This is a genomic window from Acinetobacter nosocomialis NIPH 2119, from assembly GCF_000368085.1.
Classification (GTDB): Bacteria; Pseudomonadota; Gammaproteobacteria; order Pseudomonadales; family Moraxellaceae; genus Acinetobacter; species Acinetobacter nosocomialis.
This window is the reverse complement of the sequence record NZ_KB849239.1, coordinates 3830503-3888173: the sequence shown is the minus strand read 5'-3', so window position 1 is coordinate 3888173 and position 57671 is coordinate 3830503. Positions and strand designations below refer to the sequence as shown.

Genomic DNA, 57671 nt, shown 5'->3' with positions numbered 1-57671 from the left:
TATTTTAAAAATATCCACTATCATCATTTACCTTAAATGTAATAAAGAGCTACTTGACTCTTAACAGTGAGTAGTATTTTTACAAAAAAAGAATTTTAAATTTTTAAGGATGTTCAACAAGCTATTTTTTAAACAATTAAACTTAAAAAAAGTACAACTTTTGGAATTATCAAATAGTGATAATTAGACAATTTTTGAATCGCAATTTAAAATTACAGACTGAGTTTTATAATTTTTTTAAGCGGATTGGCATTTTATGACCACCTCCGATTCTTAATTGTAATTTAAAAATTTGCTTACAATTGTACTCACGCTTCATTTTTTTTCTGCACGTTCTTCTTGAATTGACTTATGATACCATCCCGATGCAGTGATTTTACTGACTTTTTTGCTCGGGTCTTGATGACTAACTCTCTGTGGGAACGTCATTTTTTATCCATAAGTATAATTGACAAAATTTCAGTACTCACTAATCTTATAGCAAATTTTGACACCGTCTGATTCGCACATGAGAAAATTAGGATTTCGAGTCAGATAATCATTCACCAGGACAGGAGATCTATTGAATGTCTGAAGCAACTGGCAAAAAAGCCGTATTACATCTTGATGGCAAAGAAATTGAATTACCAATTTACAGTGGCACATTAGGTCCCGATGTAATCGACGTTAAAGATGTATTGGCCTCAGGTCACTTTACTTTTGATCCTGGTTTTATGGCGACAGCTTCATGCGAGTCTAAAATCACATTTATCGATGGTGACAAAGGTATTTTATTACACCGCGGTTACCCGATTGACCAGTTAGCGACTCAAGCAGACTACCTTGAAACTTGTTATTTATTATTAAATGGTGAGTTACCAACTGCTGAACAAAAAGTTGAGTTCGATGCGAAAGTTCGTGCTCACACTATGGTTCACGATCAAGTTAGCCGTTTCTTCAATGGTTTCCGTCGTGACGCACACCCTATGGCAATCATGGTTGGTGTAGTTGGCGCATTATCTGCGTTCTATCACAACAACCTTGACATTGAAGACATCAACCACCGCGAAATTACTGCGATTCGTTTGATTGCTAAAATTCCAACGCTTGCTGCTTGGAGCTACAAATATACTGTAGGTCAGCCATTCATCTATCCACGTAACGACTTAAATTACGCGGAAAACTTCTTACACATGATGTTTGCAACTCCTGCAGACCGTGACTACAAAGTAAACCCTGTTCTTGCGCGTGCAATGGATCGTATTTTCACGCTTCATGCTGACCACGAACAAAACGCTTCTACGTCTACAGTTCGTCTTGCCGGTTCTACTGGTGCGAATCCATATGCGTGTATCTCTGCTGGTATCTCTGCTCTTTGGGGACCTGCACACGGTGGCGCGAACGAAGCAGTTCTTAAAATGCTTGATGAAATCGGTAGCGTTGAAAATGTTGCTGAGTTCATGGAAAAAGTTAAACGCAAAGAAGTTAAACTTATGGGCTTCGGTCACCGCGTTTACAAAAACTTCGACCCACGTGCTAAAGTGATGAAGCAAACTTGTGACGAAGTTCTTGAAGCATTAGGTATCAACGATCCTCAATTAGCGCTTGCTATGGAACTTGAACGTATTGCATTGAACGACCCGTACTTTGTTGAACGTAAACTTTACCCTAACGTAGACTTCTACTCTGGTATCATCCTTAAAGCGATTGGTATCCCAACAGAAATGTTTACTGTTATCTTCGCTCTTGCACGTACAGTTGGCTGGATCAGCCACTGGTTAGAAATGCACAGCGGTCCTTACAAAATTGGTCGTCCACGTCAGCTTTACACTGGTGAAGTGCAACGTGACATCAAGCGTTAATATTCGAAAGAACATTAATGTAAAAAAGCTGCCTAATGGCAGCTTTTTTTATAAATAAGTTTTTTAAAAGTTATTCTTCTTCAAACATATTTAACAAGTGATGACTAATACCATCAGCTCTTAACCAAGCCAACTCATAACTTGCTTTTGCCAGAGCTAAAACACGTCTTTCAAATTCAGTCCATATGTCTTTAACTTGTGCTTCTGAAATACCCAAACCACTTTCAGATGCAAGATGCTTATTTTTTTCACATATTTTTAAGGCATGATAGAGTTTACGGCCTTTACTCGCCCCTTCCATTAACCGAACACGCTTACTTAATATAAACCCTTCCACATGCTGGATATTTGCCTGTGGCAACATAGGCACCAAAATTTGGTCTAATTGATCATCTAAGCGCTTCCAGACAGCTAAACGCTGCTCTACTGTATAAGTATTCCATTGAATTACTTCATGGTTAAAACGGCGACAACCACGACATACTTGATCACCAAAAACTGTTGAACAACGCCCTGCACATGGGGTGAGAGAGAGCGTTCGATGATCATTACTCAAAACAAACTCCTTAAATAAACCATATACTTTTTATGGTTTTCTCGCTTATTACAAATTTTCGCGCTAAAATACGCGCCTTAAATTTCTATCTTAATACATTTGGAGTATTCCATGAACGCTACTGTAGAACAGCTTGCACCTGTAGAACAGCAAGCGACCGCGGGTTGGGTTGTTGCAGCACTATATCAATTTAAAGAAGTTCAAGATCCGGCCGATCTTCAACAACGTCTTTTAGACTTAGTGAAAACAATTAACCTTTGCGGAACTCTGATTGTAGCAGGTGAAGGAATTAATGGTACGGTTGCAGGAGACCGTGAGGCAATTGATACAATTCATCAATTTTTATTAAATGAAGGCTTCAATGCTATGGAATATAAAGAATCCCATAGCTCTGACAAACCTTTCCGTAAAATGAAAATTAAGCTTAAAAAAGAAATTGTGACTTTAGGCGTAGAAGTAAAACCTCGTGATTTAGTTGGTCACTATCTTGATCCTAAAGAATGGAATGAGCTTATTGCACGCGATGATGTCATCTTAATCGACACACGTAATGACTATGAATACAAAGCCGGTACTTTCAAAGGTGCAATTGACCCTAAAACAGAAACATTCCGCGAATTTCCTGAGTACGTTAAAAAAGAATTAGAACAGCATAAAGATAAAAAAATTGCGATGTTCTGTACTGGTGGTATTCGTTGTGAAAAATCAACTTCTTTACTTCTTCAAGAAGGATTTAAAGAGGTTTATCACCTAAAAGGCGGTATTCTCAAATATTTAGAAGAAACACCAGCTGATGAAAGTCTTTGGGAAGGTGAATGTTTCGTATTTGACGGACGTACTGCGGTAACTCATGGTGTCGAAGAAGGCGCAAACATTAAATGTCATGCTTGTGGCTGGCCTTTAACTCCTGAAGAATCAGCGCTACCAAGCTATGAACATGGTGTTTCTTGCGTATATTGCATCGATAAAACGACAGAGAAACAAAAAGCCGGTTTCCGTATGCGCCAGTCACAAATTGCTGCTGCTAAGCGTAAACGCCTATAAAATTAAAAAGTAACTTTAAAAGGCATTTAGTTTTCTAAATGCCTTTTTTTGTTTCTCCTAAATAAGTGCTAATAATAAAAAACGCCCTAGAAAGGACGTTATTTATTATTTCTTCTAATAAATTAATTTGGAGTATGGTACATCAAATATAATTCATTCAAATTATCTGGAATTTCTTCTGCCAGTTCATCCATTAACTGTCCATTGCGACGGAAAGACTCCATTTGTGGATCTTCTTCATCAATTCCACTAAAAACCATGATAGGTAAAGTCAAATCAACCAATTGTTCTTCATACTCAGGAGCAAACCATGCCTCTTCATTTAAGAACATTGCATCAACAAACCCTACACTCCAATCGCCTAGGCTTGATTCAACATCAGCTTCTTCAACTTCAAATGGAAATTCAATCCCATTTTCATTTGCTAAATCTTGACGAATCGACTCTAGCCAAACCTTGATTTGCTGAATAATTTCTGCCGGAACCTTTTTCTGGTTACCTTCGAATAATTCATCTAACCAGCGGTCAAACTGAGGGCCTACTGCAATTGCACACAAAAAACCATGAGTTGCAGCAAAGTCTAGACCATACTCATTTTGGTCTCCATCTAGATATTCACTTAACTGGTCTAAATCTAATGCACTCATTGTGTTACCTGACTTTAAAAAGAAATTGACGATAGCATAGCACTTAAGCCGACGATGCCCTATTTAGTTTTGATTAGTCTTCATCATCAAGATCATCATCGTCTAAATCATAATCGAAATCTTTTAACTCACGCTCTAAACGGCGCTGTGCTAATAGATCATCAATTAATCTACGCTTTTCCAACGATTCTTTTGCACTGATTTTGCCTGATGACTCATCAAAACCGACATCATCATCATCGCCGTAGTTATCATCTAGTTCAAAATCTGTAGAAGACACTAAAACTACCTCATAATGAAAAAATGTGAATGGGTCTAGCCGCTATTTATCTGTCTTACTTTTCCTTGTCAAGTTTTATTTATATTTTTTTCATTTAATTGCTCATTTGTACTTTTTTTCGCCCAAAAAATTGTGTATTTATAAAACAGCACAGTCTTTTGATAATCGAAGATTTCTACAAATTTTTCTATGATTTAAACTTGAAAAAAATGATTTTAGCCCAATATCCAAAAAATAGTCGTGAATTCAAAGATATTTTTTATTTAACGGTCACCGATCAAAGCCGAAACATTTCAAGCAAATTGTGCTATCATGCACGGTTTTTCACTGCCACAGATTCAACAAAGAGTAAGCAAAGATGAGCGATATGCATTCCCCTACTTCTCAAGTAGCGGCTCTGATTAGCCGAGGCAAAGAACAAGGTTACTTAACTTACGCTGAGGTTAACGATCATCTGCCGGACTCGATTACTGAAAGCGAACAGATTGAAGACATCATCCAAATGCTTCAAGACGTTGGTATTCCTGTACACGAGCGTGCACCTGAATCTGACGATACCATGTTCGGCGAATCAGCTGACGCAACTGATGAAGTTGCTGAAGAAGAAGCTGCTGCCGTACTTGCATCTGTTGAAAATGAGCCTGGACGTACGACAGACCCTGTACGTATGTACATGCGTGAAATGGGTACAGTAGAACTATTAACCCGTGAAGGTGAAATCAGCATTGCCAAACGTATTGAAGAAGGGATTCGTGATGTCCTAAACTCAATCGCTTACTGGCCAAATGCTGTTGAAGTTGTATTAAAAGAATATAATGATTTTTTAACTGGCGAACGCCGTCTTGCCGATATTTTATCTGGCTACCTCGATCCTGAAACTGATGAAGATATTCCTGAAGTTTTAGAAGAAGTTGAAGAGCTTGAGGAAGAAGACGAATCATCTACAAAGTCAACGAAAGAAGTTAAGCTTGATGATGACGATGAAGAAGAAGAGTCTGAAGGTGATGACGACTCTGAAGGTGATTCAGGCCCAGACCCTGAAGTTGCAAAAGTTCGTTTTGCTGAGTTAGAAGCTGCATGGGCTCAAACTAAAGCTGTGATTGAAAAACATGGCCGTAATAGCCCTGAAGCAAATGAAGCTCTTGAGTCTTTAGCAACTGTATTCATGATGTTTAAATTTACTCCACGTTTATTTGACATCATTTCAGAAATGATTCGCGGAACTCACGAGCAAATCCGTGCCAACGAACGTGAAATTATGCGTTATGCAGTGCGTCGTGGCCGTATGGATCGTACTCAATTCCGTACATCTTTCCCTAAACAAGAATCTAATCCAGCTTGGTTAGATGAACAAATTGCTAAAGCTCCTGCAGAAATCAAAGCTCATTTAGAAAAAGTTCGTCCAGATGTCTTAGCATTCCAGCAAAAGATTGCAGATATTGAGAAAGAACTTAATTTAAGCGTTGCTGAAATTAAAGATATTTCTAAACGTATGGCAATTGGTGAAGCCAAAGCACGTCGTGCAAAAAAAGAAATGGTAGAAGCTAACCTTCGTTTGGTAATTTCGATTGCGAAAAAATACACCAACCGTGGTTTACAGTTCCTTGACTTGATTCAAGAAGGGAACATTGGTTTGATGAAAGCCGTAGATAAGTTTGAATACCGTCGTGGTTATAAATTCTCGACTTATGCAACTTGGTGGATTCGTCAGGCAATTACCCGTTCTATTGCAGACCAAGCACGTACAATTCGTATTCCTGTACATATGATTGAAACGATTAACAAGATTAACCGTGTCTCTCGTCAATTGTTACAGGAAATGGGCCGTGAACCTACTCCAGAAGAGTTAGGTGAACGTTTAGAAATGGATGAGGTCAAAGTTCGTAAGGTTCTTAAAATTGCTAAAGAACCAATTTCAATGGAAACTCCAATCGGTGATGATGAAGATTCGCATCTTGGGGACTTTATTGAAGACCAGAACATCACTTCTCCAATTGATGCTGCGACTTCAGAAGGCTTAAAAGAAGCGACTCGTGAAGTTCTAGAAAACTTAACTGAACGTGAAGCTAAAGTATTAAAAATGCGTTTTGGTATCGATATGCCAACCGATCATACTTTAGAAGAAGTTGGTAAACAGTTTGATGTAACACGTGAACGTATTCGTCAAATCGAGGCGAAAGCATTACGTAAATTACGTCACCCTTCTCGTTCTGAACACTTGCGTTCTTTCTTAGAGAATGACTAAATTTTGAAATCTTGAAATTTCGACACTAGTCCCCATTTAATAGAAAGAGCTACAAACGCCTGCGATGATGCAGGCGTTTCACATGATGAGGTTACTTATGTTAGACCGCACTCCATCTCGCGAACTCCGTGAAGACCTTTGGGTATTTCCAATGGACTATCCAATTAAACTCATTGGCGATGCGGGTGAAGAATTACGTATAGCTGTAGTTGATATTCTAGTAAAACATTTCCCTGACTTTGACCAATCAACGTTAAAAGTACAAGAATCTCGTACAGGCAAATACCATTCATTAACCGCACAATTACGCTTTGATGAATTGGAACAAGTTCATGCTTTGTATGCAGACTTGGCTGCTTGTCCGCAAATAAGAACTGCACTTTAATTTTAAGATGCCATGACAACTTTAATGTCATGGCATTTTTATTTATAACAACCTTATTATAAATAATCACAAATATTTAGAACCGTTTAAGCAAAATACTTTAAACTCATCAAGAGCATACTCTCATGACTTAATGTTGTGAGCTGCCCTTCTGTTTAGTACGTCGCACAGGAAAATGTTTAATGAGCCTTGATAAACCCACTTTGATTATTCGTCAGTGGAACGATTTACAAGATTATCAAAGCAAATTCGAATTGATGAAGAACCTGACCAATCAACGTGATGAAAACACAGCAGACGAGCTGTGGTTGCTCCAGCATCACGAAGTCCTTACTCAAGGACAGGCTGGAAAACCAGAGCATATTCTAATTCCATCGAATATTCCTGTCGTTCAAACTGACCGTGGTGGACAAGTGACATGGCATGGACCAGGCCAACTGGTAGCTTACTTTATGTTTGACCTTAATCGACTAAAGTGGAATGTACGTACATTGGTTAGTTTTGCTGAACAATTTATGATTGATGTTTTAAAGAAATATAATATTGAAGCATATGCAAAACCTGATGCTCCAGGCGTATATGTAAATGATAGAAAAATTGGTTCCTTAGGTTTCAAAATTCGCCGTGGACGTAGTTATCACGGTTTAGCCCTAAACTTGGACTGTGCTCTAACTGGTTTTCAAACTATTAACCCTTGTGGTTATGCAGGGTTAGAAATGGTCCGCATAAAAGATTTAGTGACTCCATATCCATCATTTGAGCAACTTTGTCAGGACTTTATTGAGTATATTAAGGCCTCTGGGTTCTTTAATGACCCTGAAGTCAAAATTGAATAAATGATTTTGAGATGGAATAAAAATAGATTAGAGTAATTACTCTAAATTTGCTTTTGCATAATTTTAAGAAGGGATAGCAAGTGATTTCGACAAAAGCTGTAAAGCCCACTCTGCAACTTGCCTACGTTAAGCTCATGATGGATGTTGTTGGTCGTGGCTTAGTCATGGCGAGTCAAGTAGATAGTGAAATACAAGAGGAAGTGTCCAAATTTCCTGTTCACTTTGTACTTTCAATGAATGTCTTCCCAAATGGACCAGCATTTTTTGCTCGAGTGACAGAAGATAAACAATTAGAGCTGCTAAAAAGAGCGGAAAAAAAACCTGATTTAACCATTACATTTAAGCATGTAAGCCATGCTTTTTTGGTTTTTACTTTTCAGGAAAGTACAGCGCAAGCATATGCAAATGATCGAATGATTGCCGATGGAGATGTATCCGCAGGAATCCGTTTTGTTCGCTGCTTAAATAAGTTGGAAATTCTTATCTTACCTAAATTGGTTGCCTCATTAGCAGTCAAGCAATATCCAACCGAACTTACCCTAAAAGAAAAATTCAACGAAGCTGCAAATATTTATTTAAAAGTAGCTAAGTCTTACTTCAAGCGGAGCGCATAACATGGCTAAACCATATTACGAATTCTTTTGTCCTGTAAAAGTTATTGCCGGTAATGCTGCATTAGAACATATTCCGTTTGAACTCGCGACCTTGGGTGCAAAGCGTCCTCTTATCATTACCGATAAAGGTGTACGTGCAAATGGCTTATTAAATCCTATTGAAGCTGCATTTAGCACAACTGATGCTGTTATCGCTTATATCTTTGACGATGTTCCACCTGATTCAAGTCTTGAAGTTGTTCGCCTTGCAGCAGAAGCTTATCGTACCAATAAATGTGACGCGATTATTGCTGTGGGTGGAGGCTCTGTTATTGATACCTCTAAAGCAACTAATATTTTAGTTTCAGAAGGTGGAGATGACCTTCTTCAATATTCAGGCGCACATAACTTACCAAAACCACTAAAACCATTTTTTGTTATTCCAACTACATCAGGTACAGGTTCGGAAGTAACTATGGTGGCCGTAGTTTCGGATACACAAAGAAATGTTAAATTAGCATTTACTTCTGCGTATCTCATGCCACACGCAGCTATTTTAGATCCGCGCATGACATTAACTTTACCTCCCCACCTAACAGCAATGACAGGTATGGATGCGTTAACCCATTGTGTTGAGGCCTATACATGCTTGGCAGCAAATCCACTCAGTGATGCCTATGCAAGTGCAGGTATCAAAAAGATTAGTGAAAATCTATTCAATGTCTTGGAAAACCCAAATGACTCACAAGGGCGTTTAGAGCTAGCACAAGCATCGACTATGGCTGGTATTGCTTTTTCCAACTCAATGGTAGGGCTTGTACATTCTTTAGGTCATGCTTTAGGTGCAGTTGCCCACCTCCCTCATGGCCTATGTATGAATTTATTCCTACCTTATGTGCTTGAATATAATAAACAAGTCAATGGGCAGAAAATTAGTGAGTTACTATTACCACTTGCAGGTGCCGATATTTATGCCCAGACTCCTGCCAATCAACGTGCAGATAGAGCAATTGCAACAATTTTAGCGATGCGTGATCGCTTATTTAGTCTAACTAAATTACCACGTACTTTGCGCGAAACTGGCAAGGTTACTGAAGCACAGCTTGATGAAGTTGCAGAAAAAGCACTAAATGATGGCTCTATTATTTTTAACCCTAAAGAAGCAAGCTTAAAAGATATACGTGAGATCTTACAAAAAGCTTGGTAATTTAAGTTTTAGCTAGCTCAAGTAAAAACTTAAAGGTCTGATTTTTATAATAAATCAGACCTTTTTTATATCTATGAATTTTTATTCATCATTTTATTTGGAAATATGGCAAAAAATTTGCTAAAAATTCCACGAAAGTACTGACAATTTGCATCAATTTAGGATAGATTGGCGCACTTTATCTTTTATGTAGGGGGGATCGTTCGTCTCAAACGATCCTTAACACCAAGCTGATCCTTGATCAACGATTATGAGGATAACGCCGTTGACAAACTTATCTGGGACTAAACCAACAGCTAAACTTCAAAAGAATCTTGTGCTATGGCACATTATTATTATTGGTTTAGCTTATATTCAGCCATTAACTTTATTTGATACTTTTGGTTTAGTATCAGAACGAAGTGGTGGTCATGTACCTACTTCTTATATTTTTGCCTTAGTTGCAATTTTATTGACGTCGATCAGTTATGGACACATGATCAAACGCTATCCTTCTTCAGGATCGGCATATACCTACGCCCAAAAGTCAATTCACCCTAATGTTGGTTTTATGGTGGGTTGGTCATCTTGGCTAGACTATTTACTTTCACCACTCGTCAATATCATTTTGGCCGATATTTATTTAAGAGCATTGTTTCCGGAAGTAAATAATTGGTTATGGGTTATTGGCTTAACTGCATTAATGACTGTGATTAACTTATTCGGCGCACGTTTCGTTGCTCGTTTTAACAGTACAATTGTAGTTATTCAACTTGGTGTTATCTTTTACTTTGTTTATCAAGTATATACCTTGCTTACTCAAGGGGTATATGCTGATGGCACGCTGAATCCAGATAAATCAGAGCTATGGTCACTCACTCCTTTTTGGAATGATATGACTTCTATTAGTGCTTTGATTGGTGGTGCAACAGTACTGTGTTTTTCTTTTACAGGTTTTGATGCTTTATCTTCACTTGCCGAAGAAACAAAGGATGCTGAAAGAACGCTGCCAAAAGCGATTTTCTCAACAGCATTACTTGCTGGTGTCATCTTTATTATAAGTACTTACTTTATCCAGTTATATTTTCCAAGTAACCCAAATACTTATTTTAAGCCATTAGATGAATCACAACCTGTGATGGTTGCAGCAATTGGCAGTATTGCCTTTAAAACGTTAGTTTTATATTTTGCTGTAGTTGCAGTTATGGCATCGGGTATTTCAGCACACGCTGGCGTATCTCGCTTAATGTATGTAATGGGTCGTGATGGGGTTATCAATAAAAAGTTATTTGGTCATATTAGCCCAAGATTGCATACACCAACTTACAACATTCTTATTGTTGGTATAGTTGCATTATCTGCTGGCTTTTTAGACCTTGAACATATTGTTAACTTAATTAGTTTCGGGGCCTTAACTGCTTTTAGTTTTGTGAATTTCTCAGTAATTTCGCGCTATGCGCTTAGAGATGGTAAAAACAAATCTATTAAAGATATTATTAATTACATTATCGTACCAACGCTTGGCTTTGCCAGCGTGTTCCTAATGTGGTTGGAGATCGACAAGCTTGCTTTACAAATCGGCTTGGCTTGGGCAGTGGTTGGTGTAGGTTATCTTGCTTACAAAACCAAAGGCTTTAAATACAATGCTCCTCAACACAACGAGCATGAATAATAAAAAAGGCGCTTAAAGCGCCTTTTTTATGGACTTATTATCCAAATATTTTATTTACAATACCTTGTACGCGTTTTGCATAAAGTTTTGCTGTTTCCAAATCCCCTGTTGGAATCTCATCTACACTTGCGTCTGATGGTGACTGAACAAGTAAACCTACTGAACCACCTAGGTTATTAACATCTTCACGTTTTGCATTTTTAGTATTTGCTGGTAACAGACCCAAGCTCACCCAAATACCACCGTGTTGTGATGCTAAAGTTTGTAATTGGATAAGCGTAACTTGCTTATCACCATTTAGACTTGCACTGTTGGTAAAGCCTGCAAATACTTTATCTTCCCAACCACGTGTAAACCAAACTTTTGAAGTTGCATCAGCAAATTTTTTAAACTGCCATGGTGCTGTACCCATGTAAGTCGGAGCACCGAAAACAATACCTTTTGCATTGTTTAATGTTTCCCAATCTTGCTCAGTAATATTACCTTCCTGATCAATCTGGATAAGTTGAGCATTAATTTCATTAGCAAAAGTTTCAGCAACTACTTTCGTGTGGCCATAACCAGAGAAATATACAACCGCAATATTAGAATTAGACATGGGAGAAACCTGTGTTTTATTAAATTCTGTTTTATGATATATTTTAGAAACTAGGTGTCAATTAGTTACCATATGGTAACTAGTATATTTTTTTTAAAATAAGTAGGTAGATGGTATGAGTGAATGTCTAAAATATAATATTTTTCAACAACATTGCCCTGCTCGTTTATTTTTTGAAAAAATTGCAGATAAGTGGGTTTTACTCATCTTAAATATTCTTGAGGAAGAAACTCAGCATTTCAATTTACTCAAAAAGAATATTCAGGGCATTTCTCCTAAAGTCTTATCACAAAAGTTAAAAATGCTAGAAAGAGATGGTTTTATCGAACGTAAAATTCAAGACACTTCACCCATTCGTGTAGACTACTCACTTACACTATTAGGCCAAAATGTCGCTTCAATGGCATTCCAGTTAAAAGAATGGGCTGAAACAAACATCGAACAAGTTTTAGCAGCACAAATCATGTATGACGAAAAAATACTAGAACAAGCTTAAATTAAAATTAGATCAAAAAAATAAGGCCACCTAGGGCCTCATTTTTTGTATTTAGGAAACTAACCTAAATTTTTAAAACCTTGCTGACGCCATGCTTCGTAAACAATCACTGCAGTTGCATTAGATAAATTCAAACTTCTAGAGTTTTCAGCCATGGGTAACCGAATCCACTGCTCTTGAGGGAACATCAAGCGAACATGCTCAGGCAAGCCGCGTGTTTCTGGCCCCATCAGTAAAGCCACAGGTCGGTTTAAATCAACTGTATGCGGAGTTGCAGAACCCTTCGTCGTTAGAGGAAAGACATGCTCAACACCTTTTGACTTTAAGTCTGCGAGGCATGCTTCAATATTGTCCCAAATCTGCATTCTTGCCCATTCATGATAATCAAGCCCCGCACGTTTAAGCTTTTTATCATCAAGCTCAAAACCTAAAGGCTTAACCAAATGCAATTGAGCCCCTGTATTCGCGCATAGTCGAATAATATTCCCTGTGTTTGCAGGGATTTCAGGCTCGTATAGAACAACATGAATCACTTAATTACTCACTTAAATTACTTGTTGGTTAGCTTAGGCAATAGTTACATCTCTTTTGTAGATAATAATTGGCCTACTAATTCCACTGTAACTGTTCGCGCAAACGTACGACCTCACCAATAATTGTGAGAGTCGGCGCATGAATTTGATGTTCTGTCACTTTAGATGCAATATCAGCAAGTGACCCCACCACAACCTTTTGTTCAGGGGTTGTACCCTTTGAAATTAATGCGACTGGCATATCTGGACGCTGTCCGTGTGCAATCAGTTGCTCACAAATACGTTCCAAGCCCACCAAGCCCATATAAAGAACTAAAGTCTGGTTCTCATATACCAGCTCATTCCAAGGAAGCTCAGGAGAACCTTCTTTTAAATGACCAGTTAGAAAACGTACACTCTGAGCATAGTCACGATGAGTGAGCGGAATACCAGCATAAGCTGAACAGCCTGACGCTGCCGTAATGCCTGGAACCACCTGAAATGGTACACCAGCTTGGAACAATTCTTGGATCTCTTCGCCACCACGCCCAAAAATAAACGGATCACCGCCTTTTAAACGACAAACACGCTTTCCTTGTTGAGCATATTCAACGAGTAAAGCATTGATCCCGTCTTGAGGAACAGAATGATTTGAGCGAGCTTTACCAACATATATTTTTGTCGAGTCTCGACGGCATAATTCTAAAATGGGTTGAGATACCAAACGATCATAAATAACTACATCAGCTTGTTGCATTAAACGCAAAGCTTTTAAGGTAAGCAGTTCAGGATCACCTGGACCTGCACCCACCAAATAAACTTCACCTTTAGGTGCTTTCCACTCCAGCAATGCTTGTTCAAGCATGCTATCTGCAACATCATGATTATCGTTAAAAACCTGCTCTTTTAAGGGACTTGCATACAAGTTTTCCCAAAAAATACGGCGTTCATCAGGATTAGAAATTTTTTCTTTAACCTGATTTCGCCATTTTCCAGAAAATTCCGCTAACTTCCCCATTCCATGCGGAATGGATGTCTCTAACTGTGTACGGATTTGACGAGATAAAACAGGAGAAGTCCCATTTGAAGCAACCGAAATCACTAAAGGTGAACGGTCAATAATCGCAGGAACCATAAAGCGGCAATGTGGAATATCGTCAACACTGTTTACAAGTAAATTACGTACTTCACATTGCTCAAAGACTGTTTTATTGACTTGCGGATCGTTAGTCGCAGCAATGACTAAACGATAGGGTGTACTTAAAAACTTCTCAGAGAAAACTTCAGCAAAATGCTGACCGCTTGTTGCTGTTACTAATTGCAGAAGCTGCTCTTCAATTTCAGGAGCAACAATATCTATTATTGCCCCCGCCTTAGCTAATAAGGTTGCCTTGCGTAAAGCAATATGCCCTCCGCCCACAATCAGACAACGTTGCTGCTGCAACTTCAAAGAGATTGGAAAAATATCCACCTTAAACCTCTACATCAATCATCTGATTATGTTTAAGCAAAAAACGTGCACAATTTAGATGCAAAGTTTAGTCAATAAAAGTTGCACCACCCATATATGGGCGTAATACTTCTGGAATCTCGATTGAGCCGTCTTCACGTTGGTAATTTTCCATTACTGCAAGCAAAGTACGTCCTACTGCAAGACCTGAACCATTTAGCGTATGCACTAATTCAGTCTTCTTCTGATCCATACGGAAGCGTGCTTTCATACGACGCGCTTGGAAATCACCCATATTAGAGCAGCTTGAAATCTCACGATATGTATTTTGGCTTGGAACCCATACTTCTAAATCGTAAGTTTTCATCGCACCAAAGCCCATATCACCACCACAGAGCAAAATTTTGCGGTATGGCAAACCAAGTGCCTGCAAAATGCCCTCAGCATGTGCAGTAAGTTCTTCAAGGGCCTGCATAGACGTTTCTGGTTTAACGATTTGCACCATTTCAACTTTATCAAATTGGTGCTGACGGATTAAACCACGTGTATCACGGCCATAAGAACCAGCTTCACTACGGAAACATGGTGTATGCGCTGCATATTTTAGTGGTAAACGGTCTGCATCAATGATTTCGTCGCGAACAAAGTTTGTGACAGGAACTTCAGCTGTAGGAATAAGGTAGTATTCTTTTTCGCCTTGAAGTTTAAATAAATCTTCTTCAAATTTTGGTAATTGTCCTGTCCCACGAAGTGAGTCAGCATTAACCAAATAAGGCACGTATGCTTCAGTATAGCCATTCTTTAAAGTATGGGTATCAAGCATAAACTGAGTTAAAGCACGTTGTAGACGCGCTAAAGGCCCCTTCAACACACTGAAACGTGAACCAGTAAGTTTGGTCGCAGTTTCAAACTCTAAGCCGCCCATCCATTCGCCTAAATCAGTATGATCTTTGATTTCAAAATCGAACTGACGAGGTGTACCCCATTTTGAGATTTCAACGTTATCACTCTCATCCTTACCAGCTGGCACAGATTCATCCGGTAAGTTTGGAATGCTAAGTGCTTTTTGCTCAATCTCGTTTTGTAGTTCTGATAAAGCAACTTCAGCTGCTTTAATCTCATCACCAATCGCCTGCATGCGTGCCATGATTTCAGAAGCATCGCCACCGGATTTTTTAATCTGACCCACTTGTTTAGCACCGGCATTTCGCTCTGCCTGTAACTTTTCAGTTTTTGATTGCAAGTCTTTACGGCGAGTCTCTAAAGACGCCCATTCTTGAACGTCTAACTGAACACCACGTTTTGCCAAAGCTGCATTAACGACTTCAATATTATTTCTGAGTAACTTAGGGTCGATCATAATTAATCATAATATGGGTAAAAAACTGGCTATAGTGTAAGCCCTTAACACTAAAAAATATAGTGATCATCTTCATATCGAATAGCTTTCACACAATTCTAAGAAGAGACCTCATATTTTACATGTTGTAGTTTGGCACACTCGGTAAATACTCAGGTTTAATGAACTTAGCTGCCTCAGAATATGGCAGTATTAATTCAGTCATTCCTTCTGCATAAGAAGCTAACTCATAGACAGGATAGACAAAAACAATCCCATTGGCACCATAATAGTAATTATCACTTAGTTGCAGTTTTTCACGGCTAATATTGTGGTCTTGAAGCCAGTTCGTATTCGCATCAAAAAGTGCATCAACGAGTTGCTTTTCAACATCTGGCTTAATGAGTTCAGCAACAGTAATGTGTTTTTTATTTAATAAATCAAAATTTACAAACTCTTGATGAGACATGCCATGTGCTGCACCCGCAGAGTATGAGTATGTCTGTAAGGCAAAGGTTGCAAGATTATAATTTTGTCCCAAATAACGGACATAAATTGCACTTTGACTTGAGCTCGGCTCCCCTTCTGGTACCTCGACAGGTTTATCAGCCAAGTTTGCAAAAGCATTCGGGTCTGCTTTTTTTATACGGTTCGTAAAATAATCATTAATCCATTTTTGGTTGGTTTGTACTGTCTGAAAATCATATTCAGTACAGCCATCTTCAAGACAAACTTTAGATTTTGGTAATTTGACTGGAATTACTTTTGCCTGAATCACTGGAACTTCTGCTTGTTTTTGTTCTTTTACTGAAGCACTAGATGCAGGTTGCTCATCTTTAGCTGCAGATTTTGGCTGACAACCACTTACTGCCGCCATGGCAGCCACCATAGGAAGAATGAAAATAATTTTCTTATCGTAAAGTCGCATGTTAATCCCCATGTAATCTGTTTTATCACTATACAAAGCGTAGGAATAAGACGGGGTTAAAAAATGTATCTAGGATTGATATATAAAAAGAAAGCCACCCTTTTAGGTGGCTTTCTTAACGAAGCACAATAATTATTGATCAATAATATCTGTGCCTTTTGGTGGTGTAAAATTAAAAGTTGAAGCTGGAATTGAGGCATTCACTTTTACATTATTAAATTTCACGTAAGTGGTTTGACCTAAAGAATCTTGTAATACCATTAACGTAGGTGCTTTGTTGGCACCAAAACTAATAGTTAAGCTTTGGAAAGCTCCATCTTCTTTTTTCGGGAATAAAGTGAAATATAATTTAGATTTATCTGGCTGAGTCACTCGGTAAGACTTCATGATTTGACTAGTATTACCAGAGAGCAATAAAGCTGGAGTATCGGCTACTTGCGAATCTAAGCTTTGACGTACAGCTTGCTGTAAATCAGGGTCATAAATCCATACTGTTTTACCACTTGTCACAATAGTTTGTTTAGACGGACTCACAGTTTCCCAATAAAATTTCCCCGGACGTTCAACTTTCATTGAACCTTTAAATGTCTGGTTCATATGCTGAGCACCTAGACCTTTTTTCTGTGCTACAGCTTTTGTATTTGCTTTGGTTGTTTGTTCAAAATCAGCAGTTAAACGCTGTAATCCTGATAACTGATTTACCAGGTTCCCAATTGCCTGTTGCTCCGGTGCTGCTACTGGTGCAGCAAACGCTGTAGTACTCATTACAGGAGCAAGCACTGAGGCGCTGAGTGTAATAGCACACATGGTTTTACGAAGCATATTCATGTCATCACCTTTTTAGTTGCTGTAAGATAACTTGTTCGCTTTTAATTTAACTCAGCCAAACAAGCTCTTCATTCAAGACTCATATTAACCGACAAACTCTGTGCTAATCATTGAGAAAATAAGATATTTTGTTATGTTGTTCATATAGTTTGTAGAATTTTATTCATCATGATGAAGATAAAATTAATGAAATTCCATAAAAAAAGCCCACAAAATGTGGGCTTTTTCTTAAGCTAAAACTTAAACAGTTTCAACTTTTACGTAGCGACGGCCAAATTGACCTTTCACTTCGAATTTTACTACGCCGTCAGCAGTAGCAAATAAAGTATGGTCACGGCCCATACCAACATTTGCACCAGCGTGGAATTCTGTACCACGTTGACGAACGATGATGTTACCAGCAGTTACAGTTTGACCACCGTAAACTTTAACACCTAACATTTTTGGGTTTGAATCACGACCGTTCTTCGTCGATCCACCGGCTTTTTTAGTTGCCATGTCTCTTACTCCTCGTGATTAGCCTGAAATACCAGTAATTTTCAACTCAGTGAACCATTGACGGTGACCTTGTTGCTTACGGTAGTGTTTACGACGACGCATTTTGATAATGCGGATTTTGTCGTGACGACCATGACCAATCACTTCTGCAGTTACTTTAGCGCCAGCTACAACTGGAGCACCGATTTGAATGTTGTCACCGTTTACAACCATTAATACATCATCAAATGTAATAGTTGCGCCAGATTCAGCCTTCAATAATTCAACTTTAAGGGTTTCACCCTCAACTACACGGTGCTGTTTACCACCGCTTTGGATTACTGCGTACATAACGTACTCCAATCAGCCCGTGTCGTCGTGCCGATAAAGGGATATATCGATCTTAAAACGAACGCCACTGGGGTTATACAAGGCGACAGATTTTAAGTGAAATTTGATCAAACGACAAGTGCTTTATCTTTATCTGGGCAATAGAGACCGCTATTCTTACATAATAAAAACAGCTTAAATTCGAATTTAGTACTTTTCATTGATTCTGAATGAAATTTAAAATACAGTTCCAAACACAACTTGCAACAAGAACAAGCTGTATTCATGTTGACGTTATTAAAATTTATTGTTTTGTCGGAAACACACCGTTTTGCCGAAATAAAGAACAAAGAACTCTTCATGAACATACAAATGATTCATATCAATTGCTTGTTTCCCTGTTTAATGCACTTTTAATTGATACACTAACGCCACTTATCACCAATACGGGGTTTTTCTTCATATGGTCATCGATTTTAAGCAAGACATTCTCGCTCCTGTTGCTACAGACTTTGCTGCGATGGATCACTTGATTAATGAAGGAATTAGCTCAAAAGTCGGCTTGGTCATGTCAGTGAGTAAACATGTCGTTGAAGCTGGCGGCAAACGTATGCGCCCAATCATGTGCTTACTTGCAGCACGCGCTTGTGGCCTCGACAATATGCAACATGCACAGCGTTTGGCTGCCATTATTGAAATGCTTCATACCGCAACTTTAGTGCATGATGATGTAGTCGATGAATCAGGTCTTCGCCGTGGCCGCCCTACTGCCAACGCAACATGGAATAATCAAACTGCCGTGCTAGTGGGTGACTTCCTTATTGCCCGTGCTTTTGACTTATTGGTTGATTTAAACAACATGACCTTATTAAAAGACTTCTCAACAGGTACATGTGAAATTGCAGAAGGTGAGGTATTACAGCTTCAATCTCAGCATCAACCAGATACAACCGAAGAAACATATTTAAAAATTATTCACGGGAAAACTTCTCGTTTATTTGAACTTGCAACTGAAGGTGCTGCCATTTTGGCGGGACAAGAAGCTTATCGTGAACCTTTAAGATTATTTGCCGGTCATTTCGGAAATGCATTCCAAATTATTGACGATATTTTAGACTACACTTCAGATGCTGAAACATTAGGTAAAAATATTGGTGATGATTTAATGGAAGGTAAACCGACTTTACCGTTAATTTCAGCATTAGCACATTCAACTGGTGAAGAGCACGCTATTATTCGTCGTAGTATTGCGACAGGTGGGGTTGATCAATTAACCAGAGTAATTGAAATTGTGCAAAAGTCTGGTGCTTTAGATTATTGCCAGCGCCGTGCCCAAGAAGAAACAGAAGCAGCACTGCAAGCCTTATCAATCTTGCCTGATACACCTTATCGCCAAGCATTGATTAACCTCACTCGGCTTGCATTACATCGAATACAGTAGATATTATTTTGCCTATGCATATAAATTTTTCAGATCATTTTTTAAAAATCCAGAAACAGCTTGAAAACCCTCAAGCTGTTATCGACGAAAATATCCTCATTGACTTAGTCAATGCCTTACGGCCATCCGATCCTCACGATACGGATGAGATAGAGCAAAAAATACAAGCATTTATTGACAGCTTATTACTTACTCCTACCGCTCCTGCCCTTTTACAAACCTTTTTATTACGTTTAATTAATCAATATAAGCAAGTGAGCTTATATGCGGATAGCGGCATTTTGTCTTTAGATGGTTTCTGGAACCAGCTTGGGCAAAGACTTGGCGGCCATTTTCTACCGCTTATTGAAGATGCAAGCCAACTCAAAATTTTGATTGGAAAAATTTTCTATTTAGAAAGTGATTCAGTCTGGTTAAACAATGTTGATGATAAGGATTGGGCAACCTTATTCGGTCTAATTGGGCAAAGTAATAGTAATGTTGAAGAAAAACATGCCATTCAGCGAGAAATGATCAAGGCTATTACGGTTCTATCTTATCGTATTAGTGGTATTGGGCTTTATCCTGAATTTATTAATGCTCAGCCTGAGCTAACTGAATATGAATCGCCGTTTTTAGTACAGAATCGTGAAATTATTGAGTTTATCGAAAAATATAAAAAACAAGATATTTCTCAAGATGACACTGTGGTAACTGTACCTCCAGATGCATCTCAAGCATTTGTAATGTTGGAACAATGTCGGGATGTCGTTTTAAAGATACGTCGAGCAACAAAAAGAATTGGTGTTAGTTTAAGTTTGACATATCTATTGTCCTTACTTGAACAATGTTTAGACCGAATTGAATTATTGCTCTATTTGGTTGTTGATAACAGCGAAGGACGTTACGTTTCTTTAGGAAACTTAATTTCGGACTTAACTAAAGCTCATTATAGTGAAAAAAGCGTCCGTTCTTTACTTAGCACGACTAGTGAGCTTATTGCCTTTCAAGTCACAGAAAATGCGAGCCGTACCGGTGAGCACTATGTAAGTACAGATACTAAAGGCTTTTGGGGAATGTATAAAGCCGCTGCCGGTGCAGGTGTCATTATCGCCTGTATGGCAACATTAAAGGTTCTTGCTGCACGAATGACGATGGCGCCACTCATGCAAGCCTTTACGTTCAGTATGAACTATTCTCTTGGCTTTATTCTGATTCACGTATTGCACTTTACCGTTGCAACAAAACAGCCAGCAATGACCGCTGCTGCACTCGCTGCAACTGTACAGCAACGTAAAGGTTCTAAAACTGCACAAATTGCAGAATTAGCAGCGCTTATTATCAATATTATTCGAACTCAGTTTATTGCTATTTTGGGGAATATCTCGATTGCGATTCCTACCGCTGCCCTCATTACCTTTGCTTGGCAGTTCTATCTTGATGAGCCCTTATTAACCCATACCAAAGCAACCTATTTATTACATAGCTTAAATCCTTTTACGTCATTAGCTGTTCCTCACGCAGCAATTGCGGGAGTCTGCTTGTTTTTATCAGGCCTGATTGCTGGTTACTTCGATAACATGGCAGTTTACCGAAAAGTAGGACCGCGTTTAAAAGCTCATCGCCGACTACGCAATTTATTTGGACAAGAACGTCTTAATCGTTTTGCAGAATATATTGAACGTAATTTAGGTGCACTTGCGGGTAACTTTCTATTTGGTGTCATGCTAGGAAGTATGGGAACAATAGGTTTTATTTTAGGTTTACCTCTAGATATTCGACATATTGCCTTTGCATCAGCAAACTTTATTCAAGGTTTAATGACCATAAACGGTAGTCCAGATATTGGCTTGATTATAGTTTCATTTTTAGGCGTACTCTGTATCGGTCTTACGAACTTATTTGTGAGTTTCACTTTAACGATTATTGTGGCTTTACGCGCACGTCGCGTTCGCTTTGAACAATGGAAACCTTTGGCTAAACTGGTCATGACCCATTTTCTTACACGTCCGAGCGACTTCTTCTGGCCTCCAAATCAGCCTTTAGAATTAGAAGAAAATGCCCAAGCCAATAGTGGAAAAAAAGCAGAACACTAAGTGTTTTGCTTTGTACACAAAATGTGATATCCGTCAATTTTGTTGTGATTGTTTTTCCAAATGTTAAAAAAATTTCAAAATGAATTTACGATGATCTATCAGGCTTGAAAAAAAGTGTACTGGCAAGTACACTTTCAACGGCGTTCAGTAGCAGAAAACTACATGAATAAGCAAAGGTGTGTATATGCCCTATCTATTGCTTTGTATTGGTTGCGTTTTTTTAGGATTAGGTATTCTTGGTCTATTTGTGCCAAGTCTTCAATCTTTGGACTTGCTCACCGTTCAAACATTGAGTCACCATCGTTTAGATTATCTTAATACTATAACCACCTTTCTTGCACGCATAGGCGGCATGCCTTTTGTATGTTTTTTATCCTTTCTAATATGTGTATATTTAGCATGGTATAAAAAATATATTACTGTTATTTTCATTAGCTTGGGAGTTTTTGGCAGTATCACCATTGGTTGGCTGCTCAAATGGTGTGTTAACCGGCCTAGACCTCCTGAGGCATATCATATTGTTGAAAGTTATGGTGCATCGTTCCCAAGTGCACATAGTGTTTATGCATCAACACTAGCTTGTCTGGCAATGATTATGTTATGCCGTAAGCACAACATTAACTCTCCTTATATTGTTTTGATCTCCTGTCTTTGGTTTGTGTGTATGGGGCTTTCAAGAATATATGCAGGAGTTCATTTCCCAACAGACGTACTCGCTGGTTGGGGTATTGGTTTTATTTGGATTGCACTGCTTTGGCTCTGGTTATTACAAACACAAAGTAGGTTAAGTAGAAAACAAATATATTTTTAGATTTTATCTAAACGAGGTGGAACAATGATGTCGGCTAAGCTTTGGGCACCAGCCCTTACTGCTTGCGCATTAGCAACAAGTATCGCACTTGTTGGTTGTAGCAAAGGCTCCGATGAGAAACAGCAAGCTGCTGCTGCTCAGAAAATGCCGCCTGCAGAAGTAGGTGTTATTGTTGCTCAACCACAAAGTGTTGAACAAAGCGTTGAGCTTTCAGGCCGTACTTCAGCCTATCAAATTTCTGAAGTTCGTCCTCAAACAAGTGGCGTGATTTTAAAGCGCTTATTTGCTGAAGGAAGTTATGTTCGTGAAGGTCAGGCACTCTATGAGCTCGACTCTAGAACGAACCGTGCAACGTTAGAAAATGCAAAAGCATCACTCCTACAACAACAGGCAAATCTAGCTTCACTACGTACCAAGTTGAATCGTTATAAACAACTTGTTTCTAGTAATGCTGTGTCTAAACAGGAATATGATGACTTACTTGGTCAAGTTAATGTTGCAGAAGCACAAGTTGCAGCAGCTAAGGCTCAAGTAACAAATGCAAATGTAGATCTTGGTTATTCTACAATTCGCTCTCCTATTTCTGGACAATCTGGACGTTCATCAGTAACGGCTGGTGCTTTAGTTACTGCAAATCAGACTAATGCGTTAGTGACGATTCAACAGTTAGATCCAATTTATGTTGATATTAATCAGTCTAGCGCTGAGTTGTTACGTTTACGTCAACAATTAAGTAAAGGCAGTTTGAACAACAGTAACAATACGAAAGTAAAATTAAAGCTTGAAGATGGTTCTACCTACCCGATCGAAGGCCAACTTGCTTTCTCTGACGCTTCTGTAAACCAAGATACAGGAACAATTACTTTACGTGCCGTATTCTCTAACCCGAATCATTTATTGCTTCCGGGTATGTATACCACTGCACAAATTGTTCAGGGTGTTGTTCCAAACGCTTATCTGATTCCTCAAGCTGCGGTTACACGTTTACCTACAGGTCAAGCTGTAGCAATGCTTGTTAATGCCAAAGGGGCTGTTGAGAGTCGTCCTATTGAAACCTCAGGTGTTCAAGGACAAAACTGGATTGTGACTAACGGCTTAAAAGCTGGCGATAAAGTCATTGTTGATGGCGTTGCCAAAGTCAAAGAAGGGCAACAAGTAACAGCAAAACCTTATCAAGCTCAACCAGCAAATCCTCAAGGTGCAGCGCCAAATGCTGCGAAACCGGCTCAATCAGGTAAACCTCAAGCAGAACAGAAAGCAGCTTCAAATGCATAAGGGGTAGATTGAATGGCACAATTTTTTATTCATCGCCCCATATTTGCGTGGGTGATTGCATTAGTCATTATGTTGGCGGGTATTCTCACGCTAACAAAAATGCCTATTGCACAGTATCCAACGATTGCACCACCGACAGTCACCATTGCTGCGACTTATCCTGGTGCATCGGCTGAAACAGTTGAAAACACCGTAACCCAGATCATTGAACAACAAATGAATGGTCTCGATGGTTTACGTTATATTTCTTCTAACAGTGCTGGTAACGGACAAGCATCTATTCAATTAAACTTTGAACAAGGTGTTGACCCTGATATCGCACAAGTTCAGGTTCAGAACAAATTGCAATCTGCAACTGCGCTTTTACCTGAAGATGTACAACGTCAAGGTGTAACAGTTACTAAATCTGGTGCAAGCTTCCTACAAGTTATTGCATTTTATTCACCAGATAACAGCCTTTCAGACTCAGACATTAAAGACTACGTAAACTCTTCAATTAAAGAGCCGCTTAGCCGTGTTGCTGGTGTTGGTGAAGTTCAGGTCTTTGGTGGTTCATATGCAATGCGTATTTGGCTCGATCCAGCCAAGTTAACAAGTTACCAACTCACTCCTAGTGATATTGCAACTGCGCTTCAAGCACAAAACTCGCAAGTTGCTGTAGGTCAGTTAGGTGGTGCGCCTGCTGTACAAGGTCAAGTACTTAACGCAACAGTGAATGCTCAAAGTTTGTTACAGACTCCTGAGCAGTTTAGAAATATCTTTTTAAAGAACACAGCATCTGGTGCTGAAGTTCGTTTAAAAGATGTAGCTCGCGTAGAGTTAGGTTCGGATAACTATCAGTTCGACTCGAAATTTAATGGTAAACCAGCAGGTGGTCTTGCAATTAAAATTGCTACAGGTGCTAACGCACTGGATACGGCAGCTGCTGTTGAACAACGTTTATCTGAATTACGTAAGAACTATCCAGCAGGTTTACAAGATAAACTAGCTTATGACACGACTCCATTTATCCGTCTTTCAATTGAAAGTGTAGTACACACATTAATTGAAGCCGTGATTTTGGTATTCATTGTCATGTTCCTATTTTTACAAAACTGGCGCGCAACGATTATTCCAACGCTTGCAGTTCCAGTGGTTGTATTAGGTACATTTGCTGTTATTAATATTTTTGGCTTCTCAATTAACACCTTAACCATGTTCGCTATGGTATTGGCAATCGGTCTTCTGGTCGATGACGCCATTGTTGTAGTGGAAAACGTTGAACGTGTAATGAGTGAAGATCATACTGATCCGGTTACGGCTACTTCACGCTCAATGCAGCAGATTTCTGGTGCGTTAGTGGGTATTACCAGTGTATTGACAGCGGTATTCGTACCAATGGCCTTCTTTGGTGGTACAACAGGTGTAATTTACCGTCAGTTCTCGATTACCCTTGTAACTGCAATGGTACTGTCGTTAATTGTAGCGTTGACGTTCACACCTGCACTTTGTGCGACTATTCTAAAACAGCATGATCCAAACAAAGAACCAAGCAATAATATCTTCGCGCGTTTCTTTAGAAGCTTTAACAATGGTTTTGACCGCATGTCGCACAGCTACCAAAATGGTGTTAGCCGCATGCTCAAAGGCAAAATCTTCTCTGGCGTGCTGTACGCTGTTGTAGTTGCCCTTTTAGTCTTCTTGTTCCAAAAACTCCCATCTTCATTCTTACCAGAAGAAGATCAGGGTGTTGTAATGACACTTGTTCAATTACCACCAAATGCAACGCTTGACCGTACAGGTAAAGTGATTGACACCATGACAAACTTCTTTATGAATGAAAAAGACACAGTAGAATCCATTTTCACTGTTTCTGGTTTCTCATTCACAGGTGTGGGTCAAAACGCTGGTATTGGCTTCGTTAAGTTGAAAGACTGGAGCAAACGTACTTCACCGGAAACTCAAATCGGTGCATTAATTAAGCGTGGTATGGCATTAAACATGATCATTAAAGATGCATCATATGTTATGCCGTTACAGCTTCCTGCAATGCCTGAATTGGGTGTAACTGCCGGATTTAACTTGCAGCTTAAAGATTCAAGTGGTCAAGGCCATGAGAAACTAATTGCAGCACGTAACACTATTTTAGGCTTGGCATCGCAAGATAAACGCCTCATGGGTGTACGTCCAAATGGCCAAGAAGATACGCCTCAATATCAAATTAATGTAGATCAGGCTCAAGCTGGTGCTATGGGTGTTAGCATTGCTGACATCAACAATACAATGCGTATTGCTTGGGGTGGTTCATACATTAACGATTTCGTTGACCGCGGTCGTGTGAAAAAAGTTTATGTTCAAGGTGATGCGGGTAGCCGTATGATGCCTGAAGACTTAAACAAGTGGTATGTACGTAATAACAAAGGTGAGATGGTTCCATTCTCGGCATTTGCTACTGGCAAATGGACATATGGTTCTCCACGTCTTGAACGTTATAACGGCGTATCATCGGTTAACATTCAAGGTACACCTGCACCTGGCGTGAGTTCTGGTGATGCCATGAAAGCAATAGAAGAAATTATTGGTAAGTTACCATCTATGGGCTTACAAGGTTTCGACTATGAATGGACAGGCTTATCACTTGAAGAACGTGAGTCTGGTGCTCAAGCGCCATTCTTATATGCGCTTTCATTGTTAATCGTATTCCTTTGCTTGGCTGCATTGTATGAAAGCTGGTCAATTCCGTTCTCGGTTTTACTTGTGGTACCGCTTGGTGTCATTGGTGCGATCGTATTGACTTACTTGGGTATGATTATTAAAGGAGATCCAAATCTCTCGAATAACATTTACTTCCAGGTAGCGATTATTGCGGTAATTGGTCTTTCTGCAAAAAATGCGATCTTGATTGTTGAGTTCGCAAAAGAGCTGCAAGAGAAAGGTGAAGATCTACTTGACGCAACCTTACATGCTGCAAAAATGCGTTTACGTCCAATTATCATGACAACCCTTGCCTTCGGTTTTGGTGTACTTCCGCTTGCACTTTCAACAGGTGCTGGTGCAGGAAGTCAGCACTCGGTAGGCTTCGGTGTACTTGGTGGCGTACTCAGCGCGACATTCTTAGGTATCTTCTTTATCCCTGTATTCTATGTGTGGATTCGTAGTATCTTTAAGTACAAACCAAAAACCATAAACACTCAGGAGCATAAATCGTGATGCAAAAAGTATGGTCTATTTCAGGTCGTAGCATTGCGGTATCTGCACTTGCGCTTGCTTTGGCAGCTTGTCAAAGCATGCGCGGCCCAGAACCAGTCGTGAAAACCGATATTCCACAGAGCTATGCATATAACAGCGCTTCTGGTACATCTATTGCTGAACAGGGCTACAAACAGTTCTTTGCTGACCCACGTTTGCTTGAAGTAATCGACTTGGCTCTTGCGAATAACCGTGATTTACGTAAAGCAACGCTCAATATTGAACGTGCTCAAGAGCAGTATCAGATTACGAAGAACAACCAGCTTCCAACAATCGGAGCAAGTGGTAGTGCAATTCGTCAGGTTACGCCAAGTCGTGATCCGAATAACCCCTACTCTACTTACCAAGTAGGTGTGGGTGTAACTGCTTATGAGCTTGATTTCTGGGGCCGTGTTCGTAGTCTAAAAGACGCTGCTTTAGATAATTACCTTTCAACACAAAGTGCACGTGATTCGACTCAAATCAGTTTGATCAGTCAAGTTGCTCAAGCATGGTTAAACTATTCGTTTGCAACGGCGAATTTAAGACTTGCAGAGCAAACACTTAAAGCGCAGCAAGATTCTTACAATCTCAACAAAAAACGTTTTGATGTAGGTATCGACAGTGAAGTTCCATTACGTCAGGCACAGATTTCTGTAGAAACTGCGCGTAACGATGTAGCGAACTACAAAACTCAAATTGCTCAAGCACAAAACTTGTTGAACTTACTTGTAGGCCAACCAGTTGCACAAAACTTGTTACCGACACAGCCTGTGAAACGTATTGCTCAGCAAAATGTATTCACTGCTGGTTTACCAAGTGATTTGTTAAATAACCGTCCAGATGTAAAAGCGGCCGAATATAACTTAAGCGCTGCGGGTGCGAATATTGGTGCAGCAAAAGCACGTTTATTCCCAACCATTAGCTTAACGGGTTCAGCAGGTTATGCATCAACTGACTTAAGTGATCTATTTAAGTCTGGTGGTTTTGCATGGTCAATTGGTCCAAGCTTAGATTTACCAATCTTTGACTGGGGTACTCGTCGTGCCAATGTAAAAATTTCTGAAACCGATCAGAAAATTGCATTGTCTGATTATGAAAAATCAGTTCAGTCTGCATTCCGTGAAGTTAATGATGCACTTGCGACACGTGCCAACATTGGTGAACGTTTAACAGCTCAACAACGTTTAGTAGAAGCAACTAACCGCAACTACACACTTTCAAATGCCCGCTTCCGTGCAGGTATTGATAGTTACTTGACAGTTCTTGATGCACAACGTTCATCTTATTCAGCTGAACAAGGTTTGTTATTGCTTCAACAAGCAAACTTAAACAACCAAATCGAGTTATATAAAACTCTAGGTGGCGGTTTAAAAGCAAACACTTCAGATACAGTGGTACATCAACCATCAAGTGCTGAACTGAAAAAGCAATAAGCTTTAAATCACATTCTTATAAAAGCTCACTTCGGTGGGCTTTTTTATTGCAACCAATGTGAATATTTTTTATCTTGAAACCTTAATAAATTTTGATTGATAAAAAACAATGTTATTAAGTAATTTAGAAAGCGTTCCAGGCCATCAAATTTTAAAACAACTTGATGTTGTATATGGCAGCACTGTTCGTAGTAAACATGTAGGCCGTGACCTCATGGCAAGTTTAAAAAATATTGTAGGTGGAGAACTCACAGGCTACACCGAACTTTTAGAAGAATCCCGCCAAGAAGCAATGGATCGCATGATTGCTAAGGCACAGCAACTTGGTGCTAACGCAATTGTTGGCATTCGTTTTTCAACTTCAAACATTGCCCAAGGTGCTTCCGAGTTATTTGTATATGGCACAGCAGTCGTTGTGCAGCCCCAAGCACCTCATCTACCCGATCCATTTAATGCATAGGTAGAAAATGGACAATCTTATTTTTCAGCTTGTTATTTTTCTTATTCTTTTCAGTATTGGTTGGGCTTTTGGCCGCCATATTGAACGGAAACATTTAAATGAACTTCTAGAAAAAGAGCAACAATTTGCACATATCAGAATTGATACCAATCGTTTTGCAACGAGTGATCAATTAGGCCATTTTATTAGCAGTAATGTAGTCATTTCTCACGACTACTTTAAATATGTACTGGCTTCTATAAAAAATGTTTTAGGGGGTCGGCTGACCAGTTATGAAAGCATTGTTGAACGAGCTCGCCGTGAAGCGATTATTCGTTTAAAACAACAAGCCCATAATGTGGGTGCTAACCATATTATGGGAGTTCGGTTGAGTACAACCGAACTCGGTATGCAAGGCGGAATGGTTGAAGTTTTTGCTTATGGTACAGCAGTCAAAGACTAGCACTGCCCCATAGCAGAAAAGTGAATACGTGGATTGCCAATATTTTTAGTTAAGTGTTGGCAAATTCCAGTGATTTTCCATTTGTCCTGTTGTTTTGCCAAGGTAAAATAATAGCGACCAAAAGAATGAAAATAATCATTTTCAGAAAAACGGTAAATTTGATAATTACACTCTAGCCATGCTCGGTCTTGTTCAATCCGAATAAGAGGATTACTCAAATTATGTTGTAGTCGCAAATGTGACAAAGCTTGTTGCCGCGAACCTTTATATTCATGACAAGACACCACACATAAAGGCTCCCCTCTAAACTGGAAATAGTCCACCTCAAGTTGATCGGCCAATAACTCATCGAACGCATCCCAATTTTTCTGGTCAAAGACCAATTGAAAACGCGTAACAACGTCTAAGATACGATGGTAGTCTTGATCCATGGTGAACCTTCTATATGGGTTTTTCCATCAATTTAGCACGGCAAAATCTCTTTTTTATTTCACTTTTGTTTTTCGAATCATTTTATAGAGTAATTTCGGTGACATACGGGAAACCATCACACCTAATTTTTCTTTAGTACCGCCTACCACGATATATTCTTGTCCTTGCATTAATGCCTTAACTGACTGTTCTGCAAAAACATCGGCTTCTAGTCCATTTTCGATTGCTTCATCTTGATGGCCTTGAGGTTGCCCTGCGCCATTTAACGCATTAAACGAAACATTAGTTTTTACAAAGCCTGGGAAAATAACCGAAACTTCAACACCCTGATCGGCAACTTCGGCACGTAAACTGTTGGCCCACATGTGAATAGCAGCTTTAGCAGCCGAATAACTTGCACGGTATTGCGTACCTAGAAGGCCTGCCACACTCGACACAAATACGACTCGGCCAGACTTTTGTTTAAGCATAATCGGCAGCACAGTTTTAGTTAGTGCCACTTGTGAGAAATAATCGACTTCCATAATGGCTCTTTCAGTTTCCATTGTGGTGTCTTGAATTAGAGCACGCTGACTTAAACCTGCATTATTAATAAGCCAGTCAATTCGTCCTTTTGCTTTTAAAATCTGCTCATAAGCCTCTTGAACTTGCTCTTGATTGGTAATGTCTGCAACTACCGATAAGTGCTGATCCGGATGGAGTAAACCAACGCGAACTTCTTCTAACTCTTCAAAGCGACGCGAAGTTAAAATCACTTGAGCACCTTGCAAAGCAAACTCACCAGCTAAAGCTTTACCTAAACCGGAAGATGCTCCAGTAATCCACACCACTTTATTTTGCAAAGTATCAAGTTTGGCCATTTTGACTTCCTATTATCTTTTTAAATTATGCTGCTTGATGCATGAAGGCCAAAAAATGATTGATATAATGAGTTGCTGTGGTCTGATCAACCTGCGTCCCCAATTTTTCCAAACGTTTATAGCCCAAATGCGTTGTCATATTAATGACCCCATTTAGGGTTTTGTCGACAACCAAATTAAATTTTAAACGTTTTTTAGGTTCACGTACTAGGCTTGTTACACCTAAATCCACAATTTGAATCAAGGTCTGAAAAGCTTCTTCTACGCTTTGCATATTGCCCGCACGTATTTGTTCAGACAGTGTTTGGGCCTGTTGCACAAGTTGTGGTGTGATTGGGTAAGTAATATAAACATCTTGCTCACGTTCTTTCATAAGCGATGTCATATAATCAACTAAAGGTAATAGCCGTTCATTGCCGAAAAAAGAGACTGACCAAGGCATATACTTTCGGAAAGTATCTAAAATTTGTTGAAGAACTTTCTCGGACTCATGGCGCTGTTTTTCAGTCATGGTAGAGTTGTCTTGCTCATCCTTTAACAATACAGAGAAAACTTGCTCAATAATTTCACAAGATAAATCGGAAAGAACACTACCTAATGCTTTAGATTGGCTTTCTTTTACCCCTGCGTGTAATTTCTCTCGAATTGAAGCAAATTGGGTATAGGTTGAATCGGAAATCTTTAAAAAAACTTTGTAGCTCATATATCGCATCCCTTATCAATTCTTTTGTAATTTTTCTGCCGTGCCGCTACACGATTAAATTGTGATCCATGCTTCATAAATCTACCGTTTTTTGAAAAAAATACAAAACCGTTTATCTGTTTTCAGCACATTAATTTCGAGGCATTTTTTTGCTACAATAGATGCAATTTTTTATGCATATTCGATCTAAGCTACTATGACTGACGCTCAAACCGCTCAAAATATTGCCACCACCTACGATCCAACCGAGATCGAAAAGAAGTGGTACAAAACGTGGGAAGAACAAGGTTACTTCAAACCTTCTGGTCACGGTGAATCATTCTGTATCATGATTCCACCACCAAACGTCACTGGTAGTTTGCACATGGGCCATGGCTTTAACAATGCCATTATGGATGCCCTCACCCGTTATAACCGTATGATGGGTAAAAACACTTTGTGGCAACCGGGTACTGACCATGCTGGTATTGCAACTCAAATGGTTGTTGAGCGTCAACTTGGCTTACAAGGTGTAACTCGTCACGACTTAGGCCGTGAAAAATTCATCGAAAAAGTTTGGGAATGGAAAGAACAATCTGGCGGCACAATTACCAAACAAATTCGTCGTTTAGGTTCGTCTGTAGACTGGTCACGTGAACGCTTCACGATGGATGAAGGTTTATCAAACGCAGTTAAAGAAGTATTCGTTCGTTTGCACGAAGACGGTTTAATTTACCGTGGTAAGCGTCTTGTAAACTGGGACCCTAAACTTCAAACTGCTCTTTCTGACCTTGAAGTAGAAAGCAAAGAAGAAAAAGGCTCACTTTGGCACTTTAAATATTTCTTTGAAGATAAATCAGTTAAAACTCAAGATGGCAAAGACTATCTCGTAGTTGCAACGACTCGTCCTGAAACATTACTTGGTGATACTGCTGTTGCTGTTCACCCTGAAGATGAGCGTTATGCACACCTTGTTGGTAAAAATATTGTATTGCCAATTACTGGTCGTTTAATTCCAATCGTTGCCGATGACTACGTTGAAAAAGACTTCGGTACTGGCTGTGTAAAAATCACCCCTGCTCATGACTTTAACGACTATGAGTTAGGTAAACGCAATAGCTTGCCAATTATCAATATCTTCAACAAAAACGCCGAAGTTTTAGGTGAGTTTGAATACATTGCCAAAGCTGGTGAACAAATTTCTAAAACTATTACTGCACCTGCAGATTATGCTGGTTTAGAGCGTTTTGACGCACGTAAAAAACTAGTTGCTCAAGCGGAAGCTGAAGGCTGGTTAGACCAAATCCAACCGTATGACTTAAAAGCGCCACGCGGTGACCGTTCAGGCGTGATTATTGAGCCATTATTGACTGACCAATGGTACGTAAAAATTGCACCTCTTGCTGAGCCTGCAATTGAAGCGGTTCAAGATGGTCGTATTAAGTTTGTTCCAGAGCAGTACAGCAACATGTACATGGCATGGATGCGTGACATTCAAGACTGGTGTATTTCACGTCAGCTTTGGTGGGGTCACCGTATTCCAGCTTGGTACGATGCGGATGGCAACATCTATGTTGGCCGTAGCGAAGAAGAAGTACGCGCGAAAAATAACATCGCGGCCGATGTTGAGCTTAAACAAGACGAAGACGTACTTGATACATGGTTCTCATCTGCACTTTGGACATTCTCAACTTTAGGCTGGCCAGAACAAACGCCTGAACTCAAAACTTTCCATCCGACTGACGTGTTGGTGACTGGTTTTGACATTATCTTCTTCTGGGTTGCCCGCATGATCATGATGACCATGCACTTCATGAAAAATGAAGATGGTTCATCTCAAATTCCATTTAAGACGGTTTACGTTCACGGCTTGGTACGTGATGGTGAAGGTCAAAAAATGTCGAAGTCTAAAGGTAACGTACTTGACCCATTAGACTTGATTGACGGTATCGATTTAGAAAGCTTAGTCGCAAAACGTACGACTGGCCTAATGAACCCGAAAGATGCTGCGAAGATTGAAAAATCAACGCGTAAAGAATTCCCAGAAGGCATTAATGCTTATGGTACTGACGCAGTTCGTTTCACGTTCTGTGCCCTTGCAAACACTGGTCGTGACATCAAGTTCGACTTAAAACGTGTTGAAGGTTACCGTAACTTCTGTAACAAAATTTGGAATGCAACACGTTTCGTTCTGATGAATGTTGAAGGCCAAACTGTTGGTCAACAAGCTCGCCCTGATCTATGGGAACTTCCAGAACAATGGATTATCAGCCGTCTGCAAAAAGCAGAAGCTGCTGTACACCAAGCGTTTGCAACTTATCGTTTAGACCTTGCTGCTCAAGCGATTTATGACTTTATCTGGAATGAATACTGTGACTGGTACGTTGAGTTAACTAAACCAGTTCTAAACGATGCAGAAGTTTCAGAAGAGCGTAAAGCTGAAGTACGCCGTGTATTACTTGCTGTGATGGAAGCTTCTTTACGTTTGGCTCATCCATTAATGCCGTATTTGACAGAAGAAATCTGGCAGACTCTTGCACCAATGCTTGGTCAAGGCGGCCCAACGATTATGACTGCTCAATACCCTATTCCTGAGCAAGAAAAAATCAATGAACAAGCTGAAGCAGATATGCAATGGCTTCAAGGTTTGATTGGTGCAGTGCGTAACATTCGTGGTGAGTTAGGCTTAGGTAATGCACGCTTATTGCCAGTATTACTTCAAAACACATCTGACGCTGAACGTGAACAAATCATTCGTATTGAAGCATTGTTCAAAGCATTGGCTAAAGTTGAAAGCATTGAATTCTTGAATAAAGACCAAGAACCACCTTTGTCTTGCTCTAGCGTTGTTAGCCATGCATCGGTATTTGTACCAATGAAAGGCTTAATTGACCCTAAAGCTGAGCTTGCTCGTTTGCAAAAAGACTTGGATAAAATCCAAAAGCAACACGACCAAATCTCGGGCAAACTTGCAAATGAAGGCTTTGTATCTAAAGCACCAGCAGCGGTTGTTGAAGGTGAAAAAGCGAAACTTGCTGAGTTTGCTGCGCAGTTAGAGAAAGTTAAAGCGAATATGGAGCAGATTGCTGCGCTTTAATCTTTTTTAGTTAAACGAACCCAGAATCTGTGCAAACAGGTTCTGGGTTTTTCTATATTTCAAAATTACTTTTTTTGTAGAATCAGCATATGGAGATGCCATGATTTTATGCAACCATTTAATAAAGGTAAATTTTCATTCATTTCTTTATGAAACAATAAATTAAAGTCACATAAAAATAAGTCGGCTATATCTTGATAAGTAAAACCTATAAATTTTGCAAGTTCTCTAGTAACCCATTCATCTTGAGTCCCCAATAAATCAACTACCAGAATTCCGCCTTCAGAAAGAGCATTTATCATTCGTTTAATTACGCTATAAAAATAACTTGGATCGCAAAAGAATAGACTTGATGAAGCAATAATTAAGCTTGCAGACGGGAAATTAAAGTCTTCAAAAGATTCATGATAGAAAATAAATTTAGAGTCATCTTTGAATCGCTCAGTACAGACTTTTTGCGCATCAATTGAAATATCAAAAGCATGAACATTAAATCCCTTTGAGAGTAGATAAGCAGATTCATTGCCTGCGCCACAGCCACAATCGATAGCAACTAAAGGTAAGTTACGAAAATAACCTAAAGCCTTCTCTAAAATAGGTCTATGTTTAAATTCTTTTGATAATTGAATAAATTTTTCATTCATAAATCCGATCTTTTATTTTTTATAATTTCCCCACTATATTTTATAAAGAATATAACCACAACGATTTCTTATTTTAGAGTTACCGACCACACGAGCAAACTTGCAAATGAAGGCTTTGTGTCTAAAGCACCAGCAGCGGTGGTTGAGGGTGAAAAAGCAAAGCTTGCTGAATTTGCTGCTCAGTTAGAGAAAGTTAAAGCGAATATGGAGCAGATTGCTGCGCTTTAAGCTTTAAAGTTCACAATTTAATCTATAATATAAAGGGCTGATTATTCAGCCCTTTATTTATTCATGAGTACATTAGAAATAGTAATTTTATTAATAACTGTAACTTTCATTTTCTCTATTGTGATTACAGCTCTAGTAAAATATTTAGATGCGGATAAAGCATCATCTGTTCTTTCCACTCTTTTACAAAATCTTATTCTAATTGATATTCCTTTTAGGACGCCACATCAAGAGGAAAATGAAGAAGATAAAGTTAAAAGACAAGAAGAACTAGAAAACAAGCTTAAAATTAAGCATCAAGAAGATTTAGCCACTCTTTCTACCACGAATGAATTAAAGCTTTTAACTATTAGCAGATTAAAAGGTTACTTAGCTGATTTAAATCGTAAGGCTAATTTGAATCTTATATCAGGTTTAATTTTTTGCTTAGTAGGGTTGGGTTTTATCTTTTATTCACTTATTGCATATACCCCAACGAATCCACCAAATCTAAATAATACACTAATTTACTTTCTGCCAAGAATTAGCTTAACGATACTTATTGAAGTATTTTCATATTTCTTCCTAAATCTCTATAAAAAGAATCTTGAGGATATTAAGTACTTTCAAAATGAAGTTACTAACCTTGAAAGTCAATATTTAGCCGTTTTGTATGCTTTTGAACAGAATAATGGACAAGTCAAAGCTAAAGTTATCGAAAAGCTTATGAATACTGAACGTAATTTCATTCTTAAAAAAGATGAAACGACTATCGAATTAGAAAAAAATCGTATTGAATCTCAGAATTCAAATAATACAGTTCAAGCATTAAAAGATATTATAACGTTTAAAAGACAACCTTCATCCTAGCTCTTTCACTAAGGCAACGGCAGCAGCATTTATATATTAACATGTTATTGGATACACAATATTCTCCTCTCCTTTTAGGAGAATATTAGGGAGAGGTGCTCTTTTAAAAATTAAAGCACCCCATGCCCCAACAACGTCTCTAACCCACTCACCTTTTTCATATGCTTTAAACGCTCCTTTTCCCAGTTTAACTGCTGCTTTAACTCAGCACAGTCGGCATCTATGGCTTTATAAACATCACTAATGTGTACATGTTCTGCTTTCACATTCTTGGCTAACTGAAAAGAATCCAAAATCTCAGCTATTTGGCTTTCAAGCTGCTGACTTTGTGCATCTAAGGACAGTTTATAAAACCTTAATTGCTCGGCAGATAATTCTTTAGCGCCTAGCCCTTTATTCTGTTCAAGCTGTAACTGGAGTTTGAGTAAATAAAACAAATCCTGCTTTTCGTAGGCCTGACTTGCCTGTTGAAACAGCTCAGTTTTTTCCTGTTTCTTTGTTTCATCTTGCTCACGGTCTGGGTGAATCATCGCGGCAATTTTTAAATAAACTGTTTTTAACGACTGCGCTGCCATTTGCTCAGCTTGTTCACGTTTCTGCTGCTGTCTTTGCCGTTTGGCTTGTTCACGCGCTTGTTGTTGCTCAGCCGCATACCGTTCAAAGACTTCTTCAAACTCTGAACCCTGATCAACGCTTTCTTGGTATTCAGATTTTATTGGCTGAGTTTTTTTATTCTTTTTTACCGAATCTTGAGTATGTTGCTGATAAAAGGTATCGATCTGCTTCACTAAATCCAACTGTTCAGTAGATAGCATTTTGGATCGCTTCAACATTTGTGCAAGCTGGGCAATTTTTTCATCTAGTTGTTGCATGTCTACTTTGGAAAACTCATGGCTATGCAACATATTCCAAAGTTGATCCAACTGCTGAAATAAAACTTCATGCAAATCGCCATACACAGGCATCAGTTTTTGCCGTATGTGCTTTTGAATCTCAGCTTGTGCATTTTGCCATGTGCTCAGGCTAACTTTTTGCTGTTCTATTTTATCAATCAGGCGATTCAGTTTTTTCTGCTGTGCAGACGGTTCAGACCTTTGCTGCAAGCTCACTTTGAGATCAAAGGACATATTTCATCAACCTGAAAAAGAAAAAAGTGTAGCAATAATCAGATGAGGAAGGTAGCAAAGCATTCTTTAAGTGTTAAGAGGCCAAAAATTTATATCTTAAGAAATCCACCAAATCACTAATGGCAAAGTCACTGCAGCACATAAAGTTTGAAAGCTAATCACGGCTGCCATAAGCTGACTATCACCACCCAAAACCTTAGTTAAAATATATGATGCGGAAGCAGTCGGTAACGCAAAGAAAATGACTAAAATTTGTGTTTGCAAACTTGATAAATCAAACCACATGCAGACCATATAAGCCAAAGCAGGCACAGCTAAAAGACGCACAAATGTATCTGCTACCAATACCACAATGTCTTTTTTCATTTGCATAAACTGTAAAGCTGCGCCAACACATAACAAACCTAGTGGCAAACTCGATGCTGAAAAAAGCTTAATAAACTGAGTAAAGCCTTCCCAAATTGGGATATGAAGCGTATTGACTATTGCTCCGACCACACATGATGCAATTAAAGGGTTTTTAAGAAGTGCAATCAAAACAGATTTAATTGCCATATGTTCTTTAGATGTTAGAGCAAGCACCGAAATAACGTTTACCAGTGGAATGCAAAGTGCCAATAAAATTGCCAGAATTGCCATTCCTTCACTTTTAAAAAGCGCAGTGACTAGAGCCAAACCAATATAGGTATTAAAGCGAACCATACTTTGTACATGCACACCAAAACGTGCAGGCGGTATATGCCAAAACATTCGGAGTATGTATAAAAAGGCGGTTACAGCTAAGACCACAATCAACATCGCAATAATGGCTGTACTCAAGCTTTGTAAGTCAATTTTTGCGGTCGATAGCGTACTGAAAAGCAAAGCGGGAAACAAAATATAGTAATTAAGCTTCTCTGCCCCAACCCAAAACTCATCGCTGAAAAAATGATATTTTTTAAATAAGTATCCCGATGCAATTAATGCAACTAAAGGAAAAAGAGATAAAACAATGCTATTCATTTCTTTACTCGAGTTTTGTTGAGGCTTGCTGTTTTGGCAATTAGCTTGGCTTACTCATATATTAAAGATAATGAAAACTCATGATAAAATGAGTTTTTACTCATAACAAATCCAATATGACCTTTACCCAGCTTGAAATTTTCGCACTCATTTCTGAACTAAAAAGTTTTACTGCCACAGCAGAAAAGCTGGGAATTTCACAGTCAGCAGTTTCTCATGCCCTTAAATCATTAGAACAACAATGGGGCATTAACCTCATTTCAAGAACTCAAAGCGATATTGAACTCACCACGACAGGTCAGCAGTTATTGACCCATGTAAAAGAGTTATTGAGTATTTCCGATACATTAGAAAAAGAAGTGGCTGCCATCCACGGTTTAAATGAAGGAACATTACGTATTGGTTCTTTTGGGGCTTCATCATCTATTTATCTATTGCCTGAAATTTTAGAAACCTTTCGGCAACGCTATCCTAAAATCGAGATTTATATTGATGAAGGTGAAGATAAAGAAGTTGCACAGTGGTTACTAGAACGGCGCATAGAGGTTGGTTTTTTAATTATGCCAGATGAGCGATTCGATACATTCTCTTTAATCGAAGATCGTTTTGTTGCCTTAATTCCGAGTGGTTACCCGCTGGCGCAGCAACTCTATATTGATCCAGCCCAACTAGAAAACTGCCCTTTTATAATGACAATGGCTGGTAGTCGACATCAGGTCGAATTAATTTTAAAAAACTTTAATGTGAAACCAGACATTAAATTTTATGTTTCCCAAATTCTAAGTATCGTCAGTATGGTACACAACCAGTTAGGAATCTCAATAGTCTCTGATATGGTCATCACCAAAGAGTTACTCTCACTCTATCCAAACGTGGTCAAACGCCCTTTTAAACCGAATCTTAAACGCTCTATTGGCCTTGCAGTAAAAAACAAGAAACACATCAGTCCAGCCGTAAAAGCATTTATAGAGGTTGCTCAAGAGGTTTGGTCTAATAAATAATTTAGTCAGAATTTAATTCATTTTATATTTTAATAACGAACTCTTTTAGGTCATTTTATAAACAAATTAGATGACTTTTATCATAAAAATGTGCCATTACAGCCTATTTAAAGCAAATTAACGCACTATTTATCGCCAAAAACTAATTTCACAATCCAAATTGGTGCACTTATTGCATATTCACTTTTATGCAATTGAGTTTGTTTCGACAAACTTAGGTTTTTAGATTCCTTAAATCTATTTTGGTGCAATTTACAGACCCAGATTTGTTCCAAAATGGAATTTAGCACTTTTTTCGAGCATGCTATGCAAAATGTAGATCTATTTTTCTTATTACTTGGTGCAGTTTTGGTTCTTGCCATGCACGCAGGTTTTGCATTCTTGGAACTTGGTACAGTTCGCCACAAAAATCAGGTGAACGCGCTTAGTAAAATTCTGACTGACTTTGCTCTCTCCGCAATCGCATATTTCTTTGTGGGCTACTACATTTCGTATGGTCAGCATTTCTTCCATGATGGCACAAGCCTCGCAAGTGATCATGGTTATAATTTAATGCGTTGCTTCTTTTTACTGACTTTTGCTGCGGCAATTCCTGCAATTATTTCAGGTGGTATTGCAGAACGCGCCAAAATGCGTTCACAAGCAATAGCAACACTCGCTTTAGTAGGTCTGGTCTATCCTTTTTTTGAAGGTATGGTCTGGAATGGTAACTATGGTCTACAAAAATGGTTAGAAACGACCTTTGGCGCAGCTTTTCACGACTTTGCCGGTTCAGTTGTAGTCCATGCAATGGGTGGCTGGATTGCACTCGCTGCGGTTATTTTATTAGGTGCTCGCTCTGGTCGTTATAAGAAAGATGGTCGCGTAAGTGCTCACCCTCCTTCTTCAATTCCATTTTTAGCACTTGGTTCATGGATTTTAATTGTGGGCTGGTTTGGCTTTAACGTGATGAGTGCCCAACGTCTTGATGCTATTTCTGGGCTAGTTGCTATTAATTCACTTATGGCAATGGTTGGCGGAACGATTACAGCAAATGCAATTGGGAAAAATGACCCAGGTTTCTTACATAATGGTCCACTTGCCGGTTTAGTTGCTATTTGTGCCGGGTCTGACATTGTTCATCCCGTGAGTGCCCTTGTTATTGGTGGTATAGCTGGTGCCATGTTCGTATACCTCTTTACCTATACACAAAATAAACTCAAAGTAGATGATGTACTAGGTGTATGGCCTTTACATGGCGTTTGCGGTGCATTCGGCGGTATTGCAGTGGGACTATTTGGTCAAAAATGGCTAGGTGGTTTAGGCGGTGTATCTTTTGCCTCACAGCTCATTGGTACAGTACTCGCGATTACTATTGCACTTGCTGGCGGTTTTATTGTTTATGGCATCCTTAAAGCGACCATTGGTATTCGTTTATCTCAAGAAGATGAGTTTCGTGGTGCAGATTTGTCTATTCATAAAATCTCTGCCAACTCTGAAGAAGGCATGTTTTAATTCAATGATTATGAAGCAGGATTTAAATATACTGCTTCATATACCTCTTACAAATAAAACCTTTTAGTTTAAAAATAACTTTCCTTGATTAAAAACTACGCTTTTAGTTTTCCATACATTCAATTTAATATATTGAAAAATATATTAAATTGAATATTTTTCTAAGATTTAAAGATGAAATCCTGTTTAGTTTAAGAACAATTTAAGTTTTATTTTATGTAATGCCTTCAATTCACGCTTAAATTGATGTTAAAACACAATGAATCAACAAAAACATTTTTTTCAGCTTCAGCTTATTTTTCTTACTATCAGCTTTTTTATACTTTTATTTGTATTCCCAGTGGGTGGAAAAATTGATATGTATCTTATCCAACCTTGGATTGATTCAACTGGTCAATTTTTTAATCGGGAAAATTGGTATCTTGAGAGGCTTAATCATCAAATCGTAAAAGACATTATCACTGCGGTTTATGTCATCTTTTTTGGTCTGTGGCTTGCTTCATTTAAAGTAGAAAAGTTAAAAATCTATCGCTGGCAATATGGTTATATGTTTTTTGTCAGCATGATTGGTAGCGGTGTTGTTGGTTTATTAAAATCGCAATCTGCTCATGCCTGCCCTTGGAATATGGTTCATCCTAATAGTTTAGGTGGCTATATTTGGGACTTTACAGCAAAACATGGTCATTGTTTTCCAGGTGGTCATGCCAGTGCTGGATTTATCATAATGACCGGTTATTTTGTTTATCGTCTTGAACAACCAAAACGAGCTTATTTTTATTTATTTTCAGGCATTTTATTAGGATTTATGATGGGTTGGGCACAAATGATGCGAGGAGCACATTTCCTAAGTCATAACTTATGGACAGGTTGGGTTGTTTGGGCAGTGAACATTTTCTTTTATGCGATTTGTATTCATCGCTTTGAGTTCGAAAAACAATTAAAACAAGAGCTTAGTTAAGCTCTTGTTTCATGTAAATGTAAAACCTTAGGTAACTTCACTAAAACTGAAAGACCACCAAGTTCTAAACTTTTATCGAGAGTTAGAGTTCCACCAAGTCTTTGAGTTGCACGATCTACAATTGATAAACCTAAACCACTTCCCACTTCAAGATGATGGTGTACTCGATAAAAACGTTTAAGCACCTTATCGTAATTTTCAGGATCTATACCTGCGCCACTATCTTCGATTTGAATACAAGCAAAGTTATCTGGGTCGGTATAAACTGAAATGTTAATTACCCCCTGATGTGGTGTATATTTAATTGCATTATCAATTAAGTTAAAAATAATCGAATGTACGGTAGGTTCAATACTATGCATCTCGACAGGGTCATTTCTAACAAAGCCTAAATCAATTTCTTTTTGCATGGCTAAATTAACCAACTGCTCAACGCAATTTAAAGCCACATCATTGAGCTGGAAATAGCCAGTAGGTTCAACCATACTTAAAGTTACATCTTGCTTTGCCAACGCTAAAAGCTGCGTCACTAAATGCTGAATACGAGCTAAACCTTTGCTTAAATTTTGCAACGATTCATGCTCAGGAAACTGGCTTAACAAAATCTTGGTTTGTAAGTTCAATGCTGTAACAGGTGTTCTTAGTTCATGAGCAGCATCAGCAATGAATTGCTTCTGTTCATTTTGTGCTTTAGAAATACGATCAAACAGACGGTTCATTTCATCAATGGTAGGCAAAAGTTCTAGAGGATAATCATGCACCTCAATTGGTGTTAACTCCTCAGAATCACGCTCCATTAACTCATTTTTAAAATCATCTATTGGTTTTAAACCACGACTAATAATGGCGGCCAAGGCAAATATCGCAAAAGGTAAAATAATTAAATATGGAATGAACATGCTGCCGGCAAGCTCCCATGCGAAAGCTTCACGAACCCGCTCTTGTTGACTGACCTGAATTTGGTAGTCTTTCAACGGTAAAACATATGTTCGGACTACACCTTCAGCGGTTTTATGTGAATAAAAACCAGCTTGTTGCACTGGAGGAACCAAGAAGTGAAGATGATGAGATAAATTCGCTTGGTCTTTATAAGCCCAAATATCTAAAAATAAATCTTCTTCGTGGTAAGTCCGATGTAAATCAAACTTACTACTTACTGTTTTTAAGGGATACTCAGCCGTTCTTTCCGCTAAATACTGCATTTGAGTATCTAGAATTTCATCGACTTCCTGAAGTGCAACCTTATAAGCACTAAAAATTAAAATACAACCTAAGATGACACTGAAAATTGAGGTGCCCCAAATCAGTCGTTTTTTTAATGAATAATGCACGTTCATGAAGTCCCGAAATCTTAAATTATGATTGCCCTAAACGGTAACCCAGTCCTCGGATAGTTCGAATAAAGTCTTTACCCAACTTAGCCCTTAAATGATGGACATATACCTCAATCGTGTTGCTGGTCACATCACTATCAAAGTCATATAACTTATCTTCCAAATTAGCTTTTGAGAAAATTTTATTTGGATGACTCATAAGCGGAATCAAGATTGCCCATTCACGATTCGATAAATCAATACGTTGCCCTTTAAATGTTGCAATGTGCTGTTCAACATTTAAAACCAGATCACCGCTTTCTAGTAGTTGATCTTGGCTTGCAAGTTGAGCCTCTACGCCACTACGGCGTAATAAGGCATGAATACGAGCGAGTAATTCATCAAACTCATAAGGCTTAATTAAGTAATCATCTGCTCCCAAATTCAGACCATCAACACGGTTTTGCAGTTGGTCACGTGCAGAGATAATTAAGACTGGTGTTGCTGCTCTTTGACGAATCTGCTTTAAAACTTGCATACCATCCATCATTGGCAATCCCAAGTCTAAAAGAATGAGATCAAACTTATTCTTTGCTAATTGGGCCAAACCATCTAAACCGTTATTGACCCATTCCACCTCAAATTGATGATATTGCAGCAACGTCGTTGTTGATTCTGCAATCATAAAATCATCTTCAATCATCAAGATTTTTGTCATGTTCTAGGCTCGCTTTAGTTTACATGGGCACAAGAGTGCAACATGTCCAGTTGAGGGTTGATGACCTGAGTTTGTACATCCAGCAAACTTAACAAACTTGGGAATAGATTATCCTGACTTAACTTTTGTTTAGTTTGTTGGTTTAAACAATTTACTTGAGCAAGATTATGTTGTTTCCAGCCATCAGAGAACCACATAATCATTGGAATATGTGTTTGTTGGCTCGGTGCGATTGAGTAAGGCGAACCATGCAAATACATACCATGCTCACCTGTCGATTCTCCATGATCAGATAAATACCATAAACCTGTTTGATAATTCGATACTTCTTTTAAAGTATTGATCATTTGGCTTAATACATGGTCTGTATACACGATTGTATTATCATAACTATTTAATAGCTCAGCTGGTGAACAACCCTGTATCGCATTAGTATCACAAGTTGGTTTAAATGGTTGATATCCCTCAGGTGCCCGTTTGTAATATGCTGGTCCATGGCTACCCATCTGATGTAATACAACTAAACGTGGACGTTTATCGTCTTTCGGAATAGAGGCCAAATACTGCTTTAAGCTATCAATGAGAATACCATCAAGACATTCGCCATCTTTACACCATTTTTGCTTTAAGTCTTCTGGAATCTGGTATTGTTCAACACGATCACATGCACCTTTACAACCCGAGTTGTTATCAATCCAAGTCACTTGATAGCCTGCGCGTTTTGCAATATCTAGTAAGCCTTCACGATGGCTTGCCAATTGCTCATCATAATCAGCACGTGGCATACCAGAGAACATACATGGCACAGAAACTGCTGTTGCCGTACCACATGAACTCACTTGAGAGAAGTTTAAAATATCTTGTTTAGAAAGCTCTGGGTTTGTATTTTTAGCATACCCATTGAGTGAGAAACTTTCTGCACGTGCAGTTTCGCCCACTACAAGTACCATGAGTTTAGGTAAATCTTTTTGAGTTTGTTGAACTTGATGGGCATCTTCACCATACTTCACAAGAGGAAGATTTTTCTTAGGCGCTTTTTTACGATAATAAGACATCACCGAAGAAATAGTGTTTTGAGGAGAGATCATTCCTTTTAAATCACGATGCTCTCTAAATATCGCTGCAAAATCAACATAATATGCAAACAACAAACCGCCTACAACGGCAAATGCAAGAGCGATTGAAAGTACTTTTTTAAGCAAAAGCGGAAGTATTTTTTCTGATTTGAGTTTTACCTGAGTAATTAAAAAAATAGGTAAAATAACAAAGAAGATTGTCCAGAGCCCAAAACGCAAAGACAGTAAATCTGTAGCTTCAGCAACATCTGTTTGAGCAATATTCTGAATCTGATCAGGTGAAATAATGACACCTAAAGTATTTACAAAGTACGAGCTAAAACCACCAATAAATACAAGTAAAATGGCAAAAATTTTGGCCGTCCATTTCCAGTTTAAAATTTGTAAAGCCGCATAATAGGTAGCAACAACAATCACTACAGTAGCCGCTAAGAAAAAGGTCGCTTTTATACCTAAATATGGCGTTAACAAATGAACTTTCTTATAAAAACCAAAATTTAGAATTGCACCTAACCAAATGGCTATAATGAAGTTGAACATAAACAGGGAAATCTGCTTATTTCTTAATGTAGAAAAAAAACTCAGCATCTCTGGTTACTACGACCTTTTTTTATGATGCTCTACTGTAAAAATTGAAACTTAAAAATGACTTAAATAATAGAATGATCGGTATAAACCATTTTTAACGGCTTTATGCTACTTATTTATTTCAATTAAAAAAATGAGTCGAGACTCATATGAATCTCGACTCACTTAGCTAAGAAGCATTGAGAAATTAGAAGCTATACTTAGCCATTAAACCAATACGGTTATCTTTATAAGACTGGCCAGCAAACGTTTCACGTTTACCATTGACATATTCAAGGCCTAAATCAATTGGTTTAACAGGCGTATAGATGAAGTTAATCCATGCTTGCTGAACTTTTTCATTACCAGCTGTATATGCTTTTGCATAATCAGTGCCGTCATCAGCAAACTCTGCACCGTACGCTAAAGTTGAACGTAAGTTAGGTAAAATTTTATAAGTACCACCTACTTGTACAGCAACAAATTTATTTTGCTCGATATTATTATTTACTAAAGTATAGGCAGCATTACTACCATATAAATAGCTACTATCACCAACTACATATGAAACATCAGCAAAAACTTTTAAAGGATCAGAAACTTTGAAGTCTGTACCTGCAGCAATACCCCATCCAGTTTTATTATCATCGCCAAGTGATGATTTATAATTTTCTACCAAAGCACGAGCTGATGCAGAACCTTTACCGTCTGCATAACCTTGAGTAATTTTAGCAGTTAATGCAGGTAAGCTATACTTGATGCTATCGCCAGCTGCTGCTGAAGTACTATCACCTTTTTCAGCAGAAACAAACAATTGTGTAGTTGGGCCCAACTTGTAGCCATAGCGTACTTGAGGAACACGTTTTGTACCACCACCAACGTTTGTCGAGAAATCGATCATTTCTGGTGCATGAGTTGACAAGAAGTTAGACGTCGTTTGACCAAATAACCAGTCGTTATACGTTAAATAAGCATGACGAATACGTAATGAGCCATTCGAATCTGTTGTTGAGCCAGCAAAATCGACTTCGAGTTTACCGCCTACCTTAGCATCGCCAACAGGTGTATTAAAATCTAAACCAAGACGTGTGGTTTTAGCAGTCGAACGTAATTTATCTTTTGTTTTACCATCAGTTTTACTAACATCACCAAAGTCGTTATCGGCACCTTCGATAATATAGTTAGCATCACCACGAACGAAACCATAAAGGTTTACATCAGCACCAGCTTTAGATTTAAAACCTGCTAATGGAGAAGCTGGCGCAGCAACAGGTTGAGGCTGTGCTTTAACTTCAGCTAACTGCACTTGCTGTTGTTGCTGTACTTGTTGCTGTTGCTGCTGTACTTGGCGCTGTTCTTTAACTAATGCTTTTAATGCTTCAACTTCTTGACGAAGTTTTTGAATTTCCTCTTTTTCAGAGGTTGCCGCATTTGCCCCACTCATCATTAAAGCTGTTACTGTAATAGCTAAACTTTTAACAACAAACGATTTACGATTAAGGAATAGATCCATCAAAAACTCCTAAAAATATATTTTATGTTGCTTATCCATGCCAAGTTGATTCGGTGACCATTGAGCACTAAAAAATCAACTATTCTCCAAATTTGATTGCATTAATTTTATTACCGCAATCAAAACCAATTTTAACGCTGGGTAAGATTAAAAATTCCAAATCAAAAGAAGCAAGACATACTTTTGTTTACAGAACTTTTACCTTGACTTCATGTTGTAACGAATCCTACACAACTCTCTTATCTTATAGAATGATTAAATCATTATTTCATTATTCTTTTTTAGACTTTAGGCTAATAAACCGTCTAAGTGAATATTTTTTTACCGACGTTGCTTGATTCACATAATTTTTCTTGTTACTTCCACCCTTTTTTCCTTTCTAGCGTCCATTTGCTACCCAAACAAGATGGCACAATTAATAAGCCATTTGAATAGCTAAAAATATACATTTTTAAAAGAATGAGTAAAGTTATAAGCACAACTTTTTAGCTTAACTTAATATGAATTAAGTTTCTTTATTTCATCAGCTTAATATCACTTTTTATACAGCTTTTGCTGCCCTCCATACGTAAATAGGAATTAAAAATAGTACAGCAATAGTGACAATAGCTATCAAATAATGGAAATAACCAAGTACATCTCCAATGATTCCACTCAAGGTATAAAGTCCCCCACTTACAGTCGCCATAATCGAAACCTGAAAAGTAAAATCGGTACCCGCATAGTTCTTTCGACTGTAATGCATAACCAAGGTTAGCATTACAACCAATAGCATGGCAGCAAAAGCATCTTCCAAAGCATTTACAGAATAGATAAGCCATGTATTTATTTTTATCTTCTGCTCATAAGCATAAGCTAAATAAACATAAGCACCTAAGCTCATAATTTTTAATATTGAAAAACTAATTAATGTGGCTGGTCTAGAAAAATACTTTAATACCCATCCTGCAATAAATGCCCCCACTAAAGCAGCTACAGCACCTATCATAGTGATGTAAACACCAATTTGGGTAAAGCTTAATCCCATATCAACCATTAAGGGTTTAAGTAATGGCCCTGCTAAGCCATCTGCCACTTTAAAAGTGATAAGTACCATTAACCAAGAGCGAAGCTCTTTATTTTGAGAAAAATAACTCAAATAAGACTTAATTTTTATCAATAAATTTGGCTGGCTAGATTGATTGTCAGAATGAGAAGTATGAGGAGGCTCTTTGAATAGTAAAACAGGTAGAGTATTGATAAATACTAAAGCCGCTAATAATAAAAAAGTTGGCTGCCATGACAACCAATCTAAACACCATAACACAGCTCCCCCACCTACAATAAAACCAAGCCGAGAGCCTACAACTTGAAATGTATTTCCCCAATGTTGCTGATCATGTTGTAATAAATTGACAGCTAAAGCATCGGTTGCAATATCTTGAGTTGCGCCCGTCGAGTTCATAAATAACAGTGCAATAAAAAATATAAATAAGTACAAAGGCTGATCTAAAGCCTGAATAGGAAAAAAAGATAAAATACAAAGTACTGCCACCGTCAAAAGCTGGGTGGGTAAAATCCAGCTACGATAATGACCTAAACGGGAAATTGCGTGTCGATCCACCCACGGTGCCCAAAATATTTTGATTGACCAAGGCACCATAAGCAGCCCAAAACCACCAATATGCGCGAGTGATACACCTTGAGCTCTTAATATTACGGGCAAAGCATGGGTCATAAAACCCACAGGTAGACCTTGCGCCCAATATAAGGAAAATAGCAAAAGATAAAGATTTTGCCGTCGAAACATATATACCTACTTTTATTTCTTTGTGCGGTAATAACATGAAATACCATGCGTAGTCTTACATTTTGCCAATGAAGCATAGATTTCAAAAGATTAAGATAAAACAAAGGATGATTTAAAACTTAAAAATATGGAACAACATTTCCCTAAGCTACCTCCACAGGTCCCTCAACGTGGTAATGCTTTAAGTCGAGCATTATTTAAAAAACTTTTTTTGGCTCAAGGCTGGACCATAGAAGGTGAAGTTCCTAATTTTCCCAAGGCTGTAGCGATTATTTCTCCTCACACATCCAATATTGATGGCTGGTATGGTTTTTTAGCTATTTTTGGGCTTGGCATTCAAATTACAGTACTAGGTAAAGACAGCTTATTTAAGCCTCCTTTTAAACGTTTTTTAGATTGGGCAGGTGTTATTCCGGTAAAACGTGACTCTGCCAATGGACTAACTGAACAGGTGGTTGCAACCATTCAGGATTATGACAAGATCTGGATTGGAATGGCGCCAGAAGGCACACGTAAGAAAGCAAAAAAAATGAAGAGTGGCTTTTACCATATTGCTGCAAAGGCTAATATCCCGATTGTGATGTTCTCTTTTGATTATGACCGCAAGACTATTCACTGCTTAGGCTATTTAACTCCTAGCGGAAATTATGATGAAGATCTCGCCAAAATTTTTGAGCGTTATGATGGAAAAATATCACCGAAAAATCGTAATTGGCTTGCAGAACCTTTACAAAATCTTGTGAAAAAAACCTAGCAAAAATTGAGCGAATCTGGTCTGATGGGCCATCTTAATTTATCTTGCTATAGATTGTTTTTCAAAGATGAAAATTGCTCAATTTGCCAGTATCGGATTTATCTCTTTAGCCCTATTTGGCTGTGATAAATTCAGCAAAACACCAACACCGACCACTTCAGTTAAAGCACGCGAACCAGTTATTGCACTTGCCTTAGGCGGCGGTGGAGCAAAAGGATTTTCACATATTGGTGTTATTAAGGTCTTAGAATCACATGGTATTAAACCTAAAATTGTTACGGGTACAAGTGCCGGTAGTTTTGTAGGAAGTATCTATGCCAGTGGGCAAACACCTTATCAGCTCCAAAATCTTGCACTTAAATTACAAGAATCGGATATTCGTGATTTAACGCTTAATCGCCAAGGTATTATTCTTGGACAAAAGCTACAAGATTATGTGAACCGTAACGTGGGCAATAAGCCTATTGAAAAATTCCCAATTCGTTTTGCCGCGGTAGCAACCCGTCTTGATAATGGTCAAAAAGCTGACTTTATTAAAGGTAATGCAGGTCAAGCAGTACGTGCGTCTTGTAGTATTCCAAACGTATTTGTACCTGCCACTATTGGCAATCAAAAATACGTAGATGGAGGATTAGTTAGCCCAATTCCTGTAAAAACAGCACGTGATATGGGTGCAGATATTGTGATTGCCGTTGATATTTCAGCACGTCCAGCAGGAAATCGCCCGGCGAATATGTGGGGATTACTTGATCAAACCATTAATATTATGGGTCAACAAAGTATTAATGAAGAGTTAAAGCTAGCAAACGTAGTCATTCAGCCTAAAGTTGGGCACTTAGGTACACTCGATTTAAAATCAAGTAATGAAGCTATTTTAGAGGGTGAGAAAGCTGCTCAAGGCCAAATTCGTCAAATTGAAACTGCAATTGCGAATTTCAAAAAATCTCCAGCCGCATTTAAGCCAGCACCACGTCCTAAATTTTAATTGAGGTGGTTTTTTTCTATCCACACTTACTATCATCTGCTACAGTGGTAAAAGTGATATGAGATCACTTTTACCCATCATAAAGATATATAAAAGAGCAGATCTATGGAGTTTGTTGTAGAACCTTGGCACTGGTTTGTATTGGGTATCTTACTTATTCTTTCTGAGCTGATTATCCCTGCTTTTGCCGCTCTCTGGTTTGGTATTGCAGCCATTATGGTTTGCTTTCTCTATTGGTTATTTCCAGATATTAGCCTTACAACCCAAATTGTATTGTGGATTATTTTATCGGTGTTATGCACCATTCTCTGGTTCAAATTTATTAAACCCTTATCAATTGATAGAACTAAAGCAGGTTTACCTCGTGAGGCTACCATTGGACAAATTGGTATGGTGATTCAAACCGGACTTACTCATGACCAAATTATTGTCCGTTTCCCTATGCCTATTTTAGGGGCCGATGAATGGAACTGTCGCAGCACTACCCATGTGAAAGTCGGTGATCGAGTCCGTGTCATTGATATTTCGGGCAATGACTTAATTGTCCAGCCCCACAGTACTTCATAAACATTAAAGATAAAGAGAGGTTATTTTCATGCCAGTTGGTACCATTATTGTTTTAGCCTTTTTGGCTTTTGTAGCAGTTACTATTTTTAAAGGGGTCCGTATTGTTCCTCAAGGTTATAAATGGATTGTTCAGCGTTTAGGGAAATATCATTCCACGCTTAATCCAGGGTTGAACTTCGTTATTCCTTATATTGATGACGTAGCTTATAAAGTCACGACTAAAGATATTGTGCTTGATATTCCATCTCAAGAAGTGATTACCCGTGACAATGCTGTATTGCTTATGAATGCAGTAGCTTATATCAATTTAACAACCCCTGAAAAAGCAGTGTACGGTATTGAAAACTATACATGGGCCATTCAAAACCTTGTACAGACTTCATTACGTTCTATTGTGGGTGAAATGGATCTAGATGATGCACTGTCTTCACGAGATCACATTAAAGCTAAACTAAAAGCTGCAATTTCTGATGATATTTCGGATTGGGGTATCACTTTAAAAACTGTAGAAATTCAAGATATTCAGCCATCTTCAACCATGCAAGCTGCTATGGAAGCTCAAGCTGCTGCTGAACGTCAACGTCGTGCTACAGTGACTAGAGCTGACGGTGAAAAGCAAGCTGCAATTTTAGAAGCAGATGGTCGTTTAGAAGCATCTCGCCGTGATGCAGAAGCACAAGTTGTCTTAGCAGAAGCATCTCAAAAAGCGATTGAAATGGTAACAAGCGCAGTCGGCGATAAAGAAACACCTGTCGCTTATCTATTAGGTGAACAGTACGTTAAAGCAATGCAAGACATGGCTAAATCGAGTAATGCCAAAACTGTTGTATTACCTGCCGATGTTTTAAATACAATCCGTGGCATTATGGGAAAGCATAATTAATTTAACTGCTTTCAATAAGTCATTGAAATAAAAACGGCGACCTGATGGTCGCCGTTTTTATATTGAGTATTATTGGTTGTTTAATCTTTTCTGATCTTTCAAAGGGAGCTTTTTTACAACCAAGTCATAAGAATCGCGAATCAAATCTTGAAGCAAATCCCGAGTTAAGTTTTTATGTGGAGTAATGGAAATCCAGTGTTTTTTATTCATGTGGTAACCCGGAATAATAAATGAATAAAGCTCCTGATATTCCTGACTTTTATATGGATCACATTTAACAGTAATCATTTTTGTGCCCGTTCCTTCCCCTACTAATAAAAACACCTTTTCTAAAATTTTAAAGACGTCGCATTCTGGTCCAAAGGGTTGGCTTTGCTCACTAAAAGGAAGATTACACGCAATCTCTATTGCAAATTGATGGAGCTGATCACCATTCATTCTTATCTCCTTTATTCATTGAATATGAATACAAGCAGGATTATTAATTTGATTTTATATTAGTTGGTACGGGCTAAAAGGAATTGTGAAATCTCAACTAATTCTTTTGCATTTTCACCAAAATGCGCTAAAGCCTCAAAAGCTTGGTCATGCAACTCTTTTGCATAAATCTGTGCTTGCTCAAGTCCCATTAAAGCAGGATAAGTCGACTTTTGTACTTGTTCATCCTTACCCGCAGTTTTACCTAAAGTTTCAGTGCTTGAGGTAATGTCCAAAATATCATCTTGCACCTGAAAAGCCAGTCCAATCGCTTGTCCGTATTGACGCAATTTCGGAATTGCCTGATCTGTTCCAGAGAAAATTGTCACTGCACCCATCATAATGGCAGCCTGAATAAGCGCTCCCGTTTTATTACGGTGGATATTTTCTAGTTCGTCTTGAGAAATTTGCTTAGCTTCAGCTTGTAGGTCTAAAACCTGTCCACAAACCATTTTAGAGCTGGCTGTTGCTAAAATTTGAATTTGCTTTAATACAATTGCAGCATCAGTTCCCTGCCCTTGTTCATCAAACAAACGACTCCCTAAAACCTCAAAAGCCATCGACTGTAAAATATCACCTGCAAGTAAAGCGGTATCTTCACCAAATGCTACATGGCAAGTTGGCTGACCACGACGAAGTAAATCATTGTCCATACAAGGCAAATCATCATGCGCTAGGGAGTAGCAATGAATAAGTTCAACCGCAACTGCCGCACGGCGAGCAGCCGCAAAATTTGGATTGTCTTGTAAAGAAGCTGTGGCGTAACACAAAGCTGGACGCACACGTTTTCCACCAAGCATAACTGCATGGTGTACTGCGCTTTTTAAAGGTTCAGGAATTGAAAATGCGGCGAGTGTTGTCAATAAATCTTGTTGAATACGTTGTTGAGCTTGTTTTAAAACATCCGCATTAACTTGAGAGAGTGATGACACAGTCGCCTCGTAAAATCAGTAGAGAAATTTTATTGAATGTGATGAAACATTCATGTGCTACATCATACACGATTCACTGTAAAAAGTGCGTGATGAGTTATGGATGTCAGAAGTAAAAAAGCCTCTCTATCGTAGAGAGGCTTTTCATTTAAATGACTTTTAGAAACTGTCACCCGGAACGCGTACCCAACCTTCCATTAAGACACGTGCACTACGGCTCATAATGGCTTTTTTCACTACCCATTGACCATTTGTAAGTTCAGCTTGAGCACCCACACGTAATGTTCCAGATGGATGTCCAAAACGCACTGCTTCACGCTCGCCACCACCAGCTGCTAAATTTACCAATGTACCCGGAATGGCAGCGGCCGTACCAATTGCTACCGCTGCTGTTCCCATCATGGCATGGTGAAGTTTACCCATCGACAAAGCACGAACCAGTAAGTCGACATCATTTTCTGAAACGTTTTTACCGCTTGAAGCTGTGTAATTTTTCGGCTTAGAAACAAAAGCAATTTTTGGTGTGTGCTGACGTGCAGCTGCTTCTGAAATATCTTTAATTAAACCCATTTGCACAGCACCATATACACGAATTTTTTCAAAACGTGCTAGTGCTGCTGCGTCACCATTAATATGATCTTGCAGTTCTGTACCTTGGTATCCTAAATCTTCTGCATTTAAGAAAATAGTTGGAATACCGGCATTAATAAATGTGGCTTGAAAACTACCAATCTCAGGCACATCTAATTGGTCAACAACATTCCCTGTCGGGAACATATCACCGCCCTCTTCACCATCATCGGCTGGGTCTAAAAACTCAATTTGAACTTCTGCAGCAGGGAAAGTCACTCCATCCAGTTCGAAGTCACCAGTTTCTTGAACTTGACCATTGGTGATAGGTACATGAGCAATAATGGTTTTTTGAATATTTTTTTGCCAAATTCGAACAGTACAGAGGCCATTTTCAGGAATTCGATTTTCATCAACCAAACCATTTGAAATCGCAAATGAACCAACCGCAGCAGTTAAATTACCGCAGTTACCACTCCAGTCCACAAAAGGCTGATCTATTGAAACCTGTCCAAATAAATAGTCTACATCGTGATCTGGCTGTGTGCTTTTAGCGAGAATAACGGTTTTACTGGTGCTTGAAGTCGCTCCACCCATTCCATCAATTTGCTTTCCATAAGGATCTGGGCTACCAATGACACGTAGTAAGAGTTGATCTCTTGCTTGACCTGCCACCTGAGCTCTTTCCGGCAAATCATCAAGTTTAAAAAATACGCCTTTACTGGTTCCACCACGCATGTAAGTTGCTGGAATTTTAATTTGCGGTACTGAGCTCATATCAACTGTTATCCTTACTCTTGTGTTTTTATATCTCGAAACAAACAGACTCGTTTAGTCATCCACTTCATCTTAAATCGTTTTGTGATCTAGAGATAGCGTTATGCTTTTATACATCAATCGTATTGACGCAGACTTATTTTGAGAATTTAGATTCATGCTCGCAATGACCGAATTAAGCAAAATCATGAAAAAAAGAGTCTATCAAAAATATATTTTTAGAATATTTTTTAATCATTTTTAAATTATTAAAAGCAAGTTAATGATTTTAAATATTTTTTAGTGTTACTTTTCAGTCACCGCTTGTTAATTTGTAGTCTAGGCTAAAATAAATCCATCTATTAGAATAATTTACTTATTCATAGTGAGTGAAGACCTTTGACCAACGAATCTTCTACACTGCAACGAGGACTAAAAAATCGACATATCCAATTAATTGCTATGGGTGGAGCAATTGGTACCGGATTATTTTTAGGCTCGGCGCAAGTGATTCAATCTGCGGGACCATCCATTATTTTAGGATATGCCATTGGTGGCTTAATTGCTTTTTTAATTATGCGCCACCTGGGAGAAATGATTGTTGAAGAACCTGTTGCAGGATCGTTCAGCCATTTTGCTTATAAGTACTGGGGGAAATTTCCCGGATTTTTAGCTGGATGGAATTATTGGATGCTCTATGTTCTGGTTGCGATGAGTGAACTCACCGCGGTAGCCAAATATATTAATTACTGGTGGCCTCATATTCCAGCATGGACTTCTGTCTTATTTTTCTTTGTCGTGATTACGGCAATTAACCTAACAAACGTCAAATTTTATGGTGAGTCCGAATTCTGGCTCGCTATTATTAAAGTTGCTGCTGTTATCTCTATGATTGTATTTGGCCTTTATTTGCTATTTACAGCAGATGTTGGTTCAAGCATTTCATTTAGTAACCTTTGGTCTCATGGTGGATTTTTTCCAAATGGCTTTAGTGGCCTCTTTTACATGTTGGCTTTCTTGATGTTCGCCTTTGGTGGTATTGAACTGATTGGTATGGCTGCGGCAGAAGCAAAAGATCCGAAAAAGACCATTCCAAAAGCAATTAACCAAGTTGTTTTCCGTATCTTGATTTTCTATATCGGTTCACTAGCGATCTTACTTTCATTAGTGCCATGGAACCAGTTAGATCTTGGCGGTCTCGATAAAAGTCCATTTGTTATGATTTTTAGCCAAATGGGTATTGGTTGGGCTGCACATTTACTGAACTTTATTATTTTAACCGCGGCCCTCTCTGTTTATAACAGTGGGATGTTTGCCAATAGCCGTATGCTTTACGGTTTAGCTCAACAGGGTAACGCGCCAAAAATTTTCAAGAAAGTAAATAAACAAGGTGTACCTGTACCAGCAGTTTTATTATCTGCATTACTTATTTTTGGCTGTGTTCTTTTAAATTACTTTGTACCTGAAGATGCTTTAAGTCACTTAATGTACATTGTAGTTGGAGCATTAGTATTAAACTGGGCGATGATCAGTATGACTCACCTTAAGTTTAAATCAGCAATGAAAAAACTCGGTCAAAAAACTCACTTCCCTGCACTTTGGGCACCATTTAGTAACTATTTGGTTTTAGGTTTCATTGCTATTGTACTCTACATTATGTGGAGCCAAGGCTTTAAAGAGTCTGTAATGATGATTCCGATCTGGATTGTTCTTATGTTTATTTTGTTTAAAGTACTTAATGCTAAAGAACAATAATCTGCCCCCTTGTACTTAAAACATGAAAAAAGCCATTGTCTCGACAATGGCTTTTTTATTTAAATTTAAGGCTATAAAATTAAAAGCATATCTGAATGTCTGCTTAGAGCCACTGTTTTGTGTCATCAGCAACAGGTGTGCTATGAATAACATGCATAATCATTGCATGCGCAATACTGCCCTTAAATGGAATTTCAGGTAACTGATCAAATTTGAAAAACTGAGCATCACTCAGTTCTTTCTCCTGAATTTCAATTTCGCCCGCTTCATATTCGGCTTTAAAGGCCAACATTAAGTTACTCGGGAATGGCCATGGTTGACTCGCCAAATACTGAATATTCTTAATGTGTAATCCAACTTCTTCTAATGTTTCACGTCGCACAGCATCTTCTAGTGTTTCCCCCACCTCGACAAAGCCAGCGATTAAACTGTACATCTGGCCCGTATTTCTGGCATTTTTAGCCAGCAAAATCTCGTTCTCTCCACGTGTAATAATAGTAATCACACAAGGGTTAACTCTAGGATATTGACTGAAATTACATACAGGACAAGTCATAGAATATTCGGTCTTATGCTGCTGGGTTTTATGTCCGCAACGGCTACAAAACTGATGATTACGACGCCACTCGAGTAACTGAAAAGCACGACTCGCTTGTTCAAATTGCGGTTTAGTCCAATACTGCAAGAGTTGGCGAATAGGTATGAATTGATATCCATTTGGTATAGGTTCACCTTCTTGGAAATCTCTTGCTATTACTTGAGGGTCTGCTTGTATATGTAAATCATGTTCCTGCCGTTTAAGGCAAGGCAGATTAAAATTCGTATCAACCAAAAGTTGTTGTTGCTGAAAAATATAAGCAATAGGAAGGTTGTTGGTATCCATTTATATACTCGAGTGAAGAACCTTTCGACGGCCTCTATAGCTTCTTCAAAAGGATCAAGCTTAAAACATATTTTTCAAAAATCTTACGCATATTGGTAAATACCTTCAATTTATTTAATTTGTATCTTTTTGATTAAAATCACATTTTATTCACGCATACTATGCTTTTAAGTTATACCTATGACTTTATAGCTAACTGACCAGTGATGAACTTAGAAGCACTGCTTCACATAAAATTGATCTCTGAAAATTTAGACTAGTTTTAGTTCCATCTCATGAAGCAAAAATATGCGATTTGGTTTAATTCTGGGTGATCAATTAAATCACCAACTCGCAACGCTCAAGTATTTAAACCGAAATGAAGACATT

General features: G+C 38.5%; 54 protein-coding genes and 2 pseudogenes (1 of these 56 running past the window's edge). 30 read left to right on the top strand and 26 right to left on the bottom strand.

Annotation, left to right across the window (positions count from 1 at the left end; all coding sequences use genetic code 11):
• The first annotated feature begins 566 nt into the window (after positions 1-566).
• Complete coding sequence (gltA, locus tag F984_RS22125) at positions 567-1841, top strand: citrate synthase (protein ID WP_001287579.1); 1275 nt, start codon at positions 567-569, stop codon at positions 1839-1841.
• A 70-nt stretch (positions 1842-1911) separates the two neighbouring features.
• Here gltA and F984_RS22120 read toward each other — a convergent pair whose 3' ends face one another.
• Positions 1912-2397: a DUF1289 domain-containing protein gene (locus F984_RS22120; protein WP_002051256.1), complete on the bottom strand. Its 486-nt coding sequence runs from the start codon at positions 2395-2397 to the stop codon at positions 1912-1914.
• A gap of 111 nt (positions 2398-2508) precedes the next feature.
• On the opposite strand from F984_RS22120, the gene trhO reads away from it, so the two are divergent.
• Positions 2509-3441, top strand: a complete 933-nt coding sequence (gene trhO, locus F984_RS22115; RefSeq protein ID WP_002051550.1) for an oxygen-dependent tRNA uridine(34) hydroxylase TrhO — start codon at positions 2509-2511, stop codon at positions 3439-3441.
• A gap of 122 nt (positions 3442-3563) precedes the next feature.
• Here trhO and F984_RS22110 read toward each other — a convergent pair whose 3' ends face one another.
• Complete coding sequence (locus F984_RS22110) at positions 3564-4088, bottom strand: YecA/YgfB family protein (protein WP_004712255.1); 525 nt, start codon at positions 4086-4088, stop codon at positions 3564-3566.
• A 73-nt stretch (positions 4089-4161) separates the two neighbouring features.
• On the bottom strand, positions 4162-4368 hold the full coding sequence (locus F984_RS22105) for a PA3496 family putative envelope integrity protein (protein WP_000099358.1): 207 nt from the start codon (positions 4366-4368) through the stop codon (positions 4162-4164).
• A gap of 358 nt (positions 4369-4726) precedes the next feature.
• On the opposite strand from F984_RS22105, the gene rpoD reads away from it, so the two are divergent.
• The 6 genes from rpoD to F984_RS22075 all read left to right on the top strand — a co-directional run bounded on the left by rpoD (position 4727) and on the right by F984_RS22075 (position 11285).
• Positions 4727-6613: an RNA polymerase sigma factor RpoD gene (rpoD, locus tag F984_RS22100; protein ID WP_004712253.1), complete on the top strand. Its 1887-nt coding sequence runs from the start codon at positions 4727-4729 to the stop codon at positions 6611-6613.
• A gap of 97 nt (positions 6614-6710) precedes the next feature.
• Positions 6711-6998 carry a YbeD family protein gene (locus F984_RS22095; RefSeq protein WP_002051390.1) on the top strand — a complete coding sequence of 96 codons (288 nt, stop codon included), beginning with the start codon at positions 6711-6713 and terminating at the stop codon, positions 6996-6998.
• A 182-nt stretch (positions 6999-7180) separates the two neighbouring features.
• On the top strand, positions 7181-7834 hold the full coding sequence (gene lipB / locus F984_RS22090; RefSeq protein ID WP_004712250.1) for a lipoyl(octanoyl) transferase LipB: 654 nt from the start codon (positions 7181-7183) through the stop codon (positions 7832-7834).
• 80 nt (positions 7835-7914) lie between these two features.
• Positions 7915-8448, top strand: coding sequence for a hypothetical protein (locus F984_RS22085; RefSeq protein WP_004712248.1), 534 nt, complete (start codon positions 7915-7917; stop codon positions 8446-8448).
• Position 8449: 1 nt separating this feature from the next.
• On the top strand, positions 8450-9634 hold the full coding sequence (locus F984_RS22080) for an iron-containing alcohol dehydrogenase (RefSeq protein WP_004712246.1): 1185 nt from the start codon (positions 8450-8452) through the stop codon (positions 9632-9634).
• A gap of 265 nt (positions 9635-9899) precedes the next feature.
• Positions 9900-11285, top strand: coding sequence for an APC family permease (locus F984_RS22075; protein WP_025469388.1), 1386 nt, complete (start codon positions 9900-9902; stop codon positions 11283-11285).
• 37 nt (positions 11286-11322) lie between these two features.
• Here the strand turns inward: F984_RS22075 and F984_RS22070 are convergent, their stop codons facing one another.
• A complete protein-coding gene (locus tag F984_RS22070; protein ID WP_002051305.1) occupies positions 11323-11883 on the bottom strand; it encodes a flavodoxin family protein in 561 nt (186 codons plus the stop codon).
• Between the two features lie 115 nt (positions 11884-11998).
• Between F984_RS22070 and F984_RS22065 the strand changes: the two genes are divergently transcribed.
• Positions 11999-12379, top strand: coding sequence for a winged helix-turn-helix transcriptional regulator (locus tag F984_RS22065; RefSeq protein WP_004712241.1), 381 nt, complete (start codon positions 11999-12001; stop codon positions 12377-12379).
• Between the two features lie 59 nt (positions 12380-12438).
• Here the strand turns inward: F984_RS22065 and F984_RS22060 are convergent, their stop codons facing one another.
• The 7 genes from F984_RS22060 to rplU form a co-directional block, all read right to left on the bottom strand.
• On the bottom strand, positions 12439-12912 hold the full coding sequence (locus tag F984_RS22060; protein ID WP_002051239.1) for a tRNA (cytidine(34)-2'-O)-methyltransferase: 474 nt from the start codon (positions 12910-12912) through the stop codon (positions 12439-12441).
• Positions 12913-12988: 76 nt separating this feature from the next.
• Positions 12989-14362 carry a siroheme synthase CysG gene (gene cysG, locus F984_RS22055; protein WP_004712239.1) on the bottom strand — a complete coding sequence of 458 codons (1374 nt, stop codon included), beginning with the start codon at positions 14360-14362 and terminating at the stop codon, positions 12989-12991.
• A 67-nt stretch (positions 14363-14429) separates the two neighbouring features.
• Complete coding sequence (serS, locus tag F984_RS22050) at positions 14430-15701, bottom strand: serine--tRNA ligase (protein WP_004712237.1); 1272 nt, start codon at positions 15699-15701, stop codon at positions 14430-14432.
• Between the two features lie 118 nt (positions 15702-15819).
• On the bottom strand, positions 15820-16620 hold the full coding sequence (locus F984_RS22045) for an RsiV family protein (protein ID WP_031944844.1): 801 nt from the start codon (positions 16618-16620) through the stop codon (positions 15820-15822).
• A 120-nt stretch (positions 16621-16740) separates the two neighbouring features.
• Positions 16741-17436, bottom strand: a complete 696-nt coding sequence (lolA, locus tag F984_RS22040) for an outer membrane lipoprotein periplasmic chaperone LolA (RefSeq protein WP_002051355.1) — start codon at positions 17434-17436, stop codon at positions 16741-16743.
• Positions 17437-17676: 240 nt separating this feature from the next.
• Entirely contained in the window at positions 17677-17934 is a 258-nt protein-coding gene (gene rpmA, locus F984_RS22035; protein ID WP_000201632.1) for a 50S ribosomal protein L27, read from the bottom strand.
• Positions 17935-17952: 18 nt separating this feature from the next.
• Positions 17953-18264 (bottom strand): 50S ribosomal protein L21, encoded by a 312-nt coding sequence (gene rplU, locus F984_RS22030; protein ID WP_000271409.1) that lies wholly within the window; start codon positions 18262-18264, stop codon positions 17953-17955.
• Positions 18265-18360: 96 nt separating this feature from the next.
• Between rplU and F984_RS22725 the strand changes: the two are divergent.
• The 9 genes and pseudogenes from F984_RS22725 (at position 18361) to F984_RS21990 (ending at position 29390) form a co-directional block, all read left to right on the top strand.
• Positions 18361-18660 (top strand): annotated as a pseudogene (locus tag F984_RS22725) (hypothetical protein).
• 46 nt (positions 18661-18706) lie between these two features.
• Positions 18707-19684 (top strand): All-trans-nonaprenyl-diphosphate synthase, encoded by a 978-nt coding sequence (gene sdsA / locus F984_RS22025; RefSeq protein ID WP_004712232.1) that lies wholly within the window; start codon positions 18707-18709, stop codon positions 19682-19684.
• Between the two features lie 14 nt (positions 19685-19698).
• Complete coding sequence (locus F984_RS22020) at positions 19699-21759, top strand: site-specific recombinase (RefSeq protein ID WP_004712231.1); 2061 nt, start codon at positions 19699-19701, stop codon at positions 21757-21759.
• 184 nt (positions 21760-21943) lie between these two features.
• Positions 21944-22570 carry a phosphatase PAP2 family protein gene (locus F984_RS22015; protein WP_002051172.1) on the top strand — a complete coding sequence of 209 codons (627 nt, stop codon included), beginning with the start codon at positions 21944-21946 and terminating at the stop codon, positions 22568-22570.
• Between the two features lie 24 nt (positions 22571-22594).
• Positions 22595-23845, top strand: coding sequence for a multidrug efflux RND transporter periplasmic adaptor subunit AdeI (gene adeI / locus F984_RS22010; RefSeq protein WP_002051558.1), 1251 nt, complete (start codon positions 22595-22597; stop codon positions 23843-23845).
• Positions 23846-23857: 12 nt separating this feature from the next.
• Entirely contained in the window at positions 23858-27034 is a 3177-nt protein-coding gene (gene adeJ / locus F984_RS22005; RefSeq protein ID WP_004712229.1) for a multidrug efflux RND transporter permease subunit AdeJ, read from the top strand.
• On the top strand, positions 27034-28488 hold the full coding sequence (gene adeK / locus F984_RS22000; protein WP_004712227.1) for a multidrug efflux RND transporter outer membrane channel subunit AdeK: 1455 nt from the start codon (positions 27034-27036) through the stop codon (positions 28486-28488). Before adeJ ends, adeK begins: the two co-directional genes overlap by 1 nt.
• 109 nt (positions 28489-28597) lie before the next feature.
• Positions 28598-28948, top strand: a complete 351-nt coding sequence (locus F984_RS21995; RefSeq protein ID WP_002051367.1) for a YbjQ family protein — start codon at positions 28598-28600, stop codon at positions 28946-28948.
• Positions 28949-28955: 7 nt separating this feature from the next.
• A complete protein-coding gene (locus F984_RS21990; RefSeq protein ID WP_004712225.1) occupies positions 28956-29390 on the top strand; it encodes a YbjQ family protein in 435 nt (144 codons plus the stop codon).
• Here F984_RS21990 and F984_RS21985 read toward each other — a convergent pair.
• From F984_RS21985 to F984_RS21975, 3 genes are read right to left on the bottom strand one after another with little or no spacing between them, the layout of a single operon-like run.
• Positions 29387-29821, bottom strand: a complete 435-nt coding sequence (locus F984_RS21985) for a nuclear transport factor 2 family protein (protein ID WP_004712224.1) — start codon at positions 29819-29821, stop codon at positions 29387-29389. The two genes, F984_RS21990 and F984_RS21985, sit on opposite strands and share 4 nt — an antisense overlap.
• 54 nt (positions 29822-29875) lie before the next feature.
• On the bottom strand, positions 29876-30682 hold the full coding sequence (locus F984_RS21980) for an SDR family NAD(P)-dependent oxidoreductase (protein ID WP_004712221.1): 807 nt from the start codon (positions 30680-30682) through the stop codon (positions 29876-29878).
• A 25-nt stretch (positions 30683-30707) separates the two neighbouring features.
• On the bottom strand, positions 30708-31385 hold the full coding sequence (locus F984_RS21975; protein WP_004712219.1) for a hypothetical protein: 678 nt from the start codon (positions 31383-31385) through the stop codon (positions 30708-30710).
• 196 nt (positions 31386-31581) lie between these two features.
• Between F984_RS21975 and F984_RS21970 the strand changes: the two genes are divergently transcribed.
• Complete coding sequence (locus tag F984_RS21970) at positions 31582-34461, top strand: valine--tRNA ligase (RefSeq protein WP_004712217.1); 2880 nt, start codon at positions 31582-31584, stop codon at positions 34459-34461.
• A gap of 65 nt (positions 34462-34526) precedes the next feature.
• On the opposite strand, the gene F984_RS21965 is transcribed toward F984_RS21970, so the two are convergent.
• Positions 34527-35105 carry a methyltransferase domain-containing protein gene (locus tag F984_RS21965; RefSeq protein WP_004712216.1) on the bottom strand — a complete coding sequence of 193 codons (579 nt, stop codon included), beginning with the start codon at positions 35103-35105 and terminating at the stop codon, positions 34527-34529.
• A 96-nt stretch (positions 35106-35201) separates the two neighbouring features.
• Between F984_RS21965 and F984_RS23150 the strand changes: the two are divergent.
• Together F984_RS23150 and F984_RS21960 are read left to right on the top strand one after the other, a co-directional pair.
• Positions 35202-35333 (top strand): annotated as a pseudogene (locus F984_RS23150) (hypothetical protein); the annotation flags it as partial.
• Positions 35334-35396: 63 nt separating this feature from the next.
• Complete coding sequence (locus F984_RS21960; RefSeq protein ID WP_004712214.1) at positions 35397-36182, top strand: hypothetical protein; 786 nt, start codon at positions 35397-35399, stop codon at positions 36180-36182.
• A 110-nt stretch (positions 36183-36292) separates the two neighbouring features.
• Here F984_RS21960 and F984_RS21955 read toward each other — a convergent pair whose 3' ends face one another.
• Complete coding sequence (locus tag F984_RS21955; protein WP_004712212.1) at positions 36293-37309, bottom strand: hypothetical protein; 1017 nt, start codon at positions 37307-37309, stop codon at positions 36293-36295.
• Between the two features lie 96 nt (positions 37310-37405).
• A complete protein-coding gene (locus tag F984_RS21950; RefSeq protein ID WP_004712211.1) occupies positions 37406-38311 on the bottom strand; it encodes an AEC family transporter in 906 nt (301 codons plus the stop codon).
• Between the two features lie 116 nt (positions 38312-38427).
• Between F984_RS21950 and F984_RS21945 the strand changes: the two genes are divergently transcribed.
• The 3 genes from F984_RS21945 to F984_RS21935 all read left to right on the top strand — a co-directional run bounded on the left by F984_RS21945 (position 38428) and on the right by F984_RS21935 (position 41764).
• Entirely contained in the window at positions 38428-39312 is an 885-nt protein-coding gene (locus F984_RS21945) for a LysR family transcriptional regulator (protein WP_004712209.1), read from the top strand.
• A gap of 306 nt (positions 39313-39618) precedes the next feature.
• A complete protein-coding gene (locus tag F984_RS21940) occupies positions 39619-40806 on the top strand; it encodes an ammonium transporter (RefSeq protein ID WP_004712207.1) in 1188 nt (395 codons plus the stop codon).
• 259 nt (positions 40807-41065) lie between these two features.
• Positions 41066-41764: a phosphatase PAP2 family protein gene (locus tag F984_RS21935; RefSeq protein WP_004712206.1), complete on the top strand. Its 699-nt coding sequence runs from the start codon at positions 41066-41068 to the stop codon at positions 41762-41764.
• Here the strand turns inward: F984_RS21935 and F984_RS21930 are convergent.
• The 5 genes from F984_RS21930 to F984_RS21910 all read right to left on the bottom strand — a co-directional run bounded on the left by F984_RS21930 (position 41761) and on the right by F984_RS21910 (position 48740).
• Complete coding sequence (locus F984_RS21930; protein ID WP_004712203.1) at positions 41761-43095, bottom strand: two-component system sensor histidine kinase PmrB; 1335 nt, start codon at positions 43093-43095, stop codon at positions 41761-41763. The genes F984_RS21935 and F984_RS21930 overlap by 4 nt on opposite strands.
• A gap of 25 nt (positions 43096-43120) precedes the next feature.
• A complete protein-coding gene (locus F984_RS21925; RefSeq protein WP_002051287.1) occupies positions 43121-43795 on the bottom strand; it encodes a DNA-binding response regulator PmrA in 675 nt (224 codons plus the stop codon).
• A gap of 14 nt (positions 43796-43809) precedes the next feature.
• Entirely contained in the window at positions 43810-45459 is a 1650-nt protein-coding gene (locus tag F984_RS21920; protein ID WP_017393845.1) for a phosphoethanolamine transferase, read from the bottom strand.
• A 187-nt stretch (positions 45460-45646) separates the two neighbouring features.
• Positions 45647-46951, bottom strand: a complete 1305-nt coding sequence (locus tag F984_RS21915; RefSeq protein ID WP_004712196.1) for a DcaP family trimeric outer membrane transporter — start codon at positions 46949-46951, stop codon at positions 45647-45649.
• A gap of 541 nt (positions 46952-47492) precedes the next feature.
• Positions 47493-48740: an MFS transporter gene (locus F984_RS21910; protein ID WP_004712194.1), complete on the bottom strand. Its 1248-nt coding sequence runs from the start codon at positions 48738-48740 to the stop codon at positions 47493-47495.
• Positions 48741-48867: 127 nt separating this feature from the next.
• Here F984_RS21910 and F984_RS21905 point away from each other — a divergent pair, with 127 nt between their 5' ends.
• The 4 genes from F984_RS21905 to F984_RS21890 all read left to right on the top strand — a co-directional run bounded on the left by F984_RS21905 (position 48868) and on the right by F984_RS21890 (position 51929).
• Positions 48868-49494: a lysophospholipid acyltransferase family protein gene (locus F984_RS21905; protein WP_004712192.1), complete on the top strand. Its 627-nt coding sequence runs from the start codon at positions 48868-48870 to the stop codon at positions 49492-49494.
• 67 nt (positions 49495-49561) lie between these two features.
• Positions 49562-50479 (top strand): patatin-like phospholipase family protein, encoded by a 918-nt coding sequence (locus tag F984_RS21900; RefSeq protein WP_004705841.1) that lies wholly within the window; start codon positions 49562-49564, stop codon positions 50477-50479.
• Between the two features lie 105 nt (positions 50480-50584).
• Entirely contained in the window at positions 50585-51046 is a 462-nt protein-coding gene (locus F984_RS21895; RefSeq protein WP_004712189.1) for an NfeD family protein, read from the top strand.
• Between the two features lie 28 nt (positions 51047-51074).
• Positions 51075-51929 (top strand): SPFH domain-containing protein, encoded by an 855-nt coding sequence (locus tag F984_RS21890; RefSeq protein ID WP_002051299.1) that lies wholly within the window; start codon positions 51075-51077, stop codon positions 51927-51929.
• Between the two features lie 69 nt (positions 51930-51998).
• Here the strand turns inward: F984_RS21890 and F984_RS21885 are convergent, their stop codons facing one another.
• From F984_RS21885 to prpF, 3 genes are all read right to left on the bottom strand, one after another.
• Positions 51999-52367, bottom strand: coding sequence for an MmcQ/YjbR family DNA-binding protein (locus tag F984_RS21885; RefSeq protein WP_004712186.1), 369 nt, complete (start codon positions 52365-52367; stop codon positions 51999-52001).
• A gap of 59 nt (positions 52368-52426) precedes the next feature.
• Entirely contained in the window at positions 52427-53338 is a 912-nt protein-coding gene (locus F984_RS21880) for a polyprenyl synthetase family protein (protein ID WP_000097113.1), read from the bottom strand.
• 159 nt (positions 53339-53497) lie between these two features.
• The gene (gene prpF / locus F984_RS21875) at positions 53498-54685 is read right to left on the bottom strand and encodes a 2-methylaconitate cis-trans isomerase PrpF (RefSeq protein ID WP_004712184.1); all 1188 of its coding nucleotides are present in this window, start codon (positions 54683-54685) and stop codon (positions 53498-53500) included.
• A 378-nt stretch (positions 54686-55063) separates the two neighbouring features.
• On the opposite strand from prpF, the gene F984_RS21870 reads away from it, so the two are divergent.
• Positions 55064-56419, top strand: coding sequence for an amino acid permease (locus tag F984_RS21870; RefSeq protein WP_004712182.1), 1356 nt, complete (start codon positions 55064-55066; stop codon positions 56417-56419).
• Positions 56420-56522: 103 nt separating this feature from the next.
• Here the strand turns inward: F984_RS21870 and nudC are convergent, their stop codons facing one another.
• Positions 56523-57302, bottom strand: a complete 780-nt coding sequence (nudC, locus tag F984_RS21865) for an NAD(+) diphosphatase (protein ID WP_004712180.1) — start codon at positions 57300-57302, stop codon at positions 56523-56525.
• 288 nt (positions 57303-57590) lie between these two features.
• On the opposite strand from nudC, the gene F984_RS21860 reads away from it, so the two are divergent.
• Positions 57591-57671 carry the 5' portion of a cryptochrome/photolyase family protein gene (locus tag F984_RS21860; RefSeq protein WP_004712178.1) on the top strand. 1443 nt of this gene lie beyond the right edge of the window, so only the first 81 of its 1524 coding nucleotides appear in the window; the start codon lies at positions 57591-57593; its stop codon lies off the right edge, out of view.

Bases quoted from the DNA above. Each gene is read 5' to 3' on its own strand.
- F984_RS21885 (WP_004712186.1), bottom strand. From the start codon at position 52,367: ATGAATGGTGATCAGCTCCATCAATTTGCAATAGAGATTGCGTGTAAT.
- prpF (WP_004712184.1), bottom strand. From the start codon at position 54,685: ATGAGCTCAGTACCGCAAATTAAAATTCCAGCAACTTACATGCGTGGT.
- nudC (WP_004712180.1), bottom strand. From the start codon at position 57,302: ATGGATACCAACAACCTTCCTATTGCTTATATTTTTCAGCAACAACAA.
- F984_RS21965 (WP_004712216.1), bottom strand. From the start codon at position 35,105: ATGAATGAAAAATTTATTCAATTATCAAAAGAATTTAAACATAGACCT.
- F984_RS21955 (WP_004712212.1), bottom strand. From the start codon at position 37,309: ATGTCCTTTGATCTCAAAGTGAGCTTGCAGCAAAGGTCTGAACCGTCT.
- F984_RS21975 (WP_004712219.1), bottom strand. From the start codon at position 31,385: ATGAGCTACAAAGTTTTTTTAAAGATTTCCGATTCAACCTATACCCAA.
- adeJ (WP_004712229.1), top strand. From the start codon at position 23,858: ATGGCACAATTTTTTATTCATCGCCCCATATTTGCGTGGGTGATTGCA.
- F984_RS21900 (WP_004705841.1), top strand. From the start codon at position 49,562: ATGAAAATTGCTCAATTTGCCAGTATCGGATTTATCTCTTTAGCCCTA.
- rpoD (WP_004712253.1), top strand. From the start codon at position 4,727: ATGAGCGATATGCATTCCCCTACTTCTCAAGTAGCGGCTCTGATTAGC.
- trhO (WP_002051550.1), top strand. From the start codon at position 2,509: ATGAACGCTACTGTAGAACAGCTTGCACCTGTAGAACAGCAAGCGACC.
- F984_RS22080 (WP_004712246.1), top strand. From the start codon at position 8,450: ATGGCTAAACCATATTACGAATTCTTTTGTCCTGTAAAAGTTATTGCC.
- F984_RS21970 (WP_004712217.1), top strand. From the start codon at position 31,582: ATGACTGACGCTCAAACCGCTCAAAATATTGCCACCACCTACGATCCA.
- adeI (WP_002051558.1), top strand. From the start codon at position 22,595: ATGATGTCGGCTAAGCTTTGGGCACCAGCCCTTACTGCTTGCGCATTA.
- F984_RS21985 (WP_004712224.1), bottom strand. From the start codon at position 29,821: ATGGATCAAGACTACCATCGTATCTTAGACGTTGTTACGCGTTTTCAA.
- F984_RS21905 (WP_004712192.1), top strand. From the start codon at position 48,868: ATGGAACAACATTTCCCTAAGCTACCTCCACAGGTCCCTCAACGTGGT.
- F984_RS21950 (WP_004712211.1), bottom strand. From the start codon at position 38,311: ATGAATAGCATTGTTTTATCTCTTTTTCCTTTAGTTGCATTAATTGCA.
- adeK (WP_004712227.1), top strand. From the start codon at position 27,034: ATGCAAAAAGTATGGTCTATTTCAGGTCGTAGCATTGCGGTATCTGCA.
- rpmA (WP_000201632.1), bottom strand. From the start codon at position 17,934: ATGGCAACTAAAAAAGCCGGTGGATCGACGAAGAACGGTCGTGATTCA.
- F984_RS22065 (WP_004712241.1), top strand. From the start codon at position 11,999: ATGAGTGAATGTCTAAAATATAATATTTTTCAACAACATTGCCCTGCT.
- rplU (WP_000271409.1), bottom strand. From the start codon at position 18,264: ATGTACGCAGTAATCCAAAGCGGTGGTAAACAGCACCGTGTAGTTGAG.
- F984_RS21990 (WP_004712225.1), top strand. From the start codon at position 28,956: ATGGACAATCTTATTTTTCAGCTTGTTATTTTTCTTATTCTTTTCAGT.
- F984_RS22110 (WP_004712255.1), bottom strand. From the start codon at position 4,088: ATGAGTGCATTAGATTTAGACCAGTTAAGTGAATATCTAGATGGAGAC.
- serS (WP_004712237.1), bottom strand. From the start codon at position 15,701: ATGATCGACCCTAAGTTACTCAGAAATAATATTGAAGTCGTTAATGCA.
- F984_RS21940 (WP_004712207.1), top strand. From the start codon at position 39,619: ATGCAAAATGTAGATCTATTTTTCTTATTACTTGGTGCAGTTTTGGTT.
- F984_RS21995 (WP_002051367.1), top strand. From the start codon at position 28,598: ATGTTATTAAGTAATTTAGAAAGCGTTCCAGGCCATCAAATTTTAAAA.
- lolA (WP_002051355.1), bottom strand. From the start codon at position 17,436: ATGAATATGCTTCGTAAAACCATGTGTGCTATTACACTCAGCGCCTCA.
- F984_RS21895 (WP_004712189.1), top strand. From the start codon at position 50,585: ATGGAGTTTGTTGTAGAACCTTGGCACTGGTTTGTATTGGGTATCTTA.
- F984_RS21935 (WP_004712206.1), top strand. From the start codon at position 41,066: ATGAATCAACAAAAACATTTTTTTCAGCTTCAGCTTATTTTTCTTACT.
- F984_RS22095 (WP_002051390.1), top strand. From the start codon at position 6,711: ATGTTAGACCGCACTCCATCTCGCGAACTCCGTGAAGACCTTTGGGTA.
- lipB (WP_004712250.1), top strand. From the start codon at position 7,181: ATGAGCCTTGATAAACCCACTTTGATTATTCGTCAGTGGAACGATTTA.
- F984_RS21945 (WP_004712209.1), top strand. From the start codon at position 38,428: ATGACCTTTACCCAGCTTGAAATTTTCGCACTCATTTCTGAACTAAAA.
- F984_RS21925 (WP_002051287.1), bottom strand. From the start codon at position 43,795: ATGACAAAAATCTTGATGATTGAAGATGATTTTATGATTGCAGAATCA.
- F984_RS21960 (WP_004712214.1), top strand. From the start codon at position 35,397: ATGAGTACATTAGAAATAGTAATTTTATTAATAACTGTAACTTTCATT.
- F984_RS21915 (WP_004712196.1), bottom strand. From the start codon at position 46,951: ATGGATCTATTCCTTAATCGTAAATCGTTTGTTGTTAAAAGTTTAGCT.
- F984_RS21980 (WP_004712221.1), bottom strand. From the start codon at position 30,682: ATGGCCAAACTTGATACTTTGCAAAATAAAGTGGTGTGGATTACTGGA.
- F984_RS22015 (WP_002051172.1), top strand. From the start codon at position 21,944: ATGCCCTATCTATTGCTTTGTATTGGTTGCGTTTTTTTAGGATTAGGT.
- F984_RS21920 (WP_017393845.1), bottom strand. From the start codon at position 45,459: ATGCTGAGTTTTTTTTCTACATTAAGAAATAAGCAGATTTCCCTGTTT.
- F984_RS21910 (WP_004712194.1), bottom strand. From the start codon at position 48,740: ATGTTTCGACGGCAAAATCTTTATCTTTTGCTATTTTCCTTATATTGG.
- F984_RS22020 (WP_004712231.1), top strand. From the start codon at position 19,699: ATGCATATAAATTTTTCAGATCATTTTTTAAAAATCCAGAAACAGCTT.
- gltA (WP_001287579.1), top strand. From the start codon at position 567: ATGTCTGAAGCAACTGGCAAAAAAGCCGTATTACATCTTGATGGCAAA.
- sdsA (WP_004712232.1), top strand. From the start codon at position 18,707: ATGGTCATCGATTTTAAGCAAGACATTCTCGCTCCTGTTGCTACAGAC.
- F984_RS22070 (WP_002051305.1), bottom strand. From the start codon at position 11,883: ATGTCTAATTCTAATATTGCGGTTGTATATTTCTCTGGTTATGGCCAC.
- F984_RS21890 (WP_002051299.1), top strand. From the start codon at position 51,075: ATGCCAGTTGGTACCATTATTGTTTTAGCCTTTTTGGCTTTTGTAGCA.
- F984_RS22045 (WP_031944844.1), bottom strand. From the start codon at position 16,620: ATGGGGATTAACATGCGACTTTACGATAAGAAAATTATTTTCATTCTT.